The 57,057-nt window shown below is 63.7% G+C and carries 54 protein-coding genes and 1 tRNA gene (1 of these 55 running past the window's edge); 20 read left to right on the plus strand and 35 right to left on the minus strand.

The genetic code is table 11. From position 1 onward, the window contains the following. Positions 1-406, plus strand: the 3' portion of a protein-coding gene (locus AC25ND_RS10870; protein WP_028689620.1) for a peptide ABC transporter ATP-binding protein. It extends 563 nt beyond the left edge of the window; the window shows 406 of its 969 coding nt (coding positions 564-969); its start codon lies off the left edge, out of view; the stop codon is at positions 404-406. Positions 407-551: 145 nt separating this feature from the next. On the opposite strand, the gene AC25ND_RS10875 is transcribed toward AC25ND_RS10870, so the two are convergent. Continuing rightward, the gene (locus tag AC25ND_RS10875; RefSeq protein WP_486976301.1) at positions 552-1,463 is read right to left on the minus strand and encodes a hypothetical protein; all 912 of its coding nucleotides are present in this window, start codon (positions 1,461-1,463) and stop codon (positions 552-554) included. A 228-nt stretch (positions 1,464-1,691) separates the two neighbouring features. On the opposite strand from AC25ND_RS10875, the gene AC25ND_RS10880 reads away from it, so the two are divergent. The 4 genes from AC25ND_RS10880 (at position 1,692) to AC25ND_RS10895 (ending at position 5,480) form a co-directional block, all read left to right on the plus strand. After that, positions 1,692-2,501, plus strand: coding sequence for an AraC family transcriptional regulator (locus tag AC25ND_RS10880; protein ID WP_028689618.1), 810 nt, complete (start codon positions 1,692-1,694; stop codon positions 2,499-2,501). 65 nt (positions 2,502-2,566) lie between these two features. Beyond that, the gene (locus AC25ND_RS10885) at positions 2,567-3,973 is read left to right on the plus strand and encodes an NAD(P)/FAD-dependent oxidoreductase (RefSeq protein WP_236247769.1); all 1,407 of its coding nucleotides are present in this window, start codon (positions 2,567-2,569) and stop codon (positions 3,971-3,973) included. 33 nt (positions 3,974-4,006) lie between these two features. After that, the gene (locus AC25ND_RS10890; protein WP_028689616.1) at positions 4,007-4,348 is read left to right on the plus strand and encodes a cupin domain-containing protein; all 342 of its coding nucleotides are present in this window, start codon (positions 4,007-4,009) and stop codon (positions 4,346-4,348) included. Between the two features lie 52 nt (positions 4,349-4,400). Next, positions 4,401-5,480: a polyamine ABC transporter substrate-binding protein gene (locus AC25ND_RS10895; RefSeq protein ID WP_062364535.1), complete on the plus strand. Its 1,080-nt coding sequence runs from the start codon at positions 4,401-4,403 to the stop codon at positions 5,478-5,480. A gap of 88 nt (positions 5,481-5,568) precedes the next feature. On the opposite strand, the gene AC25ND_RS10900 is transcribed toward AC25ND_RS10895, so the two are convergent. After that, positions 5,569-7,152 carry a peptide chain release factor 3 gene (locus AC25ND_RS10900; protein WP_028689614.1) on the minus strand — a complete coding sequence of 528 codons (1,584 nt, stop codon included), beginning with the start codon at positions 7,150-7,152 and terminating at the stop codon, positions 5,569-5,571. A gap of 494 nt (positions 7,153-7,646) precedes the next feature. Here AC25ND_RS10900 and AC25ND_RS10905 point away from each other — a divergent pair, with 494 nt between their 5' ends. Genes AC25ND_RS10905 through AC25ND_RS10920 form a run of 4 tightly spaced genes read left to right on the plus strand, consistent with a single transcriptional unit; the run spans position 7,647 to position 11,089 of the window. Then, positions 7,647-8,360 (plus strand): ABC transporter permease, encoded by a 714-nt coding sequence (locus AC25ND_RS10905; RefSeq protein ID WP_028689613.1) that lies wholly within the window; start codon positions 7,647-7,649, stop codon positions 8,358-8,360. A 13-nt stretch (positions 8,361-8,373) separates the two neighbouring features. Next, positions 8,374-9,285 (plus strand): glycine betaine ABC transporter substrate-binding protein, encoded by a 912-nt coding sequence (locus AC25ND_RS10910; protein WP_088852381.1) that lies wholly within the window; start codon positions 8,374-8,376, stop codon positions 9,283-9,285. Continuing rightward, complete coding sequence (locus AC25ND_RS10915) at positions 9,282-9,935, plus strand: ABC transporter permease (RefSeq protein WP_011532365.1); 654 nt, start codon at positions 9,282-9,284, stop codon at positions 9,933-9,935. The genes AC25ND_RS10910 and AC25ND_RS10915 overlap by 4 nt, the downstream gene beginning before the upstream one ends. Further along, positions 9,932-11,089 carry an osmoprotectant ABC transporter ATP-binding protein OsmV gene (locus AC25ND_RS10920; protein ID WP_236247768.1) on the plus strand — a complete coding sequence of 386 codons (1,158 nt, stop codon included), beginning with the start codon at positions 9,932-9,934 and terminating at the stop codon, positions 11,087-11,089. The genes AC25ND_RS10915 and AC25ND_RS10920 overlap by 4 nt, the downstream gene beginning before the upstream one ends. A gap of 141 nt (positions 11,090-11,230) precedes the next feature. On the opposite strand, the gene AC25ND_RS10925 is transcribed toward AC25ND_RS10920, so the two are convergent. The 3 genes from AC25ND_RS10925 to AC25ND_RS10935 form a co-directional block, all read right to left on the minus strand. After that, positions 11,231-13,645, minus strand: coding sequence for a TonB-dependent siderophore receptor (locus AC25ND_RS10925; RefSeq protein WP_069015837.1), 2,415 nt, complete (start codon positions 13,643-13,645; stop codon positions 11,231-11,233). A 108-nt stretch (positions 13,646-13,753) separates the two neighbouring features. Further along, the gene (locus AC25ND_RS10930; protein ID WP_241411716.1) at positions 13,754-14,737 is read right to left on the minus strand and encodes a FecR family protein; all 984 of its coding nucleotides are present in this window, start codon (positions 14,735-14,737) and stop codon (positions 13,754-13,756) included. Continuing rightward, the gene (locus tag AC25ND_RS10935) at positions 14,685-15,215 is read right to left on the minus strand and encodes a sigma-70 family RNA polymerase sigma factor (protein WP_069015835.1); all 531 of its coding nucleotides are present in this window, start codon (positions 15,213-15,215) and stop codon (positions 14,685-14,687) included. Before AC25ND_RS10935 ends, AC25ND_RS10930 begins: the two co-directional genes overlap by 53 nt. 656 nt (positions 15,216-15,871) lie before the next feature. On the opposite strand from AC25ND_RS10935, the gene AC25ND_RS10940 reads away from it, so the two are divergent. Continuing rightward, positions 15,872-17,035: a type III PLP-dependent enzyme gene (locus AC25ND_RS10940; RefSeq protein ID WP_028689608.1), complete on the plus strand. Its 1,164-nt coding sequence runs from the start codon at positions 15,872-15,874 to the stop codon at positions 17,033-17,035. Positions 17,036-17,155: 120 nt separating this feature from the next. On the opposite strand, the gene AC25ND_RS10945 is transcribed toward AC25ND_RS10940, so the two are convergent. Both AC25ND_RS10945 and AC25ND_RS10950 read right to left on the minus strand, forming a co-directional pair. Next, positions 17,156-17,905, minus strand: a complete 750-nt coding sequence (locus AC25ND_RS10945) for an SEL1-like repeat protein (RefSeq protein WP_186594406.1) — start codon at positions 17,903-17,905, stop codon at positions 17,156-17,158. Between the two features lie 3 nt (positions 17,906-17,908). Then, positions 17,909-18,589: a Fe2+-dependent dioxygenase gene (locus AC25ND_RS10950; RefSeq protein WP_028689606.1), complete on the minus strand. Its 681-nt coding sequence runs from the start codon at positions 18,587-18,589 to the stop codon at positions 17,909-17,911. Between the two features lie 223 nt (positions 18,590-18,812). Here AC25ND_RS10950 and AC25ND_RS10955 point away from each other — a divergent pair, with 223 nt between their 5' ends. Continuing rightward, positions 18,813-21,050 (plus strand): TonB-dependent receptor, encoded by a 2,238-nt coding sequence (locus AC25ND_RS10955; RefSeq protein ID WP_486976302.1) that lies wholly within the window; start codon positions 18,813-18,815, stop codon positions 21,048-21,050. 102 nt (positions 21,051-21,152) lie between these two features. After that, a complete protein-coding gene (locus AC25ND_RS10960; RefSeq protein ID WP_486976303.1) occupies positions 21,153-23,708 on the plus strand; it encodes a PepSY domain-containing protein in 2,556 nt (851 codons plus the stop codon). 71 nt (positions 23,709-23,779) lie between these two features. On the opposite strand, the gene AC25ND_RS10965 is transcribed toward AC25ND_RS10960, so the two are convergent. The 21 genes from AC25ND_RS10965 to trmJ form a co-directional block, all read right to left on the minus strand. After that, positions 23,780-24,571 carry an amidohydrolase gene (locus tag AC25ND_RS10965; protein ID WP_050704052.1) on the minus strand — a complete coding sequence of 264 codons (792 nt, stop codon included), beginning with the start codon at positions 24,569-24,571 and terminating at the stop codon, positions 23,780-23,782. Further along, positions 24,559-25,707 (minus strand): pyridoxal phosphate-dependent aminotransferase, encoded by a 1,149-nt coding sequence (locus AC25ND_RS10970; protein ID WP_028689602.1) that lies wholly within the window; start codon positions 25,705-25,707, stop codon positions 24,559-24,561. The genes AC25ND_RS10965 and AC25ND_RS10970 overlap by 13 nt, the downstream gene beginning before the upstream one ends. Before the next feature lie 253 nt (positions 25,708-25,960). Then, positions 25,961-27,424, minus strand: a complete 1,464-nt coding sequence (gene der / locus AC25ND_RS10975; RefSeq protein WP_028689601.1) for a ribosome biogenesis GTPase Der — start codon at positions 27,422-27,424, stop codon at positions 25,961-25,963. A gap of 117 nt (positions 27,425-27,541) precedes the next feature. After that, complete coding sequence (gene bamB / locus AC25ND_RS10980; protein ID WP_088852385.1) at positions 27,542-28,711, minus strand: outer membrane protein assembly factor BamB; 1,170 nt, start codon at positions 28,709-28,711, stop codon at positions 27,542-27,544. Next, on the minus strand, positions 28,686-29,327 hold the full coding sequence (locus AC25ND_RS10985; protein ID WP_028689599.1) for a tetratricopeptide repeat protein: 642 nt from the start codon (positions 29,325-29,327) through the stop codon (positions 28,686-28,688). Before AC25ND_RS10985 ends, bamB begins: the two co-directional genes overlap by 26 nt. A 38-nt stretch (positions 29,328-29,365) precedes the next feature. Next, positions 29,366-30,655, minus strand: coding sequence for a histidine--tRNA ligase (hisS, locus tag AC25ND_RS10990; protein ID WP_028689598.1), 1,290 nt, complete (start codon positions 30,653-30,655; stop codon positions 29,366-29,368). 24 nt (positions 30,656-30,679) lie between these two features. Continuing rightward, the gene (gene ispG / locus AC25ND_RS10995; RefSeq protein WP_028689597.1) at positions 30,680-31,789 is read right to left on the minus strand and encodes a flavodoxin-dependent (E)-4-hydroxy-3-methylbut-2-enyl-diphosphate synthase; all 1,110 of its coding nucleotides are present in this window, start codon (positions 31,787-31,789) and stop codon (positions 30,680-30,682) included. 3 nt (positions 31,790-31,792) lie between these two features. Then, positions 31,793-32,800 carry a RodZ domain-containing protein gene (locus tag AC25ND_RS11000; RefSeq protein WP_088852386.1) on the minus strand — a complete coding sequence of 336 codons (1,008 nt, stop codon included), beginning with the start codon at positions 32,798-32,800 and terminating at the stop codon, positions 31,793-31,795. Beyond that, entirely contained in the window at positions 32,797-33,558 is a 762-nt protein-coding gene (pilW, locus tag AC25ND_RS11005; protein ID WP_028689595.1) for a type IV pilus biogenesis/stability protein PilW, read from the minus strand. Before pilW ends, AC25ND_RS11000 begins: the two co-directional genes overlap by 4 nt. A gap of 14 nt (positions 33,559-33,572) precedes the next feature. Next, positions 33,573-34,715, minus strand: a complete 1,143-nt coding sequence (rlmN, locus tag AC25ND_RS11010) for a dual-specificity RNA methyltransferase RlmN (protein ID WP_062364551.1) — start codon at positions 34,713-34,715, stop codon at positions 33,573-33,575. A gap of 28 nt (positions 34,716-34,743) precedes the next feature. After that, positions 34,744-35,169, minus strand: a complete 426-nt coding sequence (gene ndk, locus AC25ND_RS11015; RefSeq protein WP_023630072.1) for a nucleoside-diphosphate kinase — start codon at positions 35,167-35,169, stop codon at positions 34,744-34,746. Positions 35,170-35,258: 89 nt separating this feature from the next. Then, complete coding sequence (gene iscX, locus AC25ND_RS11020) at positions 35,259-35,459, minus strand: Fe-S cluster assembly protein IscX (RefSeq protein WP_028689593.1); 201 nt, start codon at positions 35,457-35,459, stop codon at positions 35,259-35,261. Positions 35,460-35,469: 10 nt separating this feature from the next. Continuing rightward, on the minus strand, positions 35,470-35,811 hold the full coding sequence (gene fdx, locus AC25ND_RS11025) for an ISC system 2Fe-2S type ferredoxin (RefSeq protein WP_028689592.1): 342 nt from the start codon (positions 35,809-35,811) through the stop codon (positions 35,470-35,472). 3 nt (positions 35,812-35,814) lie between these two features. Continuing rightward, positions 35,815-37,677, minus strand: coding sequence for a Fe-S protein assembly chaperone HscA (hscA, locus tag AC25ND_RS11030; protein WP_028689591.1), 1,863 nt, complete (start codon positions 37,675-37,677; stop codon positions 35,815-35,817). Positions 37,678-37,720: 43 nt separating this feature from the next. Then, a complete protein-coding gene (gene hscB, locus AC25ND_RS11035; protein ID WP_062575680.1) occupies positions 37,721-38,242 on the minus strand; it encodes a co-chaperone HscB in 522 nt (173 codons plus the stop codon). Positions 38,243-38,250: 8 nt separating this feature from the next. After that, positions 38,251-38,574, minus strand: a complete 324-nt coding sequence (gene iscA / locus AC25ND_RS11040) for an iron-sulfur cluster assembly protein IscA (RefSeq protein WP_023630636.1) — start codon at positions 38,572-38,574, stop codon at positions 38,251-38,253. A gap of 28 nt (positions 38,575-38,602) precedes the next feature. After that, entirely contained in the window at positions 38,603-38,989 is a 387-nt protein-coding gene (iscU, locus tag AC25ND_RS11045) for a Fe-S cluster assembly scaffold IscU (protein ID WP_011532337.1), read from the minus strand. A 46-nt stretch (positions 38,990-39,035) separates the two neighbouring features. Next, positions 39,036-40,250, minus strand: coding sequence for an IscS subfamily cysteine desulfurase (locus AC25ND_RS11050; RefSeq protein WP_046854251.1), 1,215 nt, complete (start codon positions 40,248-40,250; stop codon positions 39,036-39,038). Positions 40,251-40,294: 44 nt separating this feature from the next. After that, positions 40,295-40,786: a Fe-S cluster assembly transcriptional regulator IscR gene (iscR, locus tag AC25ND_RS11055; RefSeq protein ID WP_028689588.1), complete on the minus strand. Its 492-nt coding sequence runs from the start codon at positions 40,784-40,786 to the stop codon at positions 40,295-40,297. A 168-nt stretch (positions 40,787-40,954) separates the two neighbouring features. Next, positions 40,955-41,743: a serine O-acetyltransferase gene (gene cysE, locus AC25ND_RS11060; protein ID WP_028689587.1), complete on the minus strand. Its 789-nt coding sequence runs from the start codon at positions 41,741-41,743 to the stop codon at positions 40,955-40,957. Positions 41,744-41,746: 3 nt separating this feature from the next. Further along, positions 41,747-42,502: a tRNA (cytosine(32)/uridine(32)-2'-O)-methyltransferase TrmJ gene (gene trmJ, locus AC25ND_RS11065; protein ID WP_062364557.1), complete on the minus strand. Its 756-nt coding sequence runs from the start codon at positions 42,500-42,502 to the stop codon at positions 41,747-41,749. Between the two features lie 151 nt (positions 42,503-42,653). Here trmJ and suhB point away from each other — a divergent pair, with 151 nt between their 5' ends. Further along, the gene (gene suhB, locus AC25ND_RS11070) at positions 42,654-43,472 is read left to right on the plus strand and encodes a type III secretion system regulator SuhB (protein ID WP_028689585.1); all 819 of its coding nucleotides are present in this window, start codon (positions 42,654-42,656) and stop codon (positions 43,470-43,472) included. Between the two features lie 90 nt (positions 43,473-43,562). Here suhB and AC25ND_RS11075 read toward each other — a convergent pair whose 3' ends face one another. The 6 genes from AC25ND_RS11075 to queA all read right to left on the minus strand — a co-directional run bounded on the left by AC25ND_RS11075 (position 43,563) and on the right by queA (position 49,634). Then, a complete protein-coding gene (locus AC25ND_RS11075; RefSeq protein ID WP_028689584.1) occupies positions 43,563-44,111 on the minus strand; it encodes a glycine zipper 2TM domain-containing protein in 549 nt (182 codons plus the stop codon). Positions 44,112-44,230: 119 nt separating this feature from the next. Continuing rightward, positions 44,231-45,139 carry a protein translocase subunit SecF gene (secF, locus tag AC25ND_RS11080; protein ID WP_062364559.1) on the minus strand — a complete coding sequence of 303 codons (909 nt, stop codon included), beginning with the start codon at positions 45,137-45,139 and terminating at the stop codon, positions 44,231-44,233. A gap of 10 nt (positions 45,140-45,149) precedes the next feature. After that, positions 45,150-47,012, minus strand: coding sequence for a protein translocase subunit SecD (gene secD, locus AC25ND_RS11085; protein ID WP_062364561.1), 1,863 nt, complete (start codon positions 47,010-47,012; stop codon positions 45,150-45,152). A 63-nt stretch (positions 47,013-47,075) separates the two neighbouring features. Further along, positions 47,076-47,411, minus strand: coding sequence for a preprotein translocase subunit YajC (yajC, locus tag AC25ND_RS11090; RefSeq protein ID WP_050704350.1), 336 nt, complete (start codon positions 47,409-47,411; stop codon positions 47,076-47,078). 43 nt (positions 47,412-47,454) lie between these two features. Further along, complete coding sequence (tgt, locus tag AC25ND_RS11095; RefSeq protein WP_486976355.1) at positions 47,455-48,570, minus strand: tRNA guanosine(34) transglycosylase Tgt; 1,116 nt, start codon at positions 48,568-48,570, stop codon at positions 47,455-47,457. Between the two features lie 14 nt (positions 48,571-48,584). Then, positions 48,585-49,634, minus strand: a complete 1,050-nt coding sequence (queA, locus tag AC25ND_RS11100) for a tRNA preQ1(34) S-adenosylmethionine ribosyltransferase-isomerase QueA (protein WP_028689579.1) — start codon at positions 49,632-49,634, stop codon at positions 48,585-48,587. Positions 49,635-49,743: 109 nt separating this feature from the next. On the opposite strand from queA, the gene AC25ND_RS11105 reads away from it, so the two are divergent. From AC25ND_RS11105 to AC25ND_RS11130, 6 genes are all read left to right on the plus strand, one after another. Next, positions 49,744-49,828, plus strand: a tRNA-Leu gene (locus AC25ND_RS11105). A gap of 191 nt (positions 49,829-50,019) precedes the next feature. Continuing rightward, entirely contained in the window at positions 50,020-50,778 is a 759-nt protein-coding gene (locus AC25ND_RS11110) for a hypothetical protein (protein ID WP_028689578.1), read from the plus strand. Between the two features lie 312 nt (positions 50,779-51,090). Then, complete coding sequence (locus AC25ND_RS11115) at positions 51,091-52,152, plus strand: hypothetical protein (RefSeq protein WP_280063409.1); 1,062 nt, start codon at positions 51,091-51,093, stop codon at positions 52,150-52,152. 606 nt (positions 52,153-52,758) lie between these two features. Further along, positions 52,759-53,208, plus strand: a complete 450-nt coding sequence (abiEi, locus tag AC25ND_RS11120; protein WP_486976304.1) for a type IV toxin-antitoxin system AbiEi family antitoxin — start codon at positions 52,759-52,761, stop codon at positions 53,206-53,208. 128 nt (positions 53,209-53,336) lie between these two features. After that, positions 53,337-53,816, plus strand: a complete 480-nt coding sequence (locus tag AC25ND_RS11125) for a GNAT family N-acetyltransferase (RefSeq protein WP_028689575.1) — start codon at positions 53,337-53,339, stop codon at positions 53,814-53,816. A 200-nt stretch (positions 53,817-54,016) separates the two neighbouring features. Next, the gene (locus tag AC25ND_RS11130; RefSeq protein WP_028689574.1) at positions 54,017-54,907 is read left to right on the plus strand and encodes a bestrophin family protein; all 891 of its coding nucleotides are present in this window, start codon (positions 54,017-54,019) and stop codon (positions 54,905-54,907) included. 15 nt (positions 54,908-54,922) lie between these two features. Here the strand turns inward: AC25ND_RS11130 and AC25ND_RS11135 are convergent, their stop codons facing one another. Then, positions 54,923-56,041, minus strand: a complete 1,119-nt coding sequence (locus AC25ND_RS11135) for a polysaccharide deacetylase family protein (protein WP_486976305.1) — start codon at positions 56,039-56,041, stop codon at positions 54,923-54,925. 149 nt (positions 56,042-56,190) lie between these two features. Here AC25ND_RS11135 and yaaA point away from each other — a divergent pair, with 149 nt between their 5' ends. Further along, complete coding sequence (gene yaaA / locus AC25ND_RS11140; RefSeq protein ID WP_028689572.1) at positions 56,191-56,970, plus strand: peroxide stress protein YaaA; 780 nt, start codon at positions 56,191-56,193, stop codon at positions 56,968-56,970. Positions 56,971-57,057 lie beyond the last annotated feature (87 nt).

The raw sequence follows: 57,057 nt of genomic DNA on the forward strand, positions 1-57,057 counted from the left end.
CCAGGCCCAGGTGCTGAACCTGTTCATGGACCTGCAAAAGGAGTTCAACACCGCCTACGTGTTCATCTCCCACAACCTGGCGGTGGTACGTCATGTGGCCGACCAGGTGCTGGTGATGTACCTCGGGCGGCCGGCGGAAATGGGACCGAAGGAAGATATCTACGAGAAGCCGTTGCACCCGTACACGCAGGCGCTGCTGTCTGCGACCCCGGCGATCCACCCGGATCCGCTCAAGCCGAAGATCCGCATCGCCGGTGAACTGCCCAACCCACTGAATCCGCCGGATGGTTGCGCGTTCCACAAGCGTTGCCCTTATGCCACCGACCGTTGCGCCAAGGAAGTACCGGCGTTGCGGCAGGTGAGTACACGGCAGGTGGCTTGCCATTATGCCGAGCAGTTCCTGTAGCGGGATGCCCCAATGAAAACGCCGCCCTTCGGGGCGGCGTTTTCATTTTTCAGTGCATGAACAATGCAATCAGGATGATCACGGGAATAGGTACTCCGAGCATCCACAGCAATAATGAGCGCATGACAGATCTCCTTGTTCCAAGTTATCGGATCGGTGCAGCGGTGTGGCGCACGTTGTAGTCGGCCGGACTGCCTTGCAGCCACTGCACCCGGTCACGCTGCCGGCCGCCGAACAGTGCCGCCAGGCTGGCGAAGAAGGCGCCGCAAAGCAGGGCGACGAAGGTCCACAACGCCGTCCAGGCCGCCGCCTTGGTCGCAACGTCCGCAGCTTGTTTGGCCTCGAGCTTGGCTTGCTGCAGCTGCGCATAGACCTGATCGACCCGGGCTTCAGCCTCGGGTTGTGTCAGGCGTGTGCGCTGGGCGACAACCTGGGCCAGGTAGGTCCGGTCCTCCGGCGAAAGTGCGCCCCCCTGAACTAGCGAGCGTGTCAGAATGCGCGCCGCCACACCATTTGCCGCGTCGTCACTGACCGCCACCGGGCCTTGGCTGCGGAACAAGCCATCGACGAAGTAGCCCATCGAGTCCCGGCCTTGACGATCGCTGCCAGCCACGCCTGCAGCCGCAGTGGCGCCAGCCACCCCGGACGCTGCAGTAACACCGGCTCCCAGCAGGTTGCCCGCAGTACCCAGCACCAACAGGGCGGCCACGAGCGTGGCAACCGCCCAGGCCAGGAAGCCATGGGCAGTGTCGCGGAAATACACTTCGTCGCCGTGCAGGTTGGCCCATTTCACGCGAAGACGTCCGGCGATGTAACCACCTAGACCCGAGGCCAGTATCTGGGTGATCAATAGCCAGATGATGGTTGAAATGCCAAGGACCTTGGCGCTGGCGCCTTCGTCGGCCCAAGGCGAGGTGGCGGCCAGCCCCAACCCTGATCCCAATATCACCAGGATCAGGGACAATGCGGCCGCTGCTGCTGCGCCAGCGAAGATCGCGGCCCAGGAAACACCGGAGCGATTGGGGTCGTTGGTGGGGTAATCGGCAGGTGTGATCATGATTTCGACGCCTTATCTGAGGGGAGGTCCGTTCTCGGGTAAGGCGGTGCAGGTGCTGTGCCACTTTGTGTCAAAACATGACTTCTTTATAAATCAGATAGTTGGCTTGTAGGAAATCGCTGAACATCATGCAAAATGCCAGATCGTGCTGAAAAAGACAGGGCCTTCTGCAATCCTGAATGCAAGCGTTCTTGTCAGACCGGGACATGACGAGGCACCATCAGCGGCATGTCTATCACCACCGTCCCCGACGGCCCTGGGCAGACCCCGCTCACCGCCGACACCGTCATGCGCTACCACCTGTGCTGGAAGCATCGCGACCTGGACGGGGTGATGGCGCTGTACCACCCAGACATCCAGTACCACGACTTCTTCCAGAACCGCGTGCTCGGCTTCGACGAACTGCGCGACTACGTGCGCGCCTGCCTGCCCCATGAAGCCGGCGAGGACATCGTCCACAGCGACCGCATCCGCGTCGACGGCTGCACAGCGTTCATCCAGTACCAGGTCACGGTCCAGGGCGGCCAGGGATTGGTGGCGTTCCAGTCCAGCGAAGCGATCACGGTCCGGGACGGGCTGATCTGGCGGGTCAACGAATACGCCACCCTGGTGCGCCAGGGCGGCAATGCCAGCCTGCCGCACGGCCCGCGCCCGGCGACCAGCCGCCTGGGCCTGTCACCGCGCCAGCTGTCGACCATGGCCCAGGACCTGGAGCATTACTTCCAGGCCCAACGTCCCTACCTCGACCCGGAGCTCGACCTGCAGCAGGTTGCCGACGAAAGCGGCTACAGCCGCAACCAGATCTCCTACCTGCTCAACCAGGTGCTCGGTCAGAGCTTCTACCGCTACGTCAACCAAGCGCGCCTGCAACACCTGATAGCCAGCCTCGATGCTGGCAGCGCGCGTACAGCTATCGACGAACTGGCGTTCAATGCCGGCTTCAACTCGCTGTCAGCCTTCTACAAGTGCTTTCGCGAGCACACGGGACTGTCGCCCAAGGCCTACCTCAAGCAAATTTCCCTGCGTGCACGCACGTAAGACAGCCCGCCTTGCGCTTCACTAGGATCGCCCACAGACCTCGACCGGATGTGGAGCCCGACCCGATGCAACCCCTGCGCACGATCAGCCTGTGGATGGACCAGCTCGACGAGCCCCTGTGCGCGCGCCCGGCCCTGCGCCAGGACCTTGATGTCGATGTGTGCATCATCGGCGCCGGTTACACCGGCCTGTGGACCGCTTACTACCTCAAGCGCCAGGCGCCGCAGTTGAACATCGCCGTGATCGAGGCCAATATCGCCGGCTTCGGCGCCTCCGGACGCAACGGCGGCTGGCTGATGGGCAACCTGCTGGGCGAGGATCGCCTGCTGGCCACGCTCTCGCCGCAGCAGCGGCGTGAAAGCATCGACCTGCTGCACGGCATTCCCGACGAAGTCCACGATGTGCTCCTGCGCGAAGGCATCGCCTGCGACTACCGCAAGGGCGGGGTGCTGTACTGCGCCGCCCGTTACCCGGAACAGGAACGCAGCCTGCGCGCCTGGCTCGATGACCTCTACCGCCAGGGCATGAACGAGAACGACTACCGCTGGCTGCGCCCCGAACAGCTGGATGCCCAGTTGAAGGTCAGCAACCCCTACGGCGCCCTCTACAGCCCGCATGTGGCCACGATCCAACCGGCCAGATTGGTGCGCGGCCTGGCACGGACGGTCGAGGCCATGGGCGTGCCGATCTACGAAAACACCCCGGCCATCGACTGGCAGACCGGCGAAGTGCGCACCCCACTGGCACGCATCCGCAGCCATTGGATGGTGCCGGCCGTCGAAGGCTACGCCGCCAGCTTGCCCCCGCTCGGGCGGCACCAGTTGCCGGTGCAGAGCCTGCTGGTGGCCACCGAGCCGTTGCCCGAGTCGACCTGGGAACAGATCGGCCTGAGCCAGGGCCAGGCCTTCAGCGAAAACAGCCGCCAGGTCACCTACGGCCAGCGCAGCGCCGACAACCGCCTGGTGTTCGGTGCCCGCGGCGGCTACCGCTTCGGCGGTCGCCTGCGCGAGAACTTCACCCTCACCGACAACGAGATCGAGCTACGCCGCTACCTGTTCGGCGAGCTGTTCCCGCAGCTCAAGCATGTGCGCATCACCCATTCCTGGGGCGGCAACCTGGGCATGGCCCGGCGCTTCCGCCCGCACATGCTGTGCGATCGCCAGCGCGGCATCGCCCTGTCCGGCGGCTACGGCGGCGAAGGCGTCGGCGCCACCAACCTGGGCGGACGCACCCTGGCGGCCCTGATCCTCGGCCAGCACAACGCGCTCACCGCCCAGCCCTGGGTGCATGACAACCGCCCGCTGGCGAGCCTGGCCAGCTGGCCACCTGAGCCCTGCCGCTGGCTGGGCTACAACGCGATCATCCAGAGTTTCGTCCACGAGGACCGGACCCTCGCCAACCCGGCCAGTGCCCCCTGGCGGCGGCGCCTGGCCAGCGGGTTGGCCGACTTCATGGAAGGTTTCATGCACTGACTTCCCTTCATCACCACACAGGATCCACCGGTCATGAGCATCACCCAGTTCAAGCACACCGACAGCGTTATCCTGGACAGCGCCACCCCGGTTGCCGTGCCCCTCGGCGAGCCGGTTGCGGTCACCTCGGTCACCTGCATCGAACGCAATGACGGCGTCGAGACCGGGATATGGGAGTGCACCCCGGGGCGCTGGCGGCGGCAGATCGTGCAACAGGAGTTCTGCCACTTCATCAAGGGCCGCTGCACCTTCACCCCAGATGGCGGCGAGCCGCTAGTCATAGAAGCCGGAGACGCCCTGATGCTACCGGCCAACAGCGTCGGCACCTGGGATATCCAGGAGACCGTGCGCAAGACCTACGTACTGATTTTCTGATCCGCTGATCGCCTGCCTTCGATAACAACAGACAAAGCAAGGTAACCCCGACATGCGCACGCTCCTTATCGCTCCCCTGATGCTGGCCGCAAGCGTTGCCGGCGCCGCCGACTCGGTGAAGATCTACAACTGGTCGAGCTACATCGCCCCGGACACCCTGAAGAGCTTCCAGCAAACCACCGGCATCGTGCCCACCTACGATGTGTTCGACAGCAACGAGACACTCGACGGCAAGCTGATGACCGGCAACTCCGGCTACGACGTGGTGTTCCCGTCCAACCACTTCATGGCCCGGCAGATCCAGGGCAAGGCCCTGAAAAAACTCGACAAGTCGCAGCTGCCGAACTGGAAGAACCTCAACCCGGTGCTGCTCAAGGCGCTGGAGGTGAACGACCCGGGCAACCAGTACGGCTTCCCCTACCTGTGGGGCAGCACCGGCATCGGCTACAACATCGACAAGGTCAAGGCGGTGCTCGGCGACAACGCGCCCATCGACTCGTGGGACCTGTTCTTCAAGCCCGAGTACCTCTCCAAGCTCAAGCGCTGCGGCGTGGCCGTACTGGACAATGGCCCCGAGCTGCTGCCGATCGCCCTGCACTACCTCGGCCTGCCGCACCACAGCCAGAACCCGGCGGACTACGACAAGGCCAAGGCGTTGCTGATGACAGTGCGCCCGTACATCAGCTACTTCCACTCCTCGAAGTACACCGGCGACCTGGCCAATGGCGATGTGTGCCTGGTGGTGGGCTTCTCGGGTGACGTGCTGCAGGCAAAGAACCGCGCCGAGGAGGCGAAGAACGGGGTGAAGGTGGGCTACTCGATTCCGAAGGAAGGCGCGCCTATGTGGTTCGACATGGTCGCCATGCCGGCCGATGCGCCCAACGAGAAAGCCGGGTACGCCTACATGAACTATCTGTTGCAGCCGGAAGTGATGGCGAACATCAGCAACTTCGTGCAATACGCCAATGGCAACCAGCAGGCCGACGGGCTGGTGGACCCGGCGATGAAGGGCAACACGATGATCTACCCGAGCGCGGATGTGATGGGCAAGCTGTATGCCCTGGAGGCGATGCCGGCGAAGATCGACCGGATCAGGACGCGGATCTGGACCAGCATAAAAGCAGGGAATTGATTGCGGGTATTACGCAGCCCCTGCAGGAGCAGCCTTGCCGAGGCGTCGGCAAGGCCGCTGCTACAGGATCAGATGTAGGCCTGTACGATCAGTGATGCTCGCGAGTAGCGCGGAACTTGATGTCCGGCCAGCGCTCTTCCATCAGCGACAGGTTGACCCGGGTCGGGGCCAGGTAGGTCAGGTGACCGCCGCCGTCGATGGCCAGGTTCTCCATGGCCTTGTTCTGGAATTCCTCGAGCTTCTTCTTGTCGTCGCAGCTGATCCAGCGCGCCGACCAGACGGTGATCGGCTCGTAGGCGCACTCGACCTTGTACTCTTCCTTCAGACGGCTGGCGACCACGTCGAACTGCAGCACACCGACCGCGCCAAGGATGATGTCGTTGCTGCGTTCGGGGAAGAACACCTGCGTCGCGCCCTCTTCGGCCAGTTGCTGCAGGCCCTGGCGCAGCTGCTTGGATTTCAGCGGGTCCTTCAGGCGCACGCGGCGGAACAGCTCCGGGGCGAAGTGCGGGATACCGGTGAAGCCCAGGGCCTCGCCTTCGGTGAAGGTGTCGCCGATCTGGATGGTGCCGTGATTGTGCAGGCCGATGATGTCGCCGGCATAGGCCTCTTCCAGCTGCTCACGCTCGGAGGAGAAGAAGGTCAGCGCATCGCCGATGCGCAGGTCCTTGTTGATCCGCACATGGCGCATCTTCATGCCCTTCTCGTACTTGCCCGAGCAGATACGCATGAACGCGATGCGGTCGCGATGTTTCGGGTCCATGTTCGCCTGGATCTTGAACACGAAACCGGTGAACTTCTCTTCCACGGGCTCAACGGTACGCTCGTGGGCCACCCGGCCCAGCGGGCGTGGCGCCCAGTCGACGACCGCGTCGAGCACATGGTCGACACCGAAGTTGCCCAGGGCGGTACCGAAGAACACCGGGGTCAGCTGGCCGTTGATGAACTCGTCCTGGTTGAACTCGTGGCAGGCACCCTGCACCAGTTCCAGTTGCTCGACGAACGAATCGTACTGGTCACCGAGGTGCGCGCGGGCCTCGTCGGAGTCCAGGTTCTGGATGATCTTGGCTTCGGTGCGCTCGTGGCCGTGGCCCGGGGTGTAGACGACGATGTAGTCGCCGGTGAGGTGGTACACGCCCTTGAAGTCGCGGTAGCAACCGATCGGCCAGGTAATTGGCGCGGCCTTGATCTTCAGGACTGCCTCGATCTCGTCGAGCAGTTCGATCGGGTCACGGATGTCACGGTCGAGTTTGTTGATGAAGCTGACGATCGGCGTGTCGCGCAGGCGGCAGACGTCCATCAGGGCGATGGTACGCGGCTCTACACCCTTACCACCGTCGAGCACCATGAGCGCCGAGTCCACCGCGGTCAGGGTGCGGTAGGTATCTTCCGAGAAGTCCTCGTGGCCGGGGGTGTCGAGCAGGTTGATCATGTGCTCGCGGTAAGGGAACTGCATCACCGAGGTGGTGATGGAGATGCCGCGCTGCTTCTCCATTTCCATCCAGTCGGAGGTGGCGTGGCGGTCGGACTTGCGCGACTTCACGGTACCCGCGACGGAGATCGCCTTGCCCATCAGCAGGAGCTTCTCGGTGATGGTGGTCTTACCGGCGTCGGGGTGGGAAATGATTGCGAAAGTGCGGCGCTTCGCGACTTCGGCGGCCTGGTTGGTCATGGGAAATCGCCTGACTGGGGATTCAAAAAGGGGCGATATCATACCTGAAGTCGGGGCGCGGGCCAAAACCGAAGATACGAAAGGCGCCCCCCGAACGGGCACGCGTGGGACCGGGCTTGCCCGCGAAAGGACCGGAACAAGCACAACCAATCTACCGGACAATCGCTTTATCACGACAAATGGCCACAGGACAGTTACTTCAACGCCTTCAGAACTTAAATACGCCGTTTTTTCTCGTCATGTTTACAAGCAACCAGTTATTAACACTGGCCAAATGCCGCCCAAGATGGGAACCTTTCCCTCCACGGAGACGTCCACTCCCCTGCAACCCGCTTTGGTTCAGGGCTGGTTTCACCTGCTTCACGAGCCCGACGGGGTTCGGCTCATGGCCTGATGCCGCGCATCGGGCTGCTGCTCGCGACCACGCTGCCCGCCGCCAGGAATGGCCGGCCGCACGGGGGTGTGATCGCCGACTATAAAAAAGGAGTCCGCCTGTGGCTGCACGCTACGGAAAAGGGCTGTTGGGATGGGCCGCCGTGCTCGTCATCCTGGCCCTGCTGGTCCACTGGATCGGCATCGACACGATCGCCCGCTACCGCGACGATCTTGGGTTCTACCTGCAAGCGCACCTGGTTCTGGTGCTGGCTTCGATGGCGGCGGCGCTGGCCGTGGGCATCCCCGCCGGCATTGCCTTGAGTCGACCGCACCGGGTCGACAAGGCCGAGCGCTTCATGCAGTTTTTCAACGTTGGCAACACCATTCCTCCCCTGGCCGTCCTGGCCATCGCCCTGAGCATCCTGGGCATCGGCGCAGGTCCCGCGATCTTCGCGCTGTTCCTCGCCTCCCTGCTGCCCATCGTGCGCAATACCTACGAGGGCCTGAAAAACGTCCCCGCCTCGCTCAAGGAAGCCGCCACCGGTATCGGCATGACCCCGCGCCAGCAGCTGTGGCAGGTGGAACTGCCCAATGCCGTGCCGATCATCGTCGGCGGGGTGCGCGTGGCCCTGGCGCTGAACGTGGGTACCGCGCCGCTGGCATTCCTGATCGGCGCCAACAGCCTGGGCAGCCTGATCTTCCCCGGCATCGCCCTGAACAACCAGCCGCAGCTGTTGCTGGGTGCCGCGTGCACCGCGCTGCTGGCCCTGGCGCTCGACGCGCTGGTGAGTTTCTCCAGCAAGCGCTGGCTGGAACGTGGCCTGGCCCGTTAACGAGAGGGAAACCATGAAGAAGACAATCGCCCTGTTGCTGGGCGCGGCCCTGCTATGCGCAGGCTTTGCCCAGGCGGCGGAAAAACCGCTGATCCGCATCGGCGCGCGGGTGTTCACCGAACAGACCGTGCTCGCCGAAATCACCGCCCAGTACCTGCGTGCCAACGGCTTCGATGTACGGGTGACCGCCGGCCTTGGCAGCAACATCGCCCGCCAGGCCCAGGAAACCGGCCAGCTCGACCTGATGTGGGAATACACCGGCGTCTCGCTGGTGTCCTACAACCATATCGACGAGCGCATGCCCAGCGCCGCAGCCACCTACGCCCGGGTCAAGGCACTCGATGCGAAGAAAGGACTGGTCTGGCTGACTCCGTCGAAATTCAGCAACACCTATGCCCTGGGACTGCCCAGGGAGGTCGCCGCGGCCTACCCGCAGGTCAACACCATCAGCGATCTCAACCACGTGTTGCGTGACGAGCCCGACCGTCACCACCTGGTGGCCCTGGACACCGAGTTCGCCAACCGCCCCGATGGCCTGGTTGGCCTGCGCGAGATGTACGGCCTGCCCCTGGACCGGCGCAACATCCGCCAGATGGATGGCGGCCTGGTCTACACCGCGATGCGCAACAACCAAGTGTTCGCCGGCCTGGTCTATACCACCGACGGGCGCCTGGACGCCTTCGACCTCAAGCTGCTGGAAGACGACAAGCACTACTTCCCCGACTACACCGCGGCGCCCGTGCTGCGCAAGGCAGTACTCGACGCCCACCCGCAGCTGGCCACCCTGCTCGAGCCGCTGGCCAGTCAGCTCGACGACCAGACCATGCGCAAGCTCAACGCCCAGGTCGATGTCGAGCACCAGAGCCCGACCGTGGTCGCCGCGGCGTTCCTGCGTGAGCACTCCCTCGGCGAGGTACAACCATGAACCTGCTCGACACCTTTGCCCATCTCGACTGGGCGCAAGTCCTGCAACTGACCGGGCAGCACATCACCCTGGTTGGCATCGCCGTGGGCCTGGCCATCGTCGTCGGCGTGCCGCTGGGCATCCTGATGACCCGCTTCCCGGTGTTCGCCGGCCCCCTGCAGGCCAGCGCCACGGTGCTGCTGACCATCCCCTCGATCGCCCTGTTCGGTCTGCTGCTGCCGTTCTACTCGAAGTTCGGCCAGGGCCTGGGGCCGTTGCCGGCGATCACCGCCGTGTTCCTTTATTCACTGCTGCCGATCCTGCGCAACACCTACCTGGCCCTGACCAACGTCGAACCGGGCATCCGCGAGGCGGCCCGCGGCATCGGCATGACCTTCGGCCAGCGCCTGCGCATGGTCGAGCTGCCCATCGCCGTGCCGGTGATCCTGGCCGGCGTGCGCACCGCCGTGGTGATGAACATCGGCGTGATGACCATCGCCGCGACCATCGGCGCCGGTGGCCTGGGCGTGCTCATCCTCACCGCCATCAGCCGCAGCGACATGTCGATGCTGCTGGTCGGCGCCGTGCTGGTCAGCCTGCTGGCGATCATCGCCGACCTGCTCCTGCAAACCCTGCAACGTGCCCTGACTCCGGAAGGACTGCGCCCATGATCGAACTGAAGAACCTCAGCAAGACCTTCAACGTCAACGGCAAGGACGTCAAAGCCGTCGACGCGGTAAGCCTCACCGTCAACGAGGGCGAAATCTGCGTGTTCCTCGGCCCCTCGGGCTGCGGCAAGAGCACCACGCTGAAGATGATCAACCGCCTGATCACCCCGACCTCGGGCCAGGTGTTCATCAACGGCGAAGACACCAGCGCGCTGGACGAGGTAACCCTGCGTCGTCATATCGGCTATGTGATCCAGCAGATCGGACTGTTCCCCAACATGACCATCGAGGAGAACATCACCGTGGTCCCGCGCCTGCTCGGCTGGGACAAGCAGAAATGCCACGACCGCGCTCGCGAGCTGATGCACATGATCAAGCTCGAGCCCAAGCAGTACCTGCAGCGCTACCCGCGCGAGCTCTCCGGCGGCCAGCAGCAGCGCATCGGCGTGATCCGCGCCCTGGCCGCCGAGGCGCCGGTGCTGCTGATGGACGAGCCGTTCGGCGCGGTCGACCCGATCAACCGCGAGATGATCCAGAACGAGTTCTTCGAGATGCAGCGGGCGCTGAACAAGACGGTGATCATGGTCAGCCATGACATCGACGAGGCCATCAAGCTGGGCGACAAGATCGCCATCTTCCGCGCCGGCAAGTTGCTGCAGTTGGATCACCCGGACACCTTGCTGGCCCATCCGGTGGACGATTTCGTCAGTAACTTCGTCGGCCAGGACAGTACCCTGAAACGCCTGCTGCTGGTGCGCGCCGAGGATGCGGCGGACAACGCGCCAGCGTTGAGCCCGGAAACGTCGGTGAGCGAGGCGCTGGAACTGCTGGATGAGCACGATCGCCGTTATGCAGTGGTGACAGATGCCGCGAACAAGGCGCTGGGCTATGTGCGCCGGCGCGACATGCACCGCCAGCACGGGACGTGCGGGGATTTCCTGCGACCGTTCAACGCCACGGCGGCGCATGACGAGCACCTGCGCATCCTGCTGTCGCGGATGTACGAGTTCAATCGGGCGTGGTTGCCGGTGCTGGATAGCGAAGGCGTGTTCCTGGGGGAGGTGACGCAGGAGTCGATTGCGGCGTACCTGAGCTCGGGCAGGTCGCGGGGCGGTAAGACCAGTATCGTGTCGCCGGCGGAGGCAGTAGTCTCCTGATGGATAGCCGGGGGCGCTTTGCGCCCCATCGCGACACAAGGCCGCTCTCACAGGTATAGCATCAGCCTCCAGGCCGGCGCAGTACCTGTGGGAGCGGCCTTGTTTCGCGATGGGGCGCGCAGCGGCCCCGGCAATCTCGGATCAGAACCCTACACTGGCCTGCACATAGAACGTGCGCGGCTCCCCCACATAGATCCCGGCATTGTTGTCGCTGGAACGCGTGAAGTACTGCTTGTCGAAGAGGTTCTTCACCCCCGCCGCCAGCTTCAGGTTCGACAGCTGCGGCCCGAAGTCATAGCCGCCACGGGCATGCCAGGTCACGTACCCCGGAATATCGCCATACTGCCCGTCGGCACTCGGCTCGGTGATGTAGTTGCCGTTGAAGCTGCCGTTGGGATTCATCCCGGTTCCCGGCGCGCGCTGCTTGGATTGGGCGTACGCGTCCAGGTTCCAGGTCCAGCGGTTGACGGCGTAACGCAGCCCGGCGGTGGCCACCTGGCGCGAGTAGAACGGCAGGTCGCGGCCCTTGAAGCCGGGGATATCACCTTCATAGGTGGCGCGAGTGTAGGTGTAGCCACCATTGACCGACAGGCCTTCCAGCCGCGGGTCGAGACCGGCCAGGTCGTAGCGCACCGAGGCCTCGATGCCCTGGTGCTTGGTCGCCCCCAGGTTGGTCCAGCCGATGTCGTTGCTGATGTACTGCAGCTCGTCGTCGAAGTCGATGTAGAACGCGGTCAACTCACCGGCAAAGCCGCCGTTGTCATAGCGCGTACCCACTTCGTAGGTCTTGGCCTTCTCCGGCTCCAGGCCGTTGGCCGTGTTGTTGCCGGTACCGCCCTGGCCCAGCTGGAAGTACTGCAGGCTGCCAAACGAGGTCTCGTAGTTGGCGAACAGCTTCCAGGCGTCGGACAGGTGGTACATCACGCTCAACGCCGGCAGCGGTTCGTTGCTGGTGATGCTGCGGTTCTTCTCCGGCACCGGGCGGTAGTTGGCGTCCAGCACCGGGCGATCACGCCAGTCGGTGTTGATGTGCTCGAAGCGGATGCCCGGGGTGATGGTCCAGTTGCCGACGTCGATCTTGTCATCGATGTAATAGGCGCTGGCCTCGGTGCCGCCGCTGCGGTCCTGGAACACATGACCGTCGGAGGTCGGGGTGACAGTGGGCACGTTGTCGACCAGGGCCAGGCGCGTGGACTGCTCGCGCATGGCTTCCTTCAAGTAGCGATACCCGACGCTGACTTCCTGGGTGGTCGGGCCGACGAAGAAGATCCGCGACAGGCGTGGCTCGATGGCGAAGGTGTGGTAGTTGCGCGGGTACGACGACAGGGTCTTCATGTCGCGCGCGGCGATGGCGCTGCCCCGGAAGCTGTCGGTGTAGTAGGTCAGCACCTCGAACTGGGTGGCGTCGTCGATCTGCCGCAGCCACTTGAACGACACGTCCTTGCGCCGGCCACTGAAATAGTCGTAGTCGCGCACCGACTGGAAGGGATCGTGGTCGTACTGGGCCTGGGTCAGGCCACCGGGCATGTCGGCACGGCCGTCGTAGTAGTGGAAGTTGAGCCAGAACTCGTCGACATCGGTCGGCGCCCAGTGAGTCTTGAGCATCACGTCGTCGATATCGTTGTCGTTGTTGCTGCTGCGGTAGCCGTCGCCGTTCACACCGGTATACAGCAACGCCACGCCCATGCCGTTGTCGGCGGTGCCGCCGACGAAGGCCGACTCGGTGTGCTTCCAGCCGCCATGGCGGGAAGTCTCCAGGGTGGTGGACAACTCGCCGGAGGCCTTCTCGGGAATCGCCCGGGTCACGAAGTTGATCACCCCGCCGACGTTCTGCGGGCCATAGCGCACGGAACCGGCGCCGCGCACCACGTCGATGCTGTCGAGGTTGCCCGAGGAGATCGGCGCCATCGACAGCTGCGGCTGGCCGTAAGGGGCGAAGGCCGCCGGGATGCCGTCGATCAGCACGGTCGAGCGCGGCGACAGGCGCGAGGTAAGACCACGCACGCCGACGTTCAGCGACAGGTCGCTGCCGCCGGTGCCGTTGGAGTCCTGCACCTGCACGCCGGGGATGCCGCGCAGGGCATCGCGCACGTTCATCGTGCCCTTCTCCACCATCGCTTCGCGACGCACCACGGTACGAGCACCGGGATGATTCTGCACCACGCTCTGCTGGGCGTCGCCCAGCCAGTCACCAACCACTTTCACATCGGTGGGCGCCAGCTCCAGGCTGCCGGTGGTCAGGGTGCCGGCGGCCTGGACCGGCTTGACCACCACGGTGTCCGCGGACTGCTCGAAGGTCAGCCCGCTGCCTTGCAGCAGTTGCTGCAGGGCCTGCTCCGGCGCCAGGTTGCCGGACACCGCCGGGGCCTGCTTGCCGTCCACCAGTTCGGGGCTGAAGAACAGCTGCAGGTGGGTCTGCTGACCCAGTTGCTTGAGTGCGCCCGCCAATGGCTGGGCCTGGATCTGGATGCTGTCGGCGTAGCTGGTGCCGGCGGCGCTGACCGCCAGGGCCAGCGCCAGGCGGCGCAGCTGGAGAAGGGGCTTATTGTTGTTCACGTCTTCGAGGGGTCCTGAGAGTCGGGATAAACGCCAACCGCATGCAAATGGAAATGCTTGGCAGTTGCAGCTGGCGGGGAAGACGAACGAACGGAAAAAAACCTGAATTTATTTCAAAATAATTTCGCTGGAGCCATCCGGACGGGTCTTCACCTGCACCGGCAGGATGCTCGGCAGTGCGCGCAACAGTGCGTCCGGATCGTCGGTGCTAAAGGTGCTCGACAGCCGCAGCGCGGCGGCCTTGCCGGGTGCCACATGCAGCGGCTGGGCGCGGTAACGGGAGACTTCCACCACCACCTCGCTCAGCGGCGCGTTGTCGAACACCAGCTTGCCCTGGCGCCAGGCGGTCACGGCATTGGCGTCGACGGCATAGGGCGCGGCGACCTTGCCCTGGGCGTCGATGTGCGACCCCTGGCCGGCGCCGAGCAGCGCCAGCGACTCGGCCGCGCCCTGCACCTTCACCGAACCCTGTTCCACCGCCACGCGGGTGCTGCTCAAGTCCTGGCGCACATCGAAGCGGGTGCCGGTGACGGTGACTTCACCCTGGGCGGTGCTCACCACGAATGGCCGGCCACTGTCGTGGGCGACGATGAACATCGCCTCGCCCGCCTCCAGGCGCACATGGCGACGCCCCGCAGAGAACATCACCTGCACCTGGGTGGCACTGTTGAGTTCCAGCTTTGATCCGTCCGGCAGTTCAACCTGACGCCGCTCGCCATGGGCCGTGCTCAACGTGTCCTGATGGTTGAGCTGCTGGTACTGCCAACCTGTCCAGCCCAGCCCCAGCGCGGCCACTGCTACACCGGCCGCCAAGGCCTGGCGCAGCAGGTGGCGGCGCGCAAGCGGGCGCGCCGGCTCGGGCTGGCACAGCGCTTCGAGGCGTTGTCGGGGGATGAAATCGGCGGCGCGCCACAGCTGTACCAGGCGCTGATACTCCTCGCGATGACGTGGGTGCTCCGCCAGCCAGGCCTGCAAGGCCTGCTGCATGGCGCTGTCATGCGGCGCCTCCTGGGCCCGGGCGAACCAGCTGGCCGCCTGCTCACCCACGGGGTCGGGCGCGTGCTGTCTGAACAATGGGGTCTCCTGACTCATCTGGCCGACAGTGCTCACGCAGGTGTCGGAGCGTGCGGATCATATACTTTTCGACCATGTTCTTGGTCAAACCCATGCGCTCGGCGATCTCGGCCTGGGTCAGGCCCTCGAGTTTCTGCCAGATGAACACCCGGCGGCAGTTGAGCGGCAACTCGGCCAACGCTCGCTCGACGCTGTCGGCCAGTTCCAGGGCTTGCACGTAGGCCTCCGGGTCGCTGCCATTGTCGGCGCCGTCGGCGAACGCCTCAAGTTCCAGTGCCTGGCGACGGTCCTCGCGGCGAAAGCCATCGACGGCAATGTTGCGGGCGGTCTGGTGCAGGTAGGCACGCGGCTGCTCGACCTGCTCGCTCGGGTTTTCCAGAACCCGGACAAAGGCGTCGTGGGTGAGGTCCTCGGCCTGCTGACGACTGCGCAACTTGCGCGTCCAGGTGCCGATCAGCTCATGGTAGTGGTCGAGAAAGCCTTTGTGTCCGGACACGTTCGGGGTCGTCAGGGAGGCAGATGAGGTCGCGAATAGTAATGCTTCTCATAAATGACGGCAATTGGCCCTGCCTTGAGCCGACCAAGGGTGGTTTCCAGTGTCGGTAACAAAAAATTTATGACGAATTCAAAAAAAATGACGGGCGTCACACCGTGGCCATAAATATGAACACTCTCCGGAAAAAGCCCGTTCACCACACAACTCCGACAAACGGTCTTCTGCCGATTCTTCGGCTCTTTCTCGGCGAAAGCCAGCCAACATGCAAAGAACCCAGCTTTCAGCCGTTCGCGACCAGATCGCCACCTATTCCACAATTTTTAACGCTTGCGGCCTTTTCCGGAACATCCATGCCACGCACCGGTCGGTAATTGCAGCGGTGGAGCGTCTATACACGACGAACACCCCGGACCTGCCTGTTGATCTTGCGGTTTTCACATCCTAAAGTGCGCGCCGAACGTCCATGCTGGAAACGATCCATCCGGCTCAAGTACTGACGACGAGACAGCAAGGTCACCCGCCGCCCTTTCCCGGCACGGTTGACCTTTTTGCTTTCGGCGACATGCCTTGGGAAGTAGGCGAACCAAAGTGGGGATACGGAGGACGTTCAGTGTGCTGCCACTTATCTTTTCAGTTTGCCCATGGAGCCCTTGAGCATGTCGATCCAGGTCGAAGACTACTTTGCGCGTGACACCTTCCAGAAGATGAAGGCGTTCGCCGACAAGCAGGAAACCCCGTTCGTACTCATCGATACCCAGATGATCAGCCAGGCCTATGACGACCTGCGCGCCGGTTTCGAATTCGCCAAGGTCTACTACGCGGTCAAGGCCAACCCGGCGGTCGAGATCATCGACCTGCTCAAGGAGAAAGGCTCGAGCTTCGACATCGCCTCGATCTACGAGCTGGACAAGGTGCTGGGCCGTGGCGTGAGCCCCGACCGTATCAGCTACGGCAACACCATCAAGAAGTCCAAGGACATCCGCTACTTCTTCGAGAAAGGCGTGCGCCTGTACGCCACCGACTCCGAAGCCGACCTGCGCAACATTGCCAAGGCCGCGCCGGGCTCGAAGGTCTATGTGCGCATCCTCACCGAAGGTTCCACCACCGCCGACTGGCCGCTGTCGCGCAAGTTCGGCTGCCAGACCGACATGGCCATGGACCTGCTGATCCTCGCCCGCGACCTGGGCCTGGTGCCTTACGGCATCTCCTTCCACGTCGGCTCCCAGCAGCGTGACATCAGCGTGTGGGACGCGGCCATCGCCAAGGTCAAGGTGATCTTCGAGCGCCTGAAGGAAGAAGACGGCATCGAACTGAAGCTGATCAACATGGGCGGTGGCTTCCCGGCCAACTACATCACCCGTACCAACAGCCTCGAGACCTACGCCGAGGAAATCATCCGCTTCCTCAAGGAAGACTTCGGCGACGACCTGCCGGAAATCATCCTCGAGCCTGGCCGCTCGCTGATCGCCAACGCCGGCATCCTGGTCAGTGAAGTGGTGCTGGTGGCGCGCAAGTCGCGCACCGCGGTCGAGCGCTGGATCTACACCGACGTGGGCAAGTTCTCCGGCCTGATCGAAACCATGGACGAGGCGATCAAGTTCCCGATCTGGACCGAGAAGAAAGGCGAGACCGAGGAAGTGGTGATCGCCGGCCCGACCTGCGACAGCGCCGACATCATGTACGAGAACTACAAGTACGGCCTGCCGCTGAACCTGGCGATCGGCGATCGCCTGTACTGGCTGTCCACCGGTGCCTACACCACCAGCTACAGCGCGGTGGAGTTCAACGGCTTCCCGCCGCTGAAAGCCTACTACCTGTAATGCACAACGGGGCCGCAAGGCCCCGTTTTCAATTCCATCGCGGGGCAAGCCCGCTCCCACGCCTGTGGTGAAGACCCGTGGGAGCGGGCTTGCCCCGCGATATGACCGGAACGGACATACTCAAGTACCGCGCAGTTCGATCTCTTCGGCATAGCGCGCCGCATGGGCCATCAGCGCCGGCCCCGCCCCCTGCAACGTCACCAGCGCACTGCGCAGGAAATTCAGGTTGCCCTCGACCCTGGCCCGATCCAGCCATGGCCCGGCCTCCCCGATCTCCCCCCGCTCGGCCAGCACCAGCGCCAGGCTGAACATCCCGCGAAAATCCCCGGCCTCGGCCGAACGCCGATACCAGCGCACGGCCCGGGCAGGGCTTGGCGCGGTGGCAATGCCCTGCTCCAGGTAGCGCCCATACAGGTTCATCGACTTGGCATGCCCCAGCTGTGCGGCTTTCTCATAGCACATCAACGCCTGGGCCTGGTCGGCCGGCACCCCGCGCCCGGTGGCCAGCAGGTTGGCCAGGTTGTACATCCCCCAGTCCAGGCCGGCGTCGGCCGCACGGGCATAGTGAATGGCCGACTGCGCCAGATCCACCTCGCCGCCCCAGCCGTGCTCCAGGCACCGGCCGAGCATGTTGTGCGCCATGGCGCTGCCGCCCTGGGCGGCGATGGCGAACCAACGGCGGGCCACACCGGCATCTTCTTCGATACCGCGCCCATCGAGCAGAATCTGCCCGAGCAGCAACTGCGCCTCGACCACCCCCTGCCCCGCCGCCGCGAGGATCGCCTGGGCGGCCTGACCCGGGCTGTGTTCGAGCATCGCCTGCAACCCGGCCACATCCACCACATCCTCACGACGCAACTGATAGGACACGGCTCAGACCTCGGCCCAGCGGCGCAGCAGGTTGTGATAGGTGCCGGTCAGTTGCAGCAGCGACGGATGCTCGGGCACATCGGCAGTGAGCTGGCGGACCGCGTTGTCCATCTCGAACAGCAAGGTGCGCTGGCTGTCTTCGCGCACCAAGCTCTGGGTCCAGAAGAACGCCGCATAGCGCGCACCGCGGGTGACCGGGTTGACCTTGTGCAGGCTGGTGCCGGGGTACAGCACCATGTCGCCGGCGGCCAGCTTGACCTCGCGCACGCCATAGGTGTCCTGGATCACCAGCTCGCCGCCGTCGTAGCTGTCCGGATCGCTGAGGAACAGCGTCGAGGACAGGTCGGTGCGCACCCGCTCCGGGCTGCCCTTGGGCTGGCGCAGGGCGTTGTCGATGTGGAAATCGAAATTGCCCCCTTCGCGGTAACAGTTGATCAGCGGCGGGAACACCTTGTGCGGCAGCGCCGCCGACATGAACAACGGGTTGCGCCACAGCCGCTCGATCAACGCACTGCCAATCTCCTTGGCCAGCGCATGGCCCTCGGGCAACTGCAGGTTGTGTTTGGCCTTGGCCGACTGGTACCCCGCGGTGATCTTGCCGTCGGCCCAGTCGGCCTGCTCCAGGGCCTCGCGGATGCGCGAGATCTCATCGGCGTCGAACAGCCCGGGAATGTGAAGCAGCATGGCGGCGGCACCAGATATGACCATAGGAGCGTCAATGATATTGATTCACTTTTACCTACCACAAGCCCCTTTATTCATGGCACGACGGATGAGACCGCAAAAACCGTAAGGCAAAATTGTAAAGAATGTAAATTTCTGGCGAATGGTAACGCTTCTCAATTGTTCCTTACATTCGCTTACATTAACATCCACGGCCTTCATACCTTGGGGAAGGTCTACAACAATGCGTCACGTGCCATCTGCTGTGAGTTCACCACGTCTGCTCGCCTCCGCCATCGGCGTTGCCGTCACCGCCGCCGCTTCACAAGGGGCGCTGGCTGCCGAGCAGAGCACGGATGCCGTCATCTCGCTGGACGCCACCAGCGTGAATGCGACGCAGGATGCCACCACCTACAAGTCGGACACGGCCAGCTCGAAGAAGTACACGGCTCCCCTGCGTGAAACGCCGAAGAGTGTCACTGTCATCCCGCAGCAGGTCATCCGTGACACCGGGGCTACCACCCTGGTGGACGCATTGCGCACGACCCCAGGCATCACCTTCGGTGCGGGCGAGGGCGGCAACCCCGCAGGTGATCGACCGATCATCCGCGGCTTCAATGCCGAAAGCGATGTGTTCGTCGACGGCATGCGTGATGTCGCCTCGCAAAGCCGCGAAATTTTCAACGTCGAGTCGGTCGAAGTGAGCAAAGGCCCCGGTTCGGCCTTTACCGGCGCCGGCTCCACTGGCGGCAGTCTGAACCTGGTCACCAAGACTGCAAAATTGGGTGATGCTTACAATGGCGGCTTCACCTGGGGCAGCGACCAGACCAAGCGCACGACCCTGGACCTGAACAAGCAGTTGACCGACAGCTCGGCCTTTCGCCTGAACCTGATGAAGCACGAGGCCAATGTCGCCGGTCGTGACGATGTGGATGTCAGTCGCTGGGGCGTTGCCCCCTCCTTTGCCTTCGGCCTGGGCACCGATACCCGGGTCACGGTGGGTTACTACCATCTCAAGACCGACGATATGCCGGACTACGGCATCCCGCTGAACCGCAGTGCCACGCGCAGCAAGTACAACGTGGACGGGCCGGCACATGTCGATCGCGACAACTTCTATGGCCTGAACGGTCGCGACTATCGCAAGACCAGCAACGACAGTGGCACCTTGCGCATCGAACATGACCTGAACGACAACCTGACACTGTCCAACAGCTTGCGCATGTCGCGCTCGACGCTCGACTACATCGTCACCAACCCTGATGACAGCAAGGGCAACGTTGCCAACGGCACAGTCTATCGCTCCACCAAGAACCGCAACTCCACCTCCAAGGGTTGGGTCAACCAGACCGACCTGAGTGCCAAGTTCAACACAGGCTTCATCGAACACAGCCTGGTCACTGGCCTGGAGTTCACCTACAGCGACACCCACAACCGTGGTTATGTGATCACCTCCGCCGCGGGAACCGGCACGACCTGCAACCCCGCGCTGCTCGCCTCCGGCGATTGCACCAGCCTGTACGATCCCTCCCCGGACGATAGCTGGTCGGGCACCATCACCGACAGTCCGGCCTACACCGACACCGACACCAAGACCAGCGCCGCCTATGTCTTCGACACCCTCACGTTCAATGAACAGTGGTCGCTGAACCTCGGCCTGCGCTACGACGACTACCAGACCAAGTCCAGCGGCTACAGCACCGGCGGTCGAGGCTCGGTGGCCGGCGACTTCTCCCGTGAAAACAATGCGCACCTGTGGAACTACCAAGTGGGTGTGGTCTACAAGCCCTTGCCAAACGGCAGCGTCTACGCGGCCTGGTCGACGTCCAGCAACCCGTCGGGTGAATCCAGCGGCAACGGTGGCCTGGAACTGGCCGCCAACAACAGCAATCTTGATCCGGAACGCAATCGCAACTACGAAATAGGCACCAAGTGGGACTTCTTCGACGAGAACCTCTCGCTCGCTGCCGCACTGTTCCGTACCGACAAGACCAACGCACGGGTCACCGACCCTGACAATGCGACGTACCAGGTGCTCGATGGTGAGCAGCGAGTCCAGGGGCTGGAGCTGACCTACGCCGGTAACCTGACCAGCAAGTGGAAGGTCTACGGCGGTTACACCTACATGGAGAGCGAGATCGTCAAGACCACCACGGCAGCGAACCAAGGCAACCATATGCCGAGTACGCCGCGGAACAACTTCACCTTCTGGTCGACCTACGACATCGTGCCGCAGCTGACCCTCGGTGCTGGCGCGACCTTCGTCGACGCCCGCTTCGGTGACGAGGCGAACTCCGTCGAAGTACCGTCCTACTGGCGCTACGATGCCATGGCGACCTATCGCCTGACCAAGAATGTGGACCTGCAGCTGAACCTGCAGAACCTGACGGACAAACGCTACTTCGACCAGGTGTTCTCGACCCACTACGCCCATGTGGCCGCTGGCCGCACTGCCTTGATGAGCGCCAACTTCCACTTCTGATGCAGCAGCACCAGGCCCCGTTCATTCGCTTGAACGGGGCTTTTGCGTATCAAGGCATAATGCACACCGCGCAGTCCCTGGCGGCAATACAAGGTAATCGATGTGGTGAAGAAGACGCTGTTCCAATTGCACTGGTTCCTTGGCATCACCGCCGGCCTGGTGCTGGCGCTGATGGGCGTGACCGGCGCGATCTGGTCGTTCCAGGAAGAACTGCTGCGGGCATTCAACGCCGAGGTACTGAAGGTCGAGATCCGCCAGGAAGGCGTGCTGGCGCCGGCTGAACTGGTGCGCCGGGTCGAGGCCGCGCAAGGCGACAAGGTCTCCATGCTCTGGGTCGATACCCGCGAGGGCAACGCCGCGCGAATCTTCTTTACCCCCGCCCCCGGCGAGCGCCGTGGCGCGCTGCGCTACGCCGACCCGTACACCGGCGAGCTCAAGGGTGACGTGGCTGGCCTGGGCTTCTTCAACCTCATGCTCAACCTGCACCGGTTCCTGGCCATGGGCGACACAGGCCGGCAGATCACCGGCGCCTGCACCTTGATGCTGATTTTCTTCTGCCTCTCGGGGCTGTACCTGCGCTGGCCGCGCAAGGCACTGGACTGGCGGGCCTGGCTGACGCTGGACTGGGCGAAGAAAGGCCGCGCCTTCAACTGGGACCTGCACGCGGTATTCGGCACCTGGTGCCTGCTGTTCTACCTGCTGTTCGCCCTGACCGGGCTGTTCTGGTCCTACGAATGGTACCGCGAAGGCCTCAATCGCCTGCTGGCCGACCAACCCGCGGCCGGCGAGCAGAAGCGTGGCGAAGGTCGCGGCGGTCGCCATGGCCCGACCAGGGTGGACAAGAACGCCCCACCTCTTGTTGTCGATTACGATGCCATCTGGACCAATCTCAAGGCCACCGCAGGCCCAGGCCTATCCACCTACAACCTGCGCCTGCCGCCGGCCGGCGGGCAACCGGCGACCCTGTTCTACCTGCTGCAAGGCGCCGACCACGAGCGCGCCCTGAACACCCTCACCCTCGACCCGGCCACCGGCCAGGTCAAACGTCACGAGCGTTACACCGACAAGTCGTTCAAGGCCCAGTTGCTGCAGAGCGTCTACGCTCTGCACGTGGGCAGCTACTTCGGCCTGCCGGGGCGAATCATCGTCACCCTCGCCAGCCTGACCATGCCGCTGTTCTTCGTCACCGGCTGGCTGCTGTACCTCGACCGTCGACGCAAGAAGCGTCAGGTTCGCGCCGCACGTGGCGCGGTGGCCCCTCAGGCCAATGACGGAGATAGCTGGTTGATCGGCTTCGCCAGCCAGAGCGGCTTCGCCGAACAGCTGGCCTGGCAGAGCGCCGGCCAACTTCAATCCGCCGGCTTGCCGGTGCAGGTACGCCCGCTGGCCGAATTGGGCGAAACCGAATTGCGCCAGGCCAACCGAGCACTGTTCGTGGTCAGCACCTTCGGCGACGGCGAAGCTCCGGACAGCGCCCGTGGCTTCGAGCGCAAGGTCCTCGGCCAAGCCTGGCCGCTGGATCACCTGGACTACGCCCTGCTGGCCCTGGGCGACCGCCAGTACCCGCACTTCTGCGGCTTCGCCCGCCGACTCCAGGCCTGGCTCGGCGAACGTGGCGCCACCTGCGCCTTCAGCCCGGTTGAGGTGGACAACGCCGACCCCGCCGCCCTGCGGTTGTGGCAACAGGAGCTGACGCACCTGACCGGCGCCCGCCCGGTCGCCGCCTGGCAGCCGCCAAGCTTCGGCAACTGGCGCCTGTCACGCCGCGATCAGCTCAACCCCGGCAGCCAGGGGGCGCCGGTGTACCTGTTGGGCCTGCAGGCAGAAGCGCCCGCAACCTGGGAGGCCGGTGACCTGATCGAAATCCTGCCACGCAACGGCCAGCCCCGTGTCGATGCCTTCCTTGCCGGCCTGGGCCTTGACCCAGGCAGCCCGGTGCAGCTCGACGGCCTGCAGGAAACCCTGGCGCAGGCCCTGGCCAGCCGCCAGTTGCCGGTCAGCCGCGAACACCTGATCGGCCTGCATGCCCAGGCACTGGTCGACGCACTGATCCCGCTCACCGCCCGTGAATACTCGATTGCCTCCATCGCCAGCGATGGCGTGCTGGAGCTGATCGTGCGCCAGGAGCGCCACGCCGATGGCAACCTGGGCCTTGGCTCCGGCTGGCTGACCGAATACCTGCCGCTGGAAGGCAGCGTCAGCGCGCGCCTGCGTCGCAACAGCGGTTTCCACCTGCCCGTCGAATCGGCGCCCTTGGTGCTGATCGGCAATGGTACCGGCCTGGCCGGTCTGCGCAGCCTGCTAAAGGCCCGCATTGCTGGAGGCGAGCAACGCAACTGGCTGCTGTTCGGCGAACGCAACCGGGCGCACGACCTGCTGTGCGGCGAGGAGCTGCAGGGCTGGGTGGAAAGCGGCGACCTGCAACGGCTGGACCTGGCGTTTTCGCGGGACCAGGCGCAGAAGATCTATGTGCAGGACGTGCTGTTGCAGCAGGCCGCCGAGTTCAAGCGCTGGATCGAGGATGGCGCTTGCGTGTATGTCTGCGGCAGCCTGCAAGGCATGGCGGCAGGGGTGGATGCGGCGTTGCAGGGGATGCTGGGCGAGGCTGTCGTACAGCAGTTGATCGAGGACGGGCGATACCGGCGAGATGTGTACTGAAGCCTGAAAGCATCGCGGGGCCAGCCCGCTCCCACGATACCGTGGGAGCGGGCTGGCCCCGCGATTGGCCCTTAATGCAGATCGAAGGTATCGGCATCCAGGTTCGCCGGGAACCGCGCCCGGTACGCGGCCAGCTCTGCCGCCCGCAACACCACGGTGAACACCCCGTCGGCCTCGCCCGCGCTCAGCAGGCTCTCGCCCTGGAAGTCCAACACCTGGCTGTCGCCGGAGTAGGCGAAGCCCTTGCCATCGGTGCCGACCCGGTTCACCGCCGCGACGAAGCACAGGTTCTCGATGCCCCGCGCCGGCAGCAGGCGGTTCCAGTGCAGGCGCCGCGCCGCCGGCCAGTTGGCGGTGTACAGCAGCAGGTCGGTGTCCTGGGCATCGCGGCTCCACACCGGGAAGCGCAGGTCGTAGCAGATCAACGGGCGGATCCGCCAACCCTTGAGCTCGAACTGCACCTGGCGCTCGCCAGGAGTGTAGTGCTTGTGCTCGCCGGCCATGCGGAACAGGTGACGCTTGTCGTAGTGCAGGATCTCGCCGTCGGGCCGTGCCCACAGCAGGCGGTTGCGGTGGCTGCCGTCAGCGGCCTGGATGATCACGCTGCCGGTGATCACCGCGTTGGCTTTCTTCGCCTGGGCCTTGAGCCACTTGTAGGTCGGGCCGTTTTCCGGCTCCGCCAGGCTTTCGGACTCCATCGAAAAACCGGTGGTGAACATTTCCGGCAGGACCACCAGGTCCACCTCGCCGGCCTGGCCGATCAGCTCCTCGAAGTGCGCGTAGTTGGCCTCGCGGTCGTGCCAGGCCAGGGTGGTCTGCACCAGGGCGATTTTCAGGTTCGGCAGTTGGCTCAGATCGCGCATAGTTTCTCCGCTGCCTGGCGCAGCGTCTCCTCGCGTTTGGCAAAGCACAGGCGCACCAGGCGTTGCTCGGGGATGGGTTGCTGGTAGAACACCGACACCGGGATGCTGGCCACGCCATGCTCACGGGTCAGCCACAGGGCCATGTCGACATCGTTCAGGTCGGGGCGGATCTGCGAATAGTCCACCAGCTGGAAGTAAGTGCCCGGGGTGCGGGTGAAAGTGAAGCGCGAGGCCTGCAGCAAATCGCAGAACAGGTCGCGCTTGGCCTGGTAGAAGGCCGGTAGCTCGTCGATGTGCTCGGGGTGCTCGGCCATGAAGTCGGCCAAGGCGCACTGCAAGGGAGTCACGCCACAGAAGTTGACGTACTGGTGCACCTTGCGCAATTCGGCGCTGAGCGCCGGTGGCGCAACCACGTAACCGGTTTTCCAGCCGGTGACGTGATAGGTCTTGCCAAACGAGCTGATGACGAAGGCTCTGCTGTACAGCTGCGCGTGGGCCAGCACGCTGGCGTGGCGCACGCCATCGTAGATCAGGTGCTCATAGACTTCGTCGCTGATCAGATAGATATCGCGGTTGCCGATCAACGCGGCCAACTGGTCCAGGTCTTCGCGGCTGATCAAGGCGCCGCTAGGGTTGTGCGGCGAATTGAGGATGACCATGCGCGTGCGCGGACTCAGGGCGTCGCTGAACCTCTGCCAGTCGATGCTGAAGCTGCCGTCGCGCAGCGGCACATGCACGCAGCGGCCACCGGCCAGCTCCACCGATGGCTCATAGCTGTCGTAGCTGGGGTCGAAGACGATCACCTCGTCACCGGGGTGGATCACCGCCTGGATGGCGCAGAAGATCGCCTCGGTGGCGCCCGGGGTAATGGTCACCTCGTGATCGGCATCCACTGCCACGCCATACAGCCGGGCGATCTTGGCTGCAACCTGCTGGCGCAGGGCTGGCAGGCCGGTCATCGGCGAATACTGGTTGTGCCCGGCGGCCACATGCCGGCCAACGGCATCGAGCAGGGCCTGGGGTCCATTGAAGTCAGGGAAGCCCTGGGACAGGTTGAGCGCACCGGTCTGCATGGCCAGTTGCGACATGGTGGTAAAGATGGTCGTGCCGACGTTCGGCAGTTTGCTGCGGATCATGGAGCCCTCTTTCCTGGGGTTTGTCCGGCACGGGGTTGGGTCCGAGCATAGCGGATCAAGCAGTCAGGAAAAAGGTTGAAACAATAGGGGGATTGCGGTGGGTCAATCGTTGCAACCCAACAGCAGAATGAAGCGTGGGAGCGGCGGTGCGCCGATGCGACTTGCCCCGCGATGAGATCAGATCAGGCAGTCAACTGACCTGAACACTCTCATCGCGGGGCCCCTCCCAACGAGGGTTCTGCAAGCGTTGTTACTAACGCTTGTCGCGGCGCTTCTTCTCGGCCTTCTTGTGGTGCGACATCAAGCGGCGCTTTTTGTTGACCTGGCGATCGGTGAGGGTGTTCTTCTTGCCCTCGAACGGGTTGTCACCGCCCTTGTACTCGATGCGGATCGGCGTGCCGACCAGCTTGAGCACCCGGCGGTAGGTGTTCTCCAGGTAGCGCGAGTACGAGTTGGGGATCTTGTCGGTCTGGTTGCCGTGGATCACGATCAGCGGCGGGTTGGCGCCACCAAGGTGGGCATAGCGCAGCTTGATGCGGCGACCGTTGACCAGCGGCGGCTGGTGCACGCTGATGGCGTCTTCGAGGATCTGCGTCAGGCGGCTGGTCGGCCAGCGGGTGACCGCCGACTTGAACGCGGCCTGCACCGACTTGTACAGGTGACCCACGCCGGTGCCGTGCAGCGCCGAGATGAAGTGGATGTCGGCGAAGTCGACGAAGAACAGCCGGCGTTCCAGCTCGGTCTTCACGTAGTCGCGCTCGCCCGGCTCCATGCCGTCCCACTTGTTCAGGGCGATGACCACGGCGCGGCCGGCGTCCAGGGCGAAGCCCAGCAGGTTGAGGTCGTGGTCGACCACGCCTTCGCGGGCGTCCATGACGAAGATCACCACGTTGGCGTCCTTGATCGCCTGCAGGGTCTTCACCACCGAGAACTTCTCGACTTCCTCGTGGATCTTGCCGCGCTTGCGCACGCCAGCGGTGTCGATGAAGGTGTACTTCTCGCCATCACGCTCGAACGGGATGTAGATACTGTCGCGGGTGGTGCCCGGCTGGTCGTACACCACCACGCGCTCCTCGCCGAGCATGCGGTTGACCAGGGTCGACTTGCCGACGTTGGGGCGGCCGATGATGGCGATCTTGATGCCGTCTTTCTCGCTCGGGCCGGGAATGCGCGTGGCTTCCTCGCCTTCGGCGACATCCTCTTCGAGGGCTTCTTCCTCGGGGTCACGGGGAATATGGCCGAGCAGCGATTCCATCAGGGCGTTGATGCCGCGGCCCTGGGAGCCCGCCACCGGGATGGCGTTGCCCATGCCCAGCGGCGAGAACTCGGCGCGGGCGATATCGGGATCGATGTTGTCGATCTTGTTGGCGACCAGGATCGCTTCCTTGTTCCGCTTGCGCAGGTGATCGGCGATCATCTGGTCGGCGGCGGTCATGCCGGCGCGGGCATCGACCAGGAACAGCACGTAGTCGGCTTCCTCGATGGCCATCAGCGACTGCTCGGCCATCTTCTCGTCCATGCCCACTTCGTCACCGGTGATACCACCGGTGTCGATCAGGATGTAGGAACGACCTTGCCAGCTGGCATCGCCGTACTGGCGGTCACGGGTCAGGCCCGACAGGTCGCCGACGATGGCGTCGCGGGTCTTGGTCAGGCGGTTGAACATGGTGGATTTACCGACGTTCGGCCGGCCCACCAGGGCGATTACGGGAACCATGCGGCTCTCCACTCTTGAATTCTTGAAAATGCAAAGGCCGCTGCAAGGCAGCGGCCGGAGTTCGGGCGGCGCTTCATGCGCCGCGGCCTGAGCCCGCGAGCGAGCTCAAGCATAGCTTCAGCGGATGGTCAGTGCCTCGAGCTTGCCGCTGTTGCCGAAGACGTAGATGGTGTCGCCGACCACCAGGGGTCGGGCGCGCAGGCCATCGCTGTCGATACGCTCACGGCCGACGAAGCGGCCATCGACCTGGCTGAGCAGGTGCAGGTAACCCTCGAAGTCGCCCACCGCCACGTAGCTGGAGAACACTTCCGGCGCCGACAGCTGACGGCGGGCCATCGAATCGTTGCTCCACAGCGAGCTGGAAGAACGCTCGTCGACGCTCTGCACGGTACCCGACGCTTCGCTCACGTAGACGTTGCCGAAGCCTTGAGCGACACCCACATAGCTGGAAGCATCGCGCTGCCACAGCACGCGGCCGCTTTCCAGGTCCAGGCCGGCGACGCGGCCCTGGTAGGTGCTGACGTAGAGGGTGCCACCGGACAGCAGCAGGCCGCCGTCGATGTCCACCACACGGTCCAGCTCGGAACGGCCCTGCGGAATCGCCACGCGGCTCTCCCACACCGGCACGCCGTTGCTGATATCGACCGCCACCACCTTGCCGGTGGACAGGCCGGCCACGGCCAGGCGGTTGGTCACCACCGGCGCGCCGGTGCCGCGCAGGGTCAGCACGGCAGGGCTGTTCTCGTAGATCCAGCGACGGTCGCCGGTGGCGGCGTCGAAGCCGACCAGACGGTCGTCCTGGGTCTGTACCACCACCACGTCACCGTTGTTGGCGGGCGGCGCCAGCACTTCGCTGCTGACGCGCGAGCGCCAGCGCTCCTCGCCGGTGCTGGAATCCAGGGCGATGACCTCGCCCTTGAGGGTCCCCAGCATGACCAGGCCGTAGCCCACGCCCACCGCGCCGGATACCGGCAGCTCGAGGTCCTTCTTCCACACCACGTCGCCGGTGATGCGGTTCAGCGCGAAGACCTCGCCGTTGACGTCGGAGGCGTAGATGCGGTCGTTCTCGATGGCCGGCACCAGGGTGTTGTAGGTCTCGCCCTGGCCGTCACCGATCGAACGGCTCCACTGCTTCTTCAGCACCACTTCCTCGGTGAACTTGGTCAGCTCGGCCGGGGGCAGTTCCTTCTTGCTGTTGCTGCTGCAACCCGCCGCCAGCACGGCGAGGGTGAGCACTGCTGCTTGTTTCCAACCCTTCACTTCAGGCGTCCCCTTTGGCCAGGTCATCCAGCTTCAGTTGCAGGCCACCGATCGCGGCGTCGTCGGACAGCGCGGCCTTGGCTTTTTCGTAGGCGCTGTGCGCGTCGTCGGCGCGGCCCAGCTGTACCAGCAGGTCGCCCTTGAGTTCTTCGCGGCTGGCCAGGAAGGCCTTGTCGGTATCGCCCTCGAGCAGCTTGAGCGCGTCCTCAGCCTTGTCCTGGGCCGCGAGCACGCGGGCCAGACGCTGGCGCGAGATCTCGCCGAGGGTGGCGTCGGCCGGCTTGTCCAGCACGCTCTTCAGCTCACTGGCCGCATCGTCCAGCTTGCCGCTTTCGACCGCGACCTTGGCCACGAACAGGCTGCCGTACTGGGCGTAGGCGGTGCCGCCGAACTCGCTCTTGAGCTTGCCGGACAGCTCGGCGACCTTGCTCGCATCGGGCTTGCCGTCAGGCGTCAACGAGGTTTCCAGCAGCGCCTGGTACAGCGCCGAGGCGCCCTGGGACTGGTTGGCCTGATACTTGTGCCAGGTCTGCCAGCCCAACACCACCACGCCGGCGAGCAGGGCGCCGGTCAGCAGCGGCTTGCCGTTGCGGTTCCACCAGTCCTTGGCTGCAGCCAGGCTCTCATCATCGGTACTCGACACCCCAATACTCCTATTCGCCTATTCGTTGTCAGACCGCGTCACGCCTGGGCGATCGCGGTTTCCAGGTGCGCGGCAAGCGCATCCCAGGCAATGTTCTGTTGTTCGCCCTGGCCACGCAGGGGCTTCAGACCGATCTGCTGCTTCTCGAGCTCGTCGTCACCCAGAATCAGCGCGAACAACGCGCCGCTCTTGTCGGCCTTCTTGAACTGGCTCTTGAAGCTGCCGCCACCGGCATTGACCGCCAGGCGCAGGCCCGGCAGGCGATCGCGCAGGCTTTCGCTCAGGCGCAGGCCGGCCAACTCAGCCGGCTCGCCGAAGGCGCACAGGTAGACGTCGATGGTGCGGCTGATCGACTCGGGCACCTTGCCCAGGGTCTCCAGCAGCAGGATCAGGCGCTCGATGCCCATGGCGAAACCGACGCCCGGGGTCGGCTTGCCGCCCATCTGCTCGACCAGGCCGTCATAACGACCACCGGCGCAGACGGTACCCTGGGCGCCGAGCTTGTCGGTGACCCACTCGAACACGGTCTTGCTGTAGTAGTCCAGGCCACGCACCAGCTTGGTATTGATCACGAACGGAATGCCGGCGGCGTCGAGGCGGGCCTTCAGGCCCTCGAAGTGCACGCGGGACTCTTCGTCCAGGTAGTCTTCCAACTTCGGCGCGCCGACCAGCACCGCCTGGGTGTTCGCATCCTTGCTGTCGAGGATGCGCAGCGGGTTGCTTTTCAGGCGGCGCTGGCTGTCCTCGTCCAGTTGCTCGAGGCGGGCCGAGAGGAACTCGACCAGCGCGTCGCGATAGCGGGCGCGGGCTTCGCTGGTGCCCAGGCTGTTGAGCTGCAGCTCGACCGCGTCCTGGATGCCCAGCAGGCCCCACAGGCGCCAGGTCAGCATGATCAGTTCGGCGTCGACGTCCGGGCCATCGAGGTTGAACACCTCAACACCGATCTGGTGGAACTGGCGGTAGCGGCCCTTCTGCGGACGCTCGTGACGGAACATCTGGCCGATGTACCAGAGTTTCTGCACCTGGCCGTTGCCGGTGATGCCGTGCTCGAGCACGGCACGCACGCAGGCTGCGGTGCCTTCGGGGCGCAGGGTGAGCGAGTCGCCGTTGCGGTCCTCGAAGGTGTACATTTCCTTCTCGACGATATCGGTGACTTCACCGATCGAGCGCTTGAACAGCTCGGTGAACTCGACGATCGGCGTGCGGATCTGGCTGTAGCCGTAGCTGTCCAGCAAGCCGGCCACGGTGCCCTCGAAATAGCGCCACAGCGGCGACTGGTCGGGCAGGATGTCGTTCATGCCACGGATGGCTTGCAGCGATTTGCTCACGAGTAGTCCTTACGAATCTGTGTCTCAGCCGCGGGCGATCAGCGCCGCGTCGGCCTCGGCCTTCTCGGCCGCTTTCTGGCGGATGAGCTTTTCCAGCTCGTCGACCAGGTTGTCGTTGTTCAGCTTCTGCGATGGCTTGCCATCGATGTAGACCAGGTTCGGCGTGCCGCCGGTCAGGCCCACGTGCGATTCCTTGGCCTCGCCCGGACCGTTGACCACGCAACCGATCACCGCCACGTCCAGCGGTACCAGCAGGTCCTCCAGGCGCCCTTCCAGTTCGTTCATGGTCTTGACCACATCGAAGTTCTGCCGCGAGCAGCTCGGGCAGGCGATGAAGTTGATGCCACGGGAACGCAGGTGCAGCGACTTGAGGATGTCGTAGCCGACCTTCACTTCCTCGACCGGATCGGCGGCCAGGGAGATGCGGATGGTGTCACCGATGCCTTCGGCCAGCAGCATACCTAGGCCGACGGCGGATTTCACCGTCCCCGAGCGCAGGCCGCCGGCTTCGGTGATCCCCAGGTGCAGCGGCTGGATGATCTGCTTGGCCAGCAGGCGGTAGGCCTCGACGGCCATGAACACGTCGGAGGCCTTGACGCTGACCTTGAAGTCCTGGAAATCCAGGCGGTCGAGGTGCTCGACATGGCGCAGCGCCGACTCGACCAGCGCCGCCGGAGTGGGCTCGCCGTACTTCTTCTGCAGGTCCTTTTCCAGGGAACCGGCGTTGACGCCGATGCGGATCGGGATGCCGCGGTCGCGGGCCGCGTCGACCACGGCGCGCACACGGTCCTCACGGCCGATGTTGCCCGGGTTGATGCGCAGGCAGTCGACGCCAAGCTCAGCCACGCGCAGGGCGATCTTGTAGTCGAAGTGGATGTCGGCGACCAGCGGCACACTGACCAGTTTCTTGATGCGGCCGAACGCCTCGGCGGCGTCCATGTCTGGCACCGAGACACGCACGATGTCCACGCCGGCATCGACCAGGCGCTGGATCTGCGCCACGGTGGCGGCGACATCGTTGGTGTCGGTGTTGGTCATGCTCTGCACCGCGATGGGCGCATCACCACCCACCGGCACATTGCCGACCCAGATTTTGCGGGATTCGCGACGTTTGATCGGAGATTCGCCGTGCATGACTTACTGTCCCAACTTCAGGCGAGCGGTTTCGCCACTGGTGAACGGGGCGACATCGACCGCCTGGCCGTTGTAGCTCACCTGGGCGCCGCGGGCGAAGCCCAGGCGCACCGCGAACGGTGGCTTGCCGGTCAGTTCCAGGCTGTCGCCCTTGCGCTTGATGGCGCTGAACAGCACCTTGCCGTTGCCGTCGGTGACCTGGGTCCAGCAATCGGCGGTGAATTGGATATGGACCTTGGCACTGCCGGCCGGGGCCGGTGCGGCATCAACGGGCGCAGCTGCTGCGGTCGGCGCGACAGGAGCGGCTGGCGCTGCCGCAACAGGCGCGGCAACCGGTGCCGCGGGAGCGACGGCGGTCGGCGCGGCGCCGGTGGCTGGCGCGGCGGGTGTCACGGCCGCAACTGGCGCCTGGGCCTCGACGACCGGCGCCTGCTCGGTAACGTTAGGTTCCAGTGGCAGAGCCTGGCCCTCGGGCTGCTGGCCCTCGCTCACGGCCTGGTCTTCCGGCTCGTCCAGCGGATGAATCTGCGTGGTGCCGTCGGCGCTCTCGACTTCGACATGCTCCAGGGCGATCTTGGCCAGGTCCTTGCCGCGCAGGCTGCTCTGGTCCTGCCACCAGAAGAAGCCACCGCCGACCACCGCGACCAGCAGCAACAGGCTGACCACCCGCAGGATATTGTGCGACAGCCGCACCGGCTCTTCGATGCGACCGAGGGCGTGCACTTCGCTGCCCTGGGCGTGGGTGCCGGTGATCTGGTCGAAGGCCTCGACCAGGGGCGCCTGGTCCATGTCCATCAGCTTGGCGTAGGCGCGGATATAGCCACGGGCGAAGGTGTGCCCGGGCAGCTTGTCGAAGGCGCCGTTTTCCAGGTTGTTCAGCGAAGATACCGTGAGGTTGAGCTTGCGAGCGACCTCGGCCTGGCTCCATTCGCGCTTTTCGCGGGCCTGGCGCAAGACATCACCGGGGTTCTGGCGAGTCGCTGCTGCTACTTCAGTGTGCGCGGCTTTCATCGTTGCTCCGACAGGTATTGCTGATATTCCGGCGTACCGGGATAAAGTCGTTGTAATTGCTGGCCCAAACGGGTCGCGGTGCCCTGTTCGTCGAGGGCGATTGCCAGGCGATGGCCCAGCAGCAGGCTGCGGGCATCCTGGTCGCTCAGCTGGCTGAATCGATCGTAGTAATCCCGGGCCGGCACATAATGCCTGTTTTCGTAGGACAACTCAGCCATTTCGAGCAATGCCCTCGGTTGCCGCCGATTGAGCCGAAGGGCTTTTTCCAGGTAGACACGCGCCTGCTCACCCTGCCCCAGCTTCAAGGCGGTGAGCCCCAGGTTCTCGTACACGCGGGAACGCTCAGGATACAGGGTATCGGCGACAGCCTGGAGGAACATCGCCCGGGCCTCGTCGAAACGGCCCTGAGCATATAGGAAACTGCCGTAGTTGTTGCGGATTCGTGTGTCATCCGGGCGGATGGCCAAGGCCTTGGCAAAGTGCTCGCCGGCAAGTACCGGCTCATCCTCGGCCTGGAACACCAGGGCCAGTGCCGCATGGGCCTCGCCGTCACGAGCGTCCAGGGCCAAGGCCTTGCCCAGCGGCGCCTTGGCGCGCTCAGTTAAACCTTGTTGCAAATACCCCAGCCCCAACTGCACGTAGGCTTGCCCCGCCGCCTCACGCCCCTGGCGGCTGGCCAGAGGGTCACCCGCGCCGCCGGACACGCAGCCGGCCAGCAGCGAAAGCGTCAGGATCGACAGCGCGGCGCGCAGGCTCATGGGGCAGGTGCTCGTCAGGGGCGCGCGGCGCTGTCTTGCGGCTCGTCGGCAGCCAGCTGGCGTACGGCGATGTAGCGCTCGCTGCGGCGGGTACGGTCGTTGACCTGACCCACCAGCTGACCGCAGGCGGCATCGATGTCGTCACCGCGGGTGGTGCGCGTGGTCACGTTGAAGCCGCCGTGGTGCAGCAGGTCCTGGAAGCGACGGATGGCATTGTTGCTCGGTCGCTCGTAGCCCGAGTGCGGGAACGGGTTGAACGGGATCAGGTTGATCTTGCACGGCACATCACGCAGCAGCTCGATCATCTGCGCGGCGTGCTCGGGCTGGTCGTTGACGTCCTTGAGCAGGGTGTACTCGATGGTGAGCACGCGCTTGCCGCCGAGGGTGGACATGTAGCCCATGCACGACTCCAGCAGCATCTTCAGCGGGTACTTCTTGTTGATCGGCACCAGCTGGTTGCGCAGTTCGTCGTTCGGCGCGTGCAGCGACAGGGCCAGCGACACGTCGATGTGCTTGGCCAGTTCGTCGATCATCGGCACCACGCCCGAGGTGGACAGGGTGACGCGACGCTTGGAAATGCCATAGCCCAGATCTTCCATCATGATCTTCATGGCGGCGATGACATTGTCGAAATTCAGCAAGGGTTCGCCCATGCCCATCATGACCACGTTGGTGATGGCGCGGTCGATCTTGGCCGGAACGGTCCCGAAGGATTTGTTGGCAAGCCACACCTGGCCGATCACTTCGGCGGCGGTGAGGTTGCTGTTGAAGCCTTGCTTGCCGGTGGAGCAGAAGCTGCAGTCCAGGGCGCAGCCGGCTTGCGACGACACGCACAGGGTGCCGCGATCGTCGGTAGGGATGTAGACGGTCTCGACGCAGCTGCCAGAGGCAACGCGGACCACCCACTTGCGGGTGCCGTCGGCGGAAATGTCTTCACTGACCACTTCCGGGCCCCGAATCTCGGCAACGGCCTCGAGCTTTTCGCGCAAGACCTTGCCGACATTGGTCATGGCGGCGAAATCATCGACGCCAAAATGGTGAATCCATTTCATCACCTGACCGGCACGGAAGCGCTTCTCCCCGATTGAGTCGAAGAACTGTTCCATTTCCGCCAGGGTCAGCCCCAGCAGGTTGATCTTGTCAGTCGATGTCGTCATGGATTCACCCTCACCCGTAAGCCTTCGCTTAGCGAGTGGTTACCTCGGTAGCAGCGAAGAAGTAAGCGATTTCGCGAGCAGCGGCGGCTTCGGAGTCCGAACCGTGAACGGCGTTGGCGTCGATCGACTCGGCGAAGTCGGCGCGGATGGTGCCGGCGGCCGCTTCTTTAGGGTTGGTGGCACCCATCAGCTCACGGTTGGCCAGAATGGCGTTTTCGCCTTCCAGAACCTGTACAACGACGGGGCCGGAAGTCATGAAGGCAACCAGGTCACCAAAGAAGCCACGCTCTTTGTGCTCGGCGTAGAAGCCTTCGGCTTCGGCTTTGGACAGCTGCTTCATTTTCGAGGCGACGACGCGCAGGCCGGCTTTCTCGAAGCGAGTGGTGATCTCGCCGATGACGTTCTTGGCAACGGCGTCAGGCTTGATGATGGAGAAAGTACGTTGAACAGCCATGGAAAACTCCAGAATATTGAGTGTTGCGAAAAATTAAACCCGCGAATTATACGCGGGTTCCAGGGGATTGCCTAACCTGCAGCGTGCGCTCAGTCGGCTTCTTCGATCCAGGCCGCCTGGATGGCCTCGAGAACCTTCTCGCCGCAACGCGACGGATCGTCATCGAAGTCCGGCAGCGCCATGACCCAGGCGCGCAGATCGACGAAATTCACGTAATGAGGATCGACCTCGGGCTTGCTTTCCGCAAGCTGGATGGCGATCTCAAGTACATCAACCCATTTCAGACTCATGTACAGGCCCTCAGTGCGGCGCTTCGGCGGCGTGGTTGAGCGAATACTTGGGGATCTCGATGGTGAGGTCCTCATCGCCGACAACCACCTGGCAACCCAGGCGCGACTGCGCCTCCAGGCCCCAGGCCTTGTCCAGCATGTCCTCTTCGAGCTCGTCGGCTTCTTCAAGCGAGTCGAAGCCCTTGCGGATGATGCAGTGGCAAGTGGTGCAGGCCTTGACGCCGCCGCAGGCGCTTTCCATCTCGATGTGATGGTCGTGGGCCAGCTCCAGGATATTGGTCCCGGTAGGCACTTCCACGGTCAAGCCCTCGGGGCAGAACTTCTCGTGCGGCAGGAATGTCACCAGCGGCATCGGTTACTCCTCGATCTCATTCAGGTTGCGCCCGGCCAGTGCGGCTTTGACCGTCGAATCAAGGCGACGGGCGGCAAATGCATCGGTCACCTGCGACAGACGCTTGGTCTGTTGCTCGATGGCGGCGCCATCGGTGCCGGTCAGCAAATCACGTAGTTCCTGCATCTGGAATTCGATCGCGTCGCGCTCGTCACTGCTGAGCAGGCGCTCGCCATCGGCGTCCAGGGCGCCCTGCACCGCCTCGAGCAGGCGCTCGGCGTCGACCTGGTGCTCGCGCAGTTGGCGGGCGTGCTTGTCGGAGCCTGCATGCTCGAAGGAGTCCTTGAGCATGCGGGCGATCTCGCCGTCGGTCAGGCCGTAGGACGGCTTGACCTGGATGCTCGATTCCACGCCCGAACCCAGTTCGCGGGCCGCGACGCTGAGCAGGCCGTCGGCGTCGACCTGGAAGGTCACGCGGATCTTCGCCGCGCCCGCGACCATGGCCGGTATGCCGCGCAGCTCGAAGCGCGCCAGGGAACGGCAGTCGCTGATCAGCTCGCGCTCGCCCTGCAGCACGTGGATCATCATGGCCGACTGGCCATCTTTGTACGTGGTGAATTCCTGGGCGCGGGCCACCGGAATGGTGGTGTTGCGCGGGATCACCTTCTCCATCAGCCCGCCCATGGTCTCAAGCCCCAGGGACAGCGGGATGACGTCGAGCAGCAGCAGCTCGCCGCCTTCGCGGCGGTTGCCGGCGAGGGTATCGGCCTGGATGGCGGCACCGATGGCCACAACCTGGTCCGGGTCGATCGAGGTCAGCGGGGTACGACCGAACAGCGCGCCGACCGCCTCGCGCACGCGCGGCACACGGGTCGAACCGCCGACCATGACCACCGCGCCGACCTCTTCCAGCTCGATGCCGCTGTCGCGCACGGCGCGGCGGCAGGCCTTGAGACTGCGGGCGATCATCGGTTCGATCATGGCTTCGAAGGCGGCACGGGTCAGCTCGCCCTGCCAGGCGCCATGGTGGACGCTGACCGCTTCACTGTCGGTCAAGGCTTCCTTGGCCGCGCAAGCGGTCTGCAGCAGCAGGCGCTGGGTGGCCGGATCGAGGTCGGCGGACAAGCCAGCCTGCCCGATGATCCAGCCGGCAATCGCATGGTCGAAGTCATCGCCACCCAGGGCAGTGTCGCCACCGGTAGCCAGCACTTCGAAGACACCAGCGGTCAGGCGCAGGATGGAGATATCGAAGGTACCGCCTCCCAGGTCGAAAATCGCCACGACGCCTTCGGCATCCTGATCCAGGCCATAGGCCACGGCAGCCGCGGTCGGTTCGTTGAGCAAGCGCAGGACATTGAGGCCGGCCAGCTTGGCGGCGTCCTTGGTCGCCTGGCGCTGGGCATCGTCGAAATAGGCCGGGACGGTGATCACCGCGCCGACCAGCTCGCCACCGAGGGTTTCCTCGGCACGCTGGCGCAGCACCTTGAGAATATCGGCCGACACTTCCACCGGGCTTTTCGGACCCTGGACGGTGTCGATGAACGGCATGTGCGACTCACCGCCGACAAAACGGTACGGCAGTTGCTCACCCAGCTGCTTGACGTCCGCCAGGCCACGCCCCATCAGACGCTTGACCGACAGGATGCTGTTGAGCGGGTCGCTGGGGGCAGCCTCGCGCGCGGCCAGGCCGACTTCGACAGCGTTGTCGAGATAACGCACGGCGGATGGCAGGATGACACTGCCCTGGGCATCGGGCAGCGGTTCGCTGCGCCCGCTGCGCACGGCGGCGACGAGAGAATTGGTGGTGCCCAGGTCGATGCCCACCGCCAGGCGGCGCTGGTGCGGCTGGGGGCTCTGACCGGGTTCGGCGATCTGCAGTAGGGCCATGCTTATCTGAGTACCTTAGGCGTCATCACGGGCAACGCCGGGGTTAATCGTCGAGGCGCTCTTCGAGTTGGCGCACTTCTTGGGCGAGCTTGTCGAGGAACTGCATGCGGCGCATCAGGCGCTCGGCCTGCTCACGCTCTGCAGCAATATCCCAGCAGGCGGCGAAATCCTCGTTCAGCGTGTCCTGGGCGACCTTGAGGCGCTTCTTGAACACGGCGACACCGTCGAGATCGGCTTCGTCCTGCAGGTCTTCGAGTTCTTCGCGCCACTGCATCTGCTGCAGCAGGAAGTCCGGGTCGTGCACCGTGACTTCCTGAGGCACCTCATGGCCGCCGATGGCCAGCAGGTAGCGGGCCCGGCGCGGCGCGCTGCGCAAGGTCTGGTAGGCGTCGTTGAGGGCCGCCGACTTTTCCAGCGCTACGCGCTGCTCGCGCTCGGAAGCGTCGGCGAAACGGTCCGGATGGACCTCGCGGGCCAGCTCGCGGTAGCGAACGGCCAATTTGTCGAGGTCCAGACGAAAACCAGGCTGCAGGTCAAACAGGGCGAAATGACAAGGAGTACCCACGGCCAGCCTCAAACGTTGAAGCTTTCGCCGCAGCCACACTCACCGCGCACGTTGGGGTTGTTGAACTTGAAGCCTTCGTTCAACCCTTCCTTGACGAAGTCCAGCTCGGTGCCGTCGAGATAGACCAGGCTTTTCGGGTCGATGATGACCTTCACGCCATGGTTCTCGAACACCTGGTCTTCGGCGGCGAGCTCGTCGACGAACTCCAGCACGTAGGCCAGGCCCGAGCAGCCGGTGGTGCGCACGCCCAGGCGAATGCCCTCACCCTTGCCGCGCCCGTCGAGGGAGCGGCGAATGTGGTTGGCGGCGGCTTCTGTCATGCTGATAGCCATCGGAACTCCTTACCTCGCGACAGTCGACTTAGATCAAGCCTTTCTTCTGCTTGTAATCGCGAACAGCTGCCTTGATGGCATCTTCGGCGAGCACGGAGCAGTGGATCTTGACCGGCGGCAGTGCCAGCTCTTCAGCCAGCTGGGTGTTCTTGATGGTTTCGGCCTCGTCCAGGGTCTTGCCCTTCATCCACTCGGTGGCGAGGGAGCTGGAGGCGATGGCCGAACCGCAACCGTAGGTCTTGAACTTGGCGTCTTCGATGACACCCTGCTCGTTGACCTTGATCTGCAGGCGCATCACGTCGCCGCAGGCCGGGGCGCCAACCATGCCGGTGCCGACATCCGGATCGTCGGCGTTCATCTTGCCGACGTTGCGCGGGTTTTCGTAGTGGTCGATGACCTTTTCACTGTATGCCATGGTGCAATTCCTTCCTCATCAGGGAGCCGCTCTTGCCGGCGACTGCTTAGTGGGCGGCCCACTCGATCTTGGAGATGTCGACGCCGTCTTTGTACATGTCCCACAGCGGCGACAATTCACGCAGCTTGTTCACGGCTTCGCAAACTTTCTGCGCGGCGTAGTCGACTTCTTCCTCGGTGGTGAAGCGACCGAAGGAGAAGCGGATCGAGCTGTGCGCCAGTTCGTCATTGCGGCCCAGGGCGCGCAGGACGTAGGACGGCTCGAGCGAAGCGGAGGTGCAGGCCGAACCGGACGAAACGGCGATGTCCTTCAGCGACATCAGCAGCGACTCGCCCTCGACGTAGTTGAAGCTCAGGTTCAGGTTGTGCGGCACGCGCTGGGTCTGGCTGCCGTTGACGTACAGCTCTTCGAGGTCCGAGACCTGCTTGAAGAAGCGGTCGCTCAGGGCCTTGATGCGCACGTTTTCAGCGGCCATTTCCTGCTTGGCGATGGCGAAGGCTTCGCCCATGCCGACGATCTGGTGGGTCGGCAGGGTGCCCGAACGCATGCCGCGCTCATGGCCACCGCCGTGGATGATGGCTTCCAGGCGCACACGCGGCTTGCGGCTGACGTACAGCGCGCCGATACCTTTCGGGCCATACACCTTGTGTGCGGAGAACGACATCAGGTCGACCTTGAGCTTCTGCAGGTCGATCTCGACACGGCCGGCCGATTGGGCGGCATCGACGTGGAACAAGACGCCGCGCGAGCGGGTCAGTTCACCGATGGCGGCGATGTCGTTGATCGAGCCGACTTCGTTGTTCACGTGCATCAGCGAGACCAGGATGGTGTCGTCGCGCAGCACGGCCTCGACCATGGCTGGGGTGACGATGCCGTCTTCGCCAGGCTCGAGGTAGGTGACTTCGAAACCTTCACGCTCGAGCTGGCGAGCGGTGTCCAGGACCGCCTTGTGCTCGATCTTGGAGGTGATGATGTGCTTGCCCTTGGTCTGATAGAAGTGCGCCACGCCTTTCAGGGCGAGGTTGTCGGACTCGGTGGCACCGCTGGTCCAGACGATCTCGCGCGGGTCGGCGTTGATCAGTTCGGCGACCTGGCGGCGGCCGTTCTCGACTGCTTCCTCGGCCTTCCAGCCGAACACGTGGGAGCGCGAGGCCGGGTTGCCGAAGTTCCCGTCAACCAGCAGGCACTCGGCCATCTTCTGGGCGACACGGGGATCGACCGGCGTGGTCGCGGAGTAATCGAGGTAGATCGGCAACTTCATTGAGTATCTCCTATCAGGCGGTGGCGTCGCTCGTCGCTGTGGTTTCAGTCGACGGCGGACGTCTCAATCTTGTCCAACTGGGCAACTCGGCCTGCGACACGGCGCAGGTCCTGGCGCTGGGCGACTTCCTGCACCTCGCGGCGCATGACGAGGTCGGCCAGGCTGATGCCACTGAGGAATTCATGGATCTGCTGGCTCAGGTCGCACCACAGGTGGTGAGTCAGGCAGGTATCACCGGCGTGGCAGTCCCCCAGCCCCTGGCAACGGGTGGCATCGACCGATTCGTTGACCGCGTCGATGACCTGGGCCACCTGGATGGTTTCCATGCCCCGCGACAGCTGGTAGCCGCCGCCCGGACCGCGAACGCTGGATACCAGGCTGCTGCGGCGCAGCTTGGCGAACAGCTGTTCCAGATAAGAGAGGGAAATGCCCTGGCGCTCGGAAATGTCGGCCAAAGACACCGGCCCCTGCTGCGCGTGCAACGCCAGGTCGAGCATGGCGGTCACGGCGTATCGGCCTTTGGTAGTCAGTCGCATGGCGTATGGGTACCACGGGAGTTACAGGATGTGTGCGAGTATGCGATTCCCGAGCATTTAAGTCAACTATTAGACCTAGTGCTTTAGTCGGGTATGCATGCGGGAGGCGGGCGCGAGTGTAGCAGACAAGGGGCGCAAGCACACGCCCCTTGTGTCGGTCCGGCGCAATCAATGCGACTGAGTGTCGCCCTGCTTGAGTTCGGCGCAGGCCGCGGCGAAGTCGTCGTCGGGCAGCGCCGGCAGCTCCTTGGCACAGTAGTCACTGCCCATCCGGGTCAGCGCGCCGCACATGCCCTCCAGGCGCTCGTCGACGGCCTGCAGGTGGTCGAGCATCTGGCCGATGGCGCGGGCCACCGGGTCCGGCATGTCGCCGCTGACACCATAGGCATCGAAGCCGATCTTCTCGGCCATGGCCTTGCGCTTGGCCTCGACGGCGTCATCCTCGGTCTTGACGATGATCCGCCCCGGAATGCCCACCGCCGTGGCGCCGGCCGGCACTGCCTTGGTGACCACGGCGTTGGAGCCGATCTTGGCCCCGGCGCCGACGGTGAACGGGCCCAGCACCTTGGCCCCGGCACCGACCACCACGCCGTTTTCCAGGGTCGGGTGACGCTTGCCCTTGTTCCAGCTGGTGCCACCGAGGGTGACGCCCTGGTACAGGGTCACGTCGTCGCCGATCTCGGCGGTCTCGCCGATGACGATGCCCATGCCGTGGTCGATGAAGAAGCGCCGGCCGATGGTCGCGCCTGGGTGGATCTCGATGCCGGTCATCCAGCGACCGAAGTTCGACACCAGCCGCGCCAGCCACTTGAAGTCGCGTCGCCACAGGGCATTGCCCAGCCGATGCAGCCAGATGGCGTGCATCCCCGGGTAGCAGGTCAGGACCTCGAAGGCGTTGCGCGCCGCCGGGTCACGATGGAAAACGCTCTGGATATCTTCACGCAGACGTTCGAACATCTGTCAGTCCTTCCGTTTATGCGGCTCGCCCCGTGCGACCTTCTGGGTCTCGGTAAGGATGCCGCGCAAAATGCTCATTTCCGGACGCTCCACCGAGCTTCGCCCATACAGCCGGCGCAGGCGCGCCATCAGGTGCTTGGGTTTCTCGGGATCGAGGAAGCCGATGTCCACCAGGGTCTTTTCCAGGTGGTCGTAGAACAGCTCCATTTCGTCCATGGTCGCCAGCTCGCTGGCGTCGACCTTCTCGACCTTCGCCGCACTGCCCTGCCCTGCCAGCCAGGCCATGCGCACCTCATAGGAGAGCACCTGGACGGCGGCGGCCAGATTCAGCGAGCTGAAGTCGGGGTTCGAGGGAATGTGCACGTGGAAGTGACATCGCTGCAGTTCTTCGTTGGTCAGGCCGGCGTGCTCGCGCCCGAACACCAGGGCGATCTCTTCGCCGCCCATGGCCTGGGCCACGGCCTTGGCCCCGCATTCGCGCGGGTCGATCAGCGGCCAGGGGATGCTGCGCTCACGGGCGCTGGTACCCATGACCAGGCTGCAGCCGACCAGTGCCTGCTCGAGGCTGTCGACCACCTGGGCGTTGTCCAGCACGTCGTCGGCGCCCGAGGCGCGGGCACTGGCGTCCGCAGCCGGAAACTCTTTTGGCTGCACCAGCACCAGACGCGACAAGCCCATGTTTTTCATGGCTCGCGCAGCGCCGCCGATGTTGCCGGGGTGGCTGGTATTGACCAGAACAACACGAATATTTTGCAGCAAGGTGTCGTGCTCTCGGATGCGGAAACAGGAGGGTTCGATCTTACAGAACCGACCAGCGTAACGCCATGAAAGCAAATGTGACACTTCTGTCGTGAAAGATTTCTGCTAGAATGATCGGCTTTCCTCTTTAACATCTCCAGGTGACCTTCCCATGCAGCCTATGCTGAATATCGCCCTGCGCGCCGCTCGCAGCGCCAGTGAACTGATTTTCCGCTCCATCGAACGCCTGGATAGCATCAAAGTCGACGAAAAGCAGGCCAAGGACTACGTGTCCGAGGTTGACCGCGCCGCCGAGAAGGTCATCGTCGAGGCCCTGCGCAAGGCCTACCCGAACCACTCGATCCAGGGCGAAGAGACTGGCCTGCACGCCGGCACCGGCGAAGAAGGCAAGGATTACCTGTGGATCATCGATCCGCTGGACGGCACCACCAACTTCCTGCGTGGCGTTCCGCACTTCGCCGTCAGCATCGCCTGCAAATACCGCGGCCGCCTCGAGCACGCCGTGATCGTCGACCCGGTTCGCCAGGAAGAATTCACCGCCAGCCGTGGCCGTGGCGCCCAGCTAAATGGCCGCCGCCTGCGCGTCAGCTCGCGCACCAGCCTGGAAGGCGCACTGCTGGGCACCGGCTTCCCGTTCCGTGACAACCAGATGGCCGACCTGGACAACTACCTGGGCATGTTCCGCGCCCTGACCGGCCAGACCGCCGGCATTCGCCGCGCCGGCTCCGCCAGCCTGGACCTGGCCTACGTCGCCGCCGGCCGCTTCGACGCCTTCTGGGAGTCGGGCCTGTCCGAGTGGGACATGGCCGCGGGCGTGCTGCTGATCCAGGAAGCCGGTGGCCTGGTGAGCGACTTCAACGGTGGCCACGACTTCCTCGAGAAGGGCCACATCGTCGCGGGCAACATCAAGTGCTTCAAGGCCGTGCTGACCGCCATCCAGCCGCACCTGCCAGAGCACATGAAGCGCTAAGCGCTGATTGCGAGCACAAAAAAGCACCCCTCGGGGTGCTTTTTTTGTATCTGCGATCGACGCCTTCTGTGGGAGCGGCCTGCGAAAGGTTTACTGACCTGGCTGGTTCTGGCTCAAGACCAGCTTGCCATTCTTGTCCAGCGGGATGGTTGAGCCCGGCTCGTGGTCCATCTTCACCTTGCCCACCTGGTCGCCGATGGAATAGGTCACGTTGTAGCCAACCACCTTTTCGCTGATGTCGTTGACCGTGTTGCAACGGGTTTGCGTGGTGGTGTAGGTATCACGCTCCTGCATGCCTTCCTGCACCTTGTTGCCGGCATAGCCGCCACCGACCGCACCGGCCACGGTGGCAATCTTCTTGCCGGTACCGCCACCGATCTGGTTGCCCAGCAGGCCACCGGCGATGGCGCCGACCACCGTACCGGCAATCTGGTGCTGGTCCTTGACCGGCGCCTGGCGCGTCACGGTGACATCCTTGCAGACCTCACGCGGCGTTTTCACTTGCTGCTTGATCGGCTGCACGTCGGTGACCTGGGCGTACTCAGGCCCCTTGTTCACCAAGCTGTAGGTCGCCACAGCACCTCCGGCAGTCACACCGACAGCACCCAGAACCGCACCCACCAGCATTGACTTGTTCACGTGAACCTCCTGATCGTACCCGCGGACTCCGGCCCGCCTTCTCCCTGCCTTGGAGCAAAAAAAAAGGCGCGAGTTCAACACTCGCGCCTCTCTTTGCGCCGAATGGCGCGGAACAAGCGTTACGGACGGTCGTCCACACCCTCGGTCTTGACCGGCGGGATCAGGTCTTCGCTGCTCAGGTTCAGCCAGATCAGCACCACGTTGGCGATGTAGATCGACGAGTAGGTACCCGCCATGACACCGATGAACAGCGCCAGGGAGAAGCCGAACAGGTTGTCGCCGCCGAAGAACAGCAGCGCGGCGATGGCCAGCAGGGTCGACACCGAGGTGGCGATGGTGCGCAGCAGGGTCTGGGTAGTAGAAACGTTGATGTTCTCGATCAGCGAGGCCTTGCGCATCACCCGGAAGTTCTCGCGCACCCGGTCGAACACGACGATGGTGTCGTTGAGCGAGTAGCCGATGATCGCCAGTACCGCCGCCAGCACCGTCAGGTCGAAGGTGATCTGGAAGAACGACAGGATGCCCAGGGTGACCACCACGTCGTGCACCAGCGAAACGATGGCGCCCACGGCGAATTTCCACTGGAAGCGGAAGGCCAGGTAGATGAGGATACCGCCCAGTGCCAGGAGCATGCCCATGCCACCCTGGTCACGCAGCTCCTCGCCTACCTGCGGACCGACGAACTCGACGCGCTTGATCGTGGCCGGGTTGTCGCCGCCGGCCTTCTGCAGGGCCGCCGCGACCTTGTTGCCCAGCTGTGGGTCATCGCCCGGCATACGCACCAGCAGGTCGGTGGTGGCGCCAAAGCTTTGCACCACAGCCTCGTGGAAGCCGGAGTCGACCAGCTCGGCACGCACTGCCTTGAGGTCGGCCGGGCGCTCGTAGGTAAGCTCGATCAGCGTACCGCCGGTAAAGTCCAGGCCGAAGTTCAGGCCCTTCTGCCACCAGCTGAACAGCGCCAGCACGGTGAGGAGCACGGTAATGGCGAACGCGACATTGCGCACGCCCATGAAGTTGATGGTTTTCATCGCAGCTCCCTCAAACCCACAGCTTCTTGATGTCACGCCCGCCGCAGGTCAGGTTGACCATGGCGCGGGTCACCATGACGGCGGTGAACATCGAGGTGAATATCCCGAGGGACATGGTGACCGCGAAGCCCTTGACCGGGCCGGTACCCATGGCGAACAGGATACCGCCGACCAGCAGGCTGGTCAGGTTGGCGTCGATGATCGCGGTGTAGGCGCGGTTGAAGCCTTCGTGAATGGCGCGCTGCACCGACATGCCGGCTTTGAGCTCTTCACGGATACGCGAGAAGATCAGCACGTTGGCGTCCACCGCCATACCCATGGTCAGCACGATACCGGCGATACCCGGCAGAGTCAGCGTGGCGCCCAGCAGCGACATCAGCGCCAGCAGCAGGACCATGTTGCCCGCCAGGGCGACGGTGGCGATCACGCCGAAGCCGCGGTAGATGGCGATAATGAACAGCGAGACGAACAGCATGCCCCACAGGGACGCATCGATACCCTTGGTGATGTTGTCGGCGCCCAGGCTCGGACCAATGGTGCGCTCTTCGGCGAAGTACATCGGCGCGGCCAGGCCACCGGCACGCAGCAGCAGGGCCAGCTCGGAGGACTCGCCCTGGCCGTTCAGGCCGGTGATGCGGAACTGGCTGCCCAGCGGCGACTGGATGGTCGCCAGGCTGATGATCTTCTTCTCTTCCTGGAAGGTCTGCACCGCGACTTCTTTCTCGACGCCGTCGACCACCTGCTTCTGGTAGCGGGTGACCGGCTTCTGCTCGATGAAGATCACCGCCATGCTGCGCCCGACGTTGGTGCGGGTGGCGCGGCTCATCAGCTCGCCACCGTGGCCGTCTAGGCGAATGTTCACCTGCGGGCGACCGTGCTCGTCGAAGCTGGCCTGGGCGTCGGTGACCTGGTCACCGGTGATGATCAGGCCGCGCTCTACAGGGGCGGAGCGGCCGCCTTCGCGGAACTCGAACACCTCGGTGGTGGCCTTGGACGCGCCCGGCTCGGCACCGAAGCGGAACTCCAGGTTGGCGGTCTTGCCGAGGATACGCTTGGCTTCGGCGGTGTCCTGCACACCCGGCAGCTCGACCACGATGCGGTTGGCGCCCTGGCGCTGGACCAGCGGCTCGGCCACGCCCAGCTCGTTGACCCGATTGCGCACGGTGGTCAGGTTCTGCTTGATCGAGTATTCGCGGATCTCGGCGACTTTCGCCTGGGTCAGCGCCAGACGCAGCACGGCGAGCTCGTTGCGCTCGGTGGTGGTCAGGTCGAAATCATTGAAATTCTTGCGGATCAGGCTGCGGGCCTGTTCGCGGGTAGCATCGTCGGCGAAGCCCAGCATGATGCCGCCGTCCTGCTGGGGCAGGCTGCGGTAGCGGACGCGCTCTTTACGCAGCAAGGTCTTGACCTCGCCTTCGTAGACTTTCATGCGAGCGGTCATGGCCTTGTCCATGTCCACTTCCAGCAGGAAGTGCACACCACCGGACAGGTCCAGGCCCAGCTTCATCGGGCTGGCACCCAGGTTGCGCAGCCACTGCGGGGTGGTCTGGGCCAGGTTCAGGGCCACGACGTAGTCGTCGCCGAGGGCCTTGCGCGCCACATCCTTGGCCGGCAGCTGGTCTTCCTGGTTGGTCAGGCGTACCAGGGCACTGCCCTTCTCGCCCAGGCTGCCGCCTTTGACGGTGATGCCGGCATCGGTCAGGGCCTTGGTCACGCGATCGAGGTCGGCCTGGCTGACATGCAGGGCGGAGCTGGCGCCGCTGATCTGCACCGCCGGATCATCCGGATAGAGGTTGGGTGCGGAATAAATGAAGCCGATCGCCAGTACCACCACGATCAGCAGGTATTTCCACAGAGGGTATTTGTTCAGCATCACGCCGCCCGTTCAAGACGCGGGGCGCTTTGCGCGCCCCGACTGGAAAAGAAAACCGGTAACTCAGATAGCCTTGAGCGTACCTTTCGGCAGGGTCGCCGCCACGGCACCCTTCTGGAACTTCAGCTCGACGTTGTCGGACACTTCCAGGACCACGAAGTCGTCGGCGACCTTGACGATCTTGCCGGCGATGCCACCGGTGGTGACTACTTCGTCACCTTTTTGCAGGTTGCTCAGCAGGTTTTTCTGTTCTTTGGCACGCTTGGCCTGCGGGCGCCAGATCATCAGGTAGAAGATGACCAGGAAACCAACCAGGAAGATCCACTCGAAGCCGGTACCGGCTGGGCCGGCGGCTGGTGCTGCAGCGTCCGCGTAGGCGGCGGGAATCAAGAAGCTCATTGGGCACTCCTAATGAATATTTTCTAATAATGGATGCGAACAGTCAGTCCAAGGGCGGCACAGGCAGCCCGCGCTTGGCGTAGAAGGCGTCGACAAAGGCGGCCAATTTACCCTGTTGAATAGCCTCGCGTAAACCGGCCATCAAGCGCTGGTAATGGCGCAAGTTGTGGATGGTATTCAGCATGCTGCTCAACATTTCGCCGCACTTGTCCAAGTGGTGCAGATAGGCGCGGGAGAAGTTGGTGCAGGCATAGCAATCGCAGGTCGGATCCAGCGGCGATTCATCGTGGCGATGGAACGCGTTGCGGATCTTGATCACCCCGGTATCGACGAACAGATGGCCGTTGCGCGCATTGCGCGTGGGCATCACGCAGTCGAACATGTCGACGCCGCGGCGCACACCCTCTACAAGATCTTCCGGCTTGCCTACCCCCATAAGGTAACGAGGTTTGTCAGCCGGCATCTGCGCGGGCAGGTAGTCCAGCACCTTGATCATCTCGTGCTTGGGTTCACCCACCGAAAGGCCGCCGATGGCCAGGCCGTCGAAGTCGATGTTGACCAGTGCTTCCAGCGAGCGCATGCGCAGGTCCTGGTACATGCCACCCTGGACGATGCCGAACAGTGCCGCGGTGTTGTCGCCGTGGGCGTTCTTCGAGCGCTGGGCCCAGCGCAGCGACAGCTCCATGGAGGTGCGCGCCACGTCGTGCTCGGCCGGGTACGGCGTGCACTCGTCGAAGATCATCACGATGTCCGAACCCAGGTCGCGCTGGACCTGCATGGACTCCTCGGGGCCCATGAACACCTTGGAACCGTCCACTGGCGACGCGAAGGTCACGCCTTCCTCCTTGATCTTGCGCATGGCGCCCAGGCTGAACACCTGGAAACCACCGGAATCAGTGAGGATAGGGCCTTTCCATTGCATGAAATCGTGCAGGCCGTTGTGTTTCTTGATGACCTCGGTGCCCGGGCGCAGCCACAGGTGGAAGGTATTGCCGAGGATGATCTCGGCGCCGATGGCCTCGATGTCACGCGGCAGCATGCCCTTGACCGTGCCGTAGGTGCCCACCGGCATGAAGGCCGGGGTCTCGACGGTGCCACGGGGGAAGGTCAGCCGGCCACGACGGGCCTTGCCGTCGGTAGCCAGCAGTTCGAACGACATTCGACAGGTGCGACTCATGCTTGATCCTCTGGGCCGCGTGGCGCCGGATTGCGGGTGATGAACATGGCATCACCGTAACTGAAGAAACGGTACCCGTTCTCGACCGCCGCCGCGTAGGCGGCCATGGTCTCGGGGTAACCGGCGAAGGCCGAGACCAGCATCAGCAGCGTGGACTCCGGCAGGTGGAAGTTGGTGACCAGGCAATCGACCACATGGAACGGCCGGCCCGGGAAGATGAAGATGTCCGTGTCGCCACTGAAGGCCTTGAGCTCGCCATCGCGCGCGGCGCTTTCCAGCGAACGCACGCTGGTGGTGCCCACGGCGATCACCCGGCCGCCACGGGCGCGGCACGCGGCCACGGCGTCGACCACGTCCTGGCTCACTTCGAGCCACTCTTTATGCATGGTGTGGTCTTCGATCTTGTCGACCCGCACCGGCTGGAAGGTGCCGGCGCCCACATGCAGGGTGACGAAGGCGCGCTCGACGCCCTTGGCGGCGATCTTCGCCAGCAACTCTTCGTCGAAATGCAGGCCGGCGGTGGGCGCGGCCACGGCGCCGGCGCGCTCGGCGTAGACGGTCTGGTAGCGCTCGCGGTCGGCGCCCTCGTCGGGACGGTCGATGTACGGCGGCAGCGGCATGTGACCGACGCGCTCGAGCAGCGGCAGCACCTCTTCGCTGAAGCGCAGTTCGAACAGCGTGTCGTGGCGCGCGACCATCTCGGCCTCGCCTCCGCCGTCGATGAGGATCTGCGTGCCTTCTTTCGGCGCCTTGCTGGCGCGCACGTGGGCCAGCACGCGGTGGCTGTCGAGCACGCGCTCGACCAGCACTTCCAGCTTGCCGCCGGAGGCTTTCTGGCCGAACAGGCGCGCCGGGATCACCCGGGTGTTGTTGAACACCATCAGGTCGCCGGGGCGCAGGTAGTCGAGCAGGTCGGTGAACTGCTTGTGGGCCAGTTCGCCGCTGGGGCCATCGAGCACCAGCAGGCGGCTGCCATGACGCTCGGCCAGTGGATGGCGGGCGATCAAGGAATCGGGGAGTTCGAAAGAAAAATCGGCGACGCGCATGATGATGTTCGGGTTCGACAGGGCCGGGAAGTTTAGCCCAATGCGTGAAAATTGACCATGAAAGCCGATTGACCGCCTTTGGCGACCTCTCTATACTGCGGCGCCACAAGCCCTGATGGCGGAATTGGTAGACGCGGCGGATTCAAAATCCGTTTTCGAAAGGAGTGGGAGTTCGAGTCTCCCTCGGGGCACCAAGATCCAGAAAAAACCGACCTTATGGTCGGTTTTTTTGTGCCTGCAAATCAGTGCATCCGTCGATGTGCTCGATCCCTCGTCTTTTCATCCCCTCCCTCGGTCATGCGCTTTACCAAAACCGTTTCAGATGCCGATAATGTCAGTTTGCAATCAGCCTAGCGCTTTATCCCAGCCTCGAAACGGAGTTCGCATGATCCAGGCAGAACAGACCTTGCCTTCCACACGTAGCAGCCGAATCACATCTCTCGTGGCCAAGGTAATGACAGGGATAGGTGTACTGCTCGGCGGCATGTGGGCTGTCATCACTTACCTGGTGCCTGATCCCAGCGTGTTTGGCTTTGGCTTCATCAACTGGCGCAATATCGTGCTGCTGGTGAGTACCTTCACGCTGCTTGGCAGCCTGTCGATCTGCTGGCAGATGCGCAACCTGCCCAAAGTACTGCACGGCACGCTGCTGACCTTCCTGATCGCCGCGGTCTCGTTCATTTTCTTCATTCTGGGTACGGAGTATGCGAAGCCTTCCTTCGAGTTCGCCAAGGTGCAATCGACCGTGGTCGAAAACGAAGGCAACAACCTGCTTGGCAAGCGCCTTGAGGTGGTGGATGACGTCAGGTTCGAACTGATCGGTTGCGAGAACATTGGCCGCTTCCCCAACTGCACCTTCGAGCTGACCAACCAGGGCATGGACCGTGATTTCCGCTTCGATAACGCTTCCCGCCTGTTCGACGAAGCAGGCGCCCCGTTGCGTGTCGGCGAAATGCGCGTAGGCCAGCAACGCAACAATCCATGGGGTGAGTTCCAGCTGATTCGTACTGTGCCCACCCGTGTCACGTTGGTTTTCCAGGAAGCTGATCGCAAGATCGAGCGCTCGCCATCCATCAAGCTCATCTTCCGTACTCGCATGAATGAAGAGCAGGCACTCAAGTTCAATGAAGTTTCGCTGAAGTGAATCAGGCGGCTGATAGCCGTACGAGTGATGCGATATACCTGTAGGTAGGCTCTCTCGGACATCAGGACTCGCAAAGAACCGACCTTATGGTCGGTTTTTTTGCGCCTGCAATTGGCAGCTGCCCTTCCCTCAGCTCTCGCCATTGCCTCGCACCTGGCAAAAATGCCAGTTACCCCGGCTCGAGACAATGGGTATGTTGACCGTGAAGGACGCAATCAGGCGCCCAACTGCCAGGGTATCAAGCGCATGTGTACACGGAACGTATCCATCCTGTTAGCAGGCGTGCTGTGCTGCCTGTCCACGACCAGCGTCATGGCCGTCACCGCCGAGTCGGTGCAACACTTTATCGCCCCCTGCTTCAGCCCTGTACAGAAGGTCAATTGCGAGGTGTCCGGAGTTGTGCGCAGCGGTGCCGGGTTGATCCTCGTGAATGACAAGCGCATGCCCACCCCCGCTGGCTCCGCAGTGTTCACGATGCAGCTCAAGGACGACCTGGCCATCGGCCCTCCGACCTACTTGGAAAACCAGGTCTTGAGCCAGGCTGACAAATACGAAGCCCTGACCACCACCCTGGACGGCAAATTCGTCATCGCCAGTACTGCATTCAACAAGGAAGGCACCCTCGATAATCCCGGGCTCGATGTGCTCAATACCTTGGTGTACTGGCCTGTAATCGCGCCGGACCAGGCCAAGGTCCTGTCACCCTCAACGCGAGGCGGTATCACCAGCTCGCGCGAACTGCGGGAAAAGATCTTCAAGGCGATCGACTTGCACAAACAGCAGGAAGGAGGCGCCCAGTCGCCCGCCACGTCTTATTTCCAGGTCGAAGCACTGACAACCGCCCCCGACGACACCTTGTTGATCGGCCTGCGCAAGTACGGTCAGGACAGCAAGACGGCCACTTTCTCATTCCTGCTGCTCTCGGTTTCGTTGAAGCCGCTCGATGGAGAACTGATGCTGGGCGATGCGTTCAAGGTCATCCTGGACCTCACACCCGACAAACTCGCGCGTGAACTGGGACTGCCCGACGGCTCGCTTGCGGAGCTTGGACTGTCAGGCATCGAGTTCGACCGTTACAACAATGACCGTTTCTATGCCGTCACCAGCTTCGAAAAAGGCGATGTCCTCGGTGGTTACCTGTGGATGCTACCTCTGGAAAAAGGCGCTGCAGGACAGCCACAACCCGTCAGAGGCAAGGATGGAGCACCGATAAAGTTCGCCAACAAGCCGGAAGGTGTCGAAGTACTCGATCAGCACCGAGTATTGGTCGTACACGATGATGATCGGGTCAAGGTGAAGGACGACGAAAACGGCAGCGTGCGCAAGGACTACGAGTTTACCTACAGTGTCATCAACCTCGCGCCAACGCAGTAGGTCTTGTATGCCAGGGCGCCAAGAGGCATGAAGCCTTGCTCACCGTAGCGACTCAGTGACCCACAGCCTGTACGGCAGAGAACCACTGGCTATGCCCGGCTCATCCGCCGATGGATTTTTAAGCTGCCTATACGGCAGTGAACCCGGAACAATTTCAAGCAGCCTTGGAGAGAATTATCTGAGCTGCCTACACGGCAGCTCAGATAATGATCGCAGAAGCCTGTTCCATGGCTGATTTGTTCACTGCCGCGTAGCAACTCAAAACTCGACCAGGTACGCAATAGCCGCCAGCGCCTTTTTCTAAGCTGACTACACGGGTGAGCGAGGGGAACAGGGCTGCAACCAAGTGAGAATTTCTGAGTGCCCCTTACAACAGCCCAGAAAACCTTCGCCGCTAGCCCCCTTCCTGTACAGAAAATCACACAAAGTACAACTTACTGTGTAGCCAGAGCTGCCGCTCTACACTAAGTTCCACAAACCGTGACTTTCTGTTGATCGATCCATGCCTGCGCAGCCGCTTCAGTACCTCTATCGAAGCCTGCACCACCTCGCCACGCCCCAGCGCTATCTGTTCACGCCAGCGGATATGCGTGCCCTGGTGCCCGCTTGTCCGACGGCGCCTATCGCTCGCTGCTGAGCAGGGCGTCCAGCGACAGCATCCTGATCAGGGCGTGCAGGGGGCTTTACCTCTTCACTCCGGCCAAACCCAACCCTGGGCTCGTGCTCTATCACACCGCGGCCCGCTTGCGAGCTGACAACCTCAACTACATCAGCCTCGAGTGCGCCCTCAGCGATATCGGAGTGATCTCTCAGGTACCACAGAACTGGCTGACTATCATGTCGTCAGGACGAAGCCAGACCATAAGCTGCGCAGCTTTCGGCACGGTCGAGTTCGTCCATACCACCCGTACCGCTCTCGAACTCAACGGCCAACTCGACTACGACGACCGCTGCCGCCTATGGCGCGCCAAAGCCTCGCTGGCCTTGGCCGACATGAAGCGGACCAGACGCAATCTGGAGCTGATCGACTGGAAAACGGCCAATGAACTTGTTTGATCGACTTGTCCTGCACGCCCTGGGCAACACACCTGAGGTCGCTTCACTGTAAGCAGCCTGCCCAGAATTGACATCCCGCTATCAGTTGCACAGGGTTGGCATTTTCTCAAAACTGCGGAACATCATCCATGCCACTTAGCCATCGACCCGTTCGCCCTGCCGACATCGCCACGCTCTGCGACTTCCCTCAAGGCCCGGACGAACTGTTCTATATGTTCCCCAAAGCCACCTACCCGCTCACTCCCGCGCAACTGAGCGAAGCCATCGCCCAGCGCAGCGGCTCGACGGTGGTCGAAATCGACGGGGTGATCGTTGGCTTCGCCAATTTCTACAAGGCCGAGTATGAAGGCGTCTGCGCACTGGGTAATGTGGTTGTAGCCCCAACTGCGCGGGGTCAGGGCGTGGCACGTTATCTGGTGCAGTGCATGATCGACTTGGCTCTCCAAGCCTTTGCGGCGCGGGAGGTCTGGGTGTCGTGTTTCAATCACAACACCGCAGGGCTGCTGCTTTATCCACAGCTGGGTTTTGTGCCGTTCGGGATCCAGGAGCGGCGGGCGCCGGATGGGTCCCGGGTAGCGCTGGTGCAGATGAAGCAGGAGTTGAGCTGAGGTTGAGGTGATTTACGTGTGTGCGGTGTGGCCTGGATTGGGGCTGCGTTGCAGCCCTTCGCGGGGCAAGTCCGCCTAAAATCGCCCGCGCAACCTTTGAGCGATCGGTAAATTCCCGTTACACCCTGCGACGAATCCCACCGAACCTTGCCCCTCCCGCGACGTCGGAACCTGCATCCCCCGCATCGAGGTTCCCCCACGTGAACGCCCTCCTCGCCCGCAAATTCCGCCTGGTGGTCAAGACCTTCGGCTACATCGGCTGGTCGCTGTTCTGGCTGTTGATCTGGGACGTGCTGGTCACCATCGACTTCATGCTGTTCTTCAACAGCAAGTTCAGCCTGCCGCTGATCCCGCTCACCCTGCTGGGCTCGGCGCTGGTGGTGCTGGTGAGCTTTCGCAACAGCAGCGCCTACAACCGCTGGTGGGAGGCGCGCACGCTATGGGGGGCGCTGGTGAACAGCTCGCGCAGCTTCGCCCGGCAGGTGCTGACGCTGGTCGATGATCCGGTCGATGGGCCGAACCCGGTGAAGGCGACCTTGCTGCGCCGGCATATCGCCTACGTGAACTGCCTGGCGGCGCACCTCAAGGGCGAGCAGTGCCCGGATGAGCTGATGGCCTTCATACCGCCCGGGGAGTTCGAGCGGCGCAATCGTTCGAACAATTTCGCCAATGATATCCTCGGCGGCTCGGCGGCCTTGCTGGCCCAGGAGTACCAGGCCGGTCGGCTGGACAGCATTCGCCTGGCGCGGCTGGAATCGACCCTGGTGGACATGTCCAACGCCCAGGGCGGGATGGAGCGGATCGCCAATACGCCGCTACCCTACCCTTATGTGTACTTCCCGCGGCTGTTCATCACGTTGTTCTGCCTGATCGTGCCGGTGGGGCTGGTGGAGTCGCTAGGCTGGTTCACGCCGCTGGCCTCGACGGTGGTCGGCTTCATGCTGCTGGCCATCGAGCGGATCGGCACGGACCTGCAGAGCCCGTTCCGCTTCAGCGAGCACCAGATCCCGATGGACACGATCTGCGAGACGATCGAACGCAACCTGGAGTCGATGCAACGGGAGGCGCAATGCGGCGCCTTGGCGCACTGATCCGCCCGCCCTTCTTTATTCCCGCCGGGCGTACTCCCGGCAATCCTCCCAGCCGATTCCGCTCTGGGCCGTGTGCTGCAGCAACCACTCCAGCGCCGGCTGCGCCTTGGGCTGGTTGTCGCGGAACTGGATCACGCCCTTGCGCCACAGCAGCATCAGCGTCAGCACCCGCTGTGCCGAGGCCTCGGCGGTCAGCGGCCCGTCATCCTGGGCATCGATGTCCCACAACGATACCCGCAACTGCTGGCTGTCCATGAACGCCTCGCCATCGGCGCGGCGCTGGCCGTAGGGCGGGCGGAACAAGGGCACGTACTGCTCCGCCAGGTCGGCCTGGACCCGTGCCTGGCTGCGTCGTAGCGAATCCTGCCAGTCCTGCCACTGGGCGTGGGAGCGGTACTCCCAACCCTGGATACCCACGCACTGGCCGGCATACAGCTCATCCACCGGGCCGGCGTCGCGACGTTGCTGCAGACGATTGCCGAGCACGAAGAAAATCCCGTCGAGCTTTTGCCGCCTCAGGTAGTCGGCCACCGCATCGGTGCTGCCGCCCTGCGGCCCCGGGCCGCCAACGAAGGTCAGGAGGAACATCCGGTCGTTGAGTGCCTCGCCATTGCGCTCGCGGCTGGATAGCTTGGCCACCTCGCTGGTGGTCTGCGGGAAAAGCGCGGCCTTGCGCAACTGCTCATCCAGGTACCGCGTGTGGAACTGGTGACTAGGTTCGACCCATCCTGCATAGAACGTGCCGACATCCTCGGCGAAAACGGCGGACTGCGTGCGCAGGTCGGCCATGGAATCGACCGGGTAGCAGAACGAGGCATCCTGCTCGCAACTCTTCTGCGCCTGTTGATAACTTGTCCACAGGCGCTGCCACAGACGTGCCCTTACGGCCCGCACGACGGTCAGGTTGACCTGGCGCAGGCCGAGCCGGGCCGTCAACGCCTGCTCGTCGAGCATCTCGCTTTCGTGCAGCACCCGGGCGAACGACAGGATCTCCGCCCGCGATGCCACGTCGAACAGCGTCGGGCTGTCCAGCTGCTCAGGCCACAGCGCTCGATCGAAACTGACGAAATCCGCCGGGGCCGCCTGCGCGCCCAGGCTGAGCAGCCCGGCGAACAGGGCAAACGCGATACGCACGATGAGCAATCTCCTTGAAGGCATGGCGCGCACTATAACGCGACCAACCGCGGTTTAATGTGGCGATGTTCGGTGACTATCGTCGCCATAGTTTGGCGTTGTGCCAGCGGCCCCGTAGAATTCGCCCGACGATTCCAGGAGCCGACCCGATGCTGACGGTGATTTCCCCCGCCAAGACCCTCGACTACGACACCCCGCCGGTAACCCAGCGCCACACCCTGCCCCAGTACCTGGACGATTCCCAGGAACTGATCGGGCAACTGCGCGAACTGGCGCCGGCGCAGATCGCCGAGCTGATGCACCTCTCCGACAAGCTCGCCGGCCTCAACGCCGCCCGCTTCGGCAGCTGGACCCCGGACTTCACCCCGGCCAACGCCAAGCAGGCACTGCTGGCGTTCAAGGGCGACGTGTACACCGGGCTCGACGCCGAGAGCCTTAGCGAGGACGACTTCAGCTACGCCCAGGACCACCTGCGCATGCTCTCGGGCCTGTACGGCCTGCTGCGCCCGCTGGACCTGATGCAGCCCTACCGCCTGGAAATGGGTACCAAGCTGGCCAATGCCCGTGGCAAGGACCTGTACGCCTTCTGGGGCACGCGCATCAGCGAGTGGCTGAACCAGGCACTGGCCGACCAGGGTGACGACGTGCTGCTGAACCTGGCCAGCAACGAGTACTTCAGCGCGGTGAAGAAGAGCGCGCTCAAGGCGCGGGTGATCGATGTCGACTTTAAGGACCTGAAGAACGGCCAGTACAAGATCATCAGCTTCTACGCCAAGAAGGCCCGCGGAATGATGAGCCGCTTCGTGATCCAGGAGCGGATCAACGATCCGGAGCAGCTCAAGCGCTTTGATGTGCAGGGGTACTACTACAGCGCCGAGCAGTCGAAGCCGGATCATCTGGTGTTCCTGCGCGATCACGCTGAGGGTTGATGGCCCCGGGGGCTGCTTCGCAGCCCCACCCCACCCTTGCCCTGCAACGGGGCACGCGCTCACCCTTGAATTCGCCAAATTACAGAC

Source organism: Pseudomonas sp. P110(2024) (genome assembly GCF_057480795.1).

What these genes read in the sequence shown, in the direction of transcription:
- AC25ND_RS10875 (WP_486976301.1), bottom strand. Translation starts at nt 1,463, where the DNA reads ATGATCACACCTGCCGATTACCCCACCAACGACCCCAATCGCTCCGGT.
- AC25ND_RS10880 (WP_028689618.1), top strand. Translation starts at nt 1,692, where the DNA reads ATGTCTATCACCACCGTCCCCGACGGCCCTGGGCAGACCCCGCTCACC.
- AC25ND_RS10885 (WP_236247769.1), top strand. Translation starts at nt 2,567, where the DNA reads ATGCAACCCCTGCGCACGATCAGCCTGTGGATGGACCAGCTCGACGAG.
- AC25ND_RS10890 (WP_028689616.1), top strand. Translation starts at nt 4,007, where the DNA reads ATGAGCATCACCCAGTTCAAGCACACCGACAGCGTTATCCTGGACAGC.
- AC25ND_RS10895 (WP_062364535.1), top strand. Translation starts at nt 4,401, where the DNA reads ATGCGCACGCTCCTTATCGCTCCCCTGATGCTGGCCGCAAGCGTTGCC.
- AC25ND_RS10900 (WP_028689614.1), bottom strand. Translation starts at nt 7,152, where the DNA reads ATGACCAACCAGGCCGCCGAAGTCGCGAAGCGCCGCACTTTCGCAATC.
- AC25ND_RS10910 (WP_088852381.1), top strand. Translation starts at nt 8,374, where the DNA reads ATGAAGAAGACAATCGCCCTGTTGCTGGGCGCGGCCCTGCTATGCGCA.
- AC25ND_RS10915 (WP_011532365.1), top strand. Translation starts at nt 9,282, where the DNA reads ATGAACCTGCTCGACACCTTTGCCCATCTCGACTGGGCGCAAGTCCTG.
- AC25ND_RS10920 (WP_236247768.1), top strand. Translation starts at nt 9,932, where the DNA reads ATGATCGAACTGAAGAACCTCAGCAAGACCTTCAACGTCAACGGCAAG.
- AC25ND_RS10930 (WP_241411716.1), bottom strand. Translation starts at nt 14,737, where the DNA reads ATGAGTCAGGAGACCCCATTGTTCAGACAGCACGCGCCCGACCCCGTG.
- AC25ND_RS10940 (WP_028689608.1), top strand. Translation starts at nt 15,872, where the DNA reads ATGTCGATCCAGGTCGAAGACTACTTTGCGCGTGACACCTTCCAGAAG.
- AC25ND_RS10950 (WP_028689606.1), bottom strand. Translation starts at nt 18,589, where the DNA reads ATGCTGCTTCACATTCCCGGGCTGTTCGACGCCGATGAGATCTCGCGC.
- AC25ND_RS10955 (WP_486976302.1), top strand. Translation starts at nt 18,813, where the DNA reads ATGCGTCACGTGCCATCTGCTGTGAGTTCACCACGTCTGCTCGCCTCC.
- AC25ND_RS10965 (WP_050704052.1), bottom strand. Translation starts at nt 24,571, where the DNA reads ATGCGCGATCTGAGCCAACTGCCGAACCTGAAAATCGCCCTGGTGCAG.
- AC25ND_RS10970 (WP_028689602.1), bottom strand. Translation starts at nt 25,707, where the DNA reads ATGATCCGCAGCAAACTGCCGAACGTCGGCACGACCATCTTTACCACC.
- der (WP_028689601.1), bottom strand. Translation starts at nt 27,424, where the DNA reads ATGGTTCCCGTAATCGCCCTGGTGGGCCGGCCGAACGTCGGTAAATCC.
- bamB (WP_088852385.1), bottom strand. Translation starts at nt 28,711, where the DNA reads ATGACCTGGCCAAAGGGGACGCCTGAAGTGAAGGGTTGGAAACAAGCA.
- ispG (WP_028689597.1), bottom strand. Translation starts at nt 31,789, where the DNA reads ATGCACGGCGAATCTCCGATCAAACGTCGCGAATCCCGCAAAATCTGG.
- AC25ND_RS11000 (WP_088852386.1), bottom strand. Translation starts at nt 32,800, where the DNA reads ATGAAAGCCGCGCACACTGAAGTAGCAGCAGCGACTCGCCAGAACCCC.
- pilW (WP_028689595.1), bottom strand. Translation starts at nt 33,558, where the DNA reads ATGAGCCTGCGCGCCGCGCTGTCGATCCTGACGCTTTCGCTGCTGGCC.
- rlmN (WP_062364551.1), bottom strand. Translation starts at nt 34,715, where the DNA reads ATGACGACATCGACTGACAAGATCAACCTGCTGGGGCTGACCCTGGCG.
- ndk (WP_023630072.1), bottom strand. Translation starts at nt 35,169, where the DNA reads ATGGCTGTTCAACGTACTTTCTCCATCATCAAGCCTGACGCCGTTGCC.
- iscX (WP_028689593.1), bottom strand. Translation starts at nt 35,459, where the DNA reads ATGAGTCTGAAATGGGTTGATGTACTTGAGATCGCCATCCAGCTTGCG.
- fdx (WP_028689592.1), bottom strand. Translation starts at nt 35,811, where the DNA reads ATGCCGCTGGTGACATTCCTGCCGCACGAGAAGTTCTGCCCCGAGGGC.
- hscA (WP_028689591.1), bottom strand. Translation starts at nt 37,677, where the DNA reads ATGGCCCTACTGCAGATCGCCGAACCCGGTCAGAGCCCCCAGCCGCAC.
- iscA (WP_023630636.1), bottom strand. Translation starts at nt 38,574, where the DNA reads ATGGCTATCAGCATGACAGAAGCCGCCGCCAACCACATTCGCCGCTCC.
- iscU (WP_011532337.1), bottom strand. Translation starts at nt 38,989, where the DNA reads ATGGCATACAGTGAAAAGGTCATCGACCACTACGAAAACCCGCGCAAC.
- AC25ND_RS11050 (WP_046854251.1), bottom strand. Translation starts at nt 40,250, where the DNA reads ATGAAGTTGCCGATCTACCTCGATTACTCCGCGACCACGCCGGTCGAT.
- iscR (WP_028689588.1), bottom strand. Translation starts at nt 40,786, where the DNA reads ATGCGACTGACTACCAAAGGCCGATACGCCGTGACCGCCATGCTCGAC.
- cysE (WP_028689587.1), bottom strand. Translation starts at nt 41,743, where the DNA reads ATGTTCGAACGTCTGCGTGAAGATATCCAGAGCGTTTTCCATCGTGAC.
- suhB (WP_028689585.1), top strand. Translation starts at nt 42,654, where the DNA reads ATGCAGCCTATGCTGAATATCGCCCTGCGCGCCGCTCGCAGCGCCAGT.
- secF (WP_062364559.1), bottom strand. Translation starts at nt 45,139, where the DNA reads ATGAAAACCATCAACTTCATGGGCGTGCGCAATGTCGCGTTCGCCATT.
- secD (WP_062364561.1), bottom strand. Translation starts at nt 47,012, where the DNA reads ATGCTGAACAAATACCCTCTGTGGAAATACCTGCTGATCGTGGTGGTA.
- yajC (WP_050704350.1), bottom strand. Translation starts at nt 47,411, where the DNA reads ATGAGCTTCTTGATTCCCGCCGCCTACGCGGACGCTGCAGCACCAGCC.
- tgt (WP_486976355.1), bottom strand. Translation starts at nt 48,570, where the DNA reads ATGTCGTTCGAACTGCTGGCTACCGACGGCAAGGCCCGTCGTGGCCGG.
- queA (WP_028689579.1), bottom strand. Translation starts at nt 49,634, where the DNA reads ATGCGCGTCGCCGATTTTTCTTTCGAACTCCCCGATTCCTTGATCGCC.
- AC25ND_RS11110 (WP_028689578.1), top strand. Translation starts at nt 50,020, where the DNA reads ATGATCCAGGCAGAACAGACCTTGCCTTCCACACGTAGCAGCCGAATC.
- AC25ND_RS11115 (WP_280063409.1), top strand. Translation starts at nt 51,091, where the DNA reads ATGGCCGTCACCGCCGAGTCGGTGCAACACTTTATCGCCCCCTGCTTC.
- AC25ND_RS11125 (WP_028689575.1), top strand. Translation starts at nt 53,337, where the DNA reads ATGCCACTTAGCCATCGACCCGTTCGCCCTGCCGACATCGCCACGCTC.
- yaaA (WP_028689572.1), top strand. Translation starts at nt 56,191, where the DNA reads ATGCTGACGGTGATTTCCCCCGCCAAGACCCTCGACTACGACACCCCG.